This is a genomic window from Cohnella suwonensis (assembly GCF_042655365.1).
GTDB classification, from domain to species: domain Bacteria; phylum Bacillota; class Bacilli; order Paenibacillales; family Paenibacillaceae; genus Cohnella; species Cohnella suwonensis.
On the sequence record NZ_JBHSMH010000090.1, the window covers coordinates 55684 to 113354 of the forward strand.

General features: G+C 53.3%; 46 protein-coding genes, 4 pseudogenes and 1 other annotated feature (1 of these 51 running past the window's edge). Of the genes and pseudogenes, 38 read left to right on the top strand and 12 right to left on the bottom strand.

Going from position 1 to position 57671, the window contains the following annotated elements; all coding sequences use genetic code 11:
• The first annotated feature begins 350 nt into the window (after positions 1-350).
• The 8 genes from ACFPPD_RS20735 to ACFPPD_RS20770 all read left to right on the top strand — a co-directional run bounded on the left by ACFPPD_RS20735 (position 351) and on the right by ACFPPD_RS20770 (position 9995).
• The gene (locus ACFPPD_RS20735) at positions 351-2456 is read left to right on the top strand and encodes a penicillin-binding transpeptidase domain-containing protein (RefSeq protein ID WP_209746099.1); all 2106 of its coding nucleotides are present in this window, start codon (positions 351-353) and stop codon (positions 2454-2456) included.
• 150 nt (positions 2457-2606) lie between these two features.
• Complete coding sequence (locus ACFPPD_RS20740; protein WP_209746101.1) at positions 2607-3332, top strand: hypothetical protein; 726 nt, start codon at positions 2607-2609, stop codon at positions 3330-3332.
• A gap of 13 nt (positions 3333-3345) precedes the next feature.
• Positions 3346-5034, top strand: coding sequence for a vWA domain-containing protein (locus ACFPPD_RS20745; protein ID WP_209746103.1), 1689 nt, complete (start codon positions 3346-3348; stop codon positions 5032-5034).
• A 40-nt stretch (positions 5035-5074) separates the two neighbouring features.
• Complete coding sequence (locus ACFPPD_RS20750) at positions 5075-6214, top strand: toxic anion resistance protein (protein WP_209746105.1); 1140 nt, start codon at positions 5075-5077, stop codon at positions 6212-6214.
• 120 nt (positions 6215-6334) lie between these two features.
• Positions 6335-6604, top strand: a complete 270-nt coding sequence (locus tag ACFPPD_RS20755; RefSeq protein WP_209746107.1) for a hypothetical protein — start codon at positions 6335-6337, stop codon at positions 6602-6604.
• Positions 6605-6745: 141 nt separating this feature from the next.
• Positions 6746-7729 carry an alpha/beta fold hydrolase gene (locus ACFPPD_RS20760; protein ID WP_209746109.1) on the top strand — a complete coding sequence of 328 codons (984 nt, stop codon included), beginning with the start codon at positions 6746-6748 and terminating at the stop codon, positions 7727-7729.
• A 112-nt stretch (positions 7730-7841) separates the two neighbouring features.
• Positions 7842-8015 carry a hypothetical protein gene (locus tag ACFPPD_RS20765; RefSeq protein WP_209746111.1) on the top strand — a complete coding sequence of 58 codons (174 nt, stop codon included), beginning with the start codon at positions 7842-7844 and terminating at the stop codon, positions 8013-8015.
• Positions 8016-8213: 198 nt separating this feature from the next.
• Complete coding sequence (locus ACFPPD_RS20770) at positions 8214-9995, top strand: stalk domain-containing protein (RefSeq protein ID WP_209746113.1); 1782 nt, start codon at positions 8214-8216, stop codon at positions 9993-9995.
• A gap of 1 nt (position 9996) precedes the next feature.
• Here the strand turns inward: ACFPPD_RS20770 and ACFPPD_RS20775 are convergent, their stop codons facing one another.
• A complete protein-coding gene (locus ACFPPD_RS20775; RefSeq protein WP_209746115.1) occupies positions 9997-10869 on the bottom strand; it encodes an AraC family transcriptional regulator in 873 nt (290 codons plus the stop codon).
• A gap of 137 nt (positions 10870-11006) precedes the next feature.
• Here ACFPPD_RS20775 and ACFPPD_RS20780 point away from each other — a divergent pair, with 137 nt between their 5' ends.
• Positions 11007-12374 carry an MATE family efflux transporter gene (locus tag ACFPPD_RS20780; RefSeq protein WP_209746118.1) on the top strand — a complete coding sequence of 456 codons (1368 nt, stop codon included), beginning with the start codon at positions 11007-11009 and terminating at the stop codon, positions 12372-12374.
• A 96-nt stretch (positions 12375-12470) separates the two neighbouring features.
• Here ACFPPD_RS20780 and ACFPPD_RS20785 read toward each other — a convergent pair whose 3' ends face one another.
• Both ACFPPD_RS20785 and ACFPPD_RS20790 read right to left on the bottom strand, forming a co-directional pair.
• On the bottom strand, positions 12471-12869 hold the full coding sequence (locus tag ACFPPD_RS20785) for a LysM peptidoglycan-binding domain-containing protein (RefSeq protein WP_209746120.1): 399 nt from the start codon (positions 12867-12869) through the stop codon (positions 12471-12473).
• Positions 12870-12941: 72 nt separating this feature from the next.
• Positions 12942-13358 (bottom strand): hypothetical protein, encoded by a 417-nt coding sequence (locus tag ACFPPD_RS20790; RefSeq protein ID WP_209746122.1) that lies wholly within the window; start codon positions 13356-13358, stop codon positions 12942-12944.
• A gap of 444 nt (positions 13359-13802) precedes the next feature.
• Between ACFPPD_RS20790 and ACFPPD_RS20795 the strand changes: the two genes are divergently transcribed.
• The 3 genes and pseudogenes from ACFPPD_RS20795 (at position 13803) to ACFPPD_RS20805 (ending at position 16057) form a co-directional block, all read left to right on the top strand.
• Positions 13803-14147: a CD3324 family protein gene (locus ACFPPD_RS20795; RefSeq protein WP_378083153.1), complete on the top strand. Its 345-nt coding sequence runs from the start codon at positions 13803-13805 to the stop codon at positions 14145-14147.
• Between the two features lie 65 nt (positions 14148-14212).
• Positions 14213-14329 (top strand): annotated as a pseudogene (locus ACFPPD_RS20800) (neutral zinc metallopeptidase); the annotation flags it as partial.
• A 180-nt stretch (positions 14330-14509) separates the two neighbouring features.
• Positions 14510-16057 (top strand): hypothetical protein, encoded by a 1548-nt coding sequence (locus ACFPPD_RS20805; RefSeq protein ID WP_209746124.1) that lies wholly within the window; start codon positions 14510-14512, stop codon positions 16055-16057.
• Between the two features lie 68 nt (positions 16058-16125).
• Here the strand turns inward: ACFPPD_RS20805 and ACFPPD_RS20810 are convergent, their stop codons facing one another.
• The 4 genes from ACFPPD_RS20810 to ACFPPD_RS20825 all read right to left on the bottom strand — a co-directional run bounded on the left by ACFPPD_RS20810 (position 16126) and on the right by ACFPPD_RS20825 (position 20063).
• Positions 16126-16725 carry a response regulator gene (locus ACFPPD_RS20810; protein ID WP_209746126.1) on the bottom strand — a complete coding sequence of 200 codons (600 nt, stop codon included), beginning with the start codon at positions 16723-16725 and terminating at the stop codon, positions 16126-16128.
• A 2-nt stretch (positions 16726-16727) separates the two neighbouring features.
• The gene (locus ACFPPD_RS20815) at positions 16728-17852 is read right to left on the bottom strand and encodes a histidine kinase (protein WP_209746128.1); all 1125 of its coding nucleotides are present in this window, start codon (positions 17850-17852) and stop codon (positions 16728-16730) included.
• A 32-nt stretch (positions 17853-17884) separates the two neighbouring features.
• Positions 17885-18946: a Delta(5) desaturase DesA gene (gene desA, locus ACFPPD_RS20820; protein ID WP_209746129.1), complete on the bottom strand. Its 1062-nt coding sequence runs from the start codon at positions 18944-18946 to the stop codon at positions 17885-17887.
• Between the two features lie 238 nt (positions 18947-19184).
• Positions 19185-20063 (bottom strand): LysR family transcriptional regulator, encoded by an 879-nt coding sequence (locus ACFPPD_RS20825; protein WP_209746341.1) that lies wholly within the window; start codon positions 20061-20063, stop codon positions 19185-19187.
• Positions 20064-20187: 124 nt separating this feature from the next.
• Here ACFPPD_RS20825 and zwf point away from each other — a divergent pair, with 124 nt between their 5' ends.
• The 8 genes from zwf (at position 20188) to asd (ending at position 30770) form a co-directional block, all read left to right on the top strand.
• Positions 20188-21726, top strand: a complete 1539-nt coding sequence (gene zwf, locus ACFPPD_RS20830) for a glucose-6-phosphate dehydrogenase (protein ID WP_209746131.1) — start codon at positions 20188-20190, stop codon at positions 21724-21726.
• Positions 21704-23698 carry a transketolase gene (gene tkt / locus ACFPPD_RS20835; protein WP_209746133.1) on the top strand — a complete coding sequence of 665 codons (1995 nt, stop codon included), beginning with the start codon at positions 21704-21706 and terminating at the stop codon, positions 23696-23698. The genes zwf and tkt overlap by 23 nt, the downstream gene beginning before the upstream one ends.
• A 63-nt stretch (positions 23699-23761) precedes the next feature.
• Complete coding sequence (gene fsa, locus ACFPPD_RS20840; protein ID WP_209746135.1) at positions 23762-24427, top strand: fructose-6-phosphate aldolase; 666 nt, start codon at positions 23762-23764, stop codon at positions 24425-24427.
• Between the two features lie 220 nt (positions 24428-24647).
• Positions 24648-26057 carry an NADP-dependent phosphogluconate dehydrogenase gene (gene gndA / locus ACFPPD_RS20845; protein WP_209746137.1) on the top strand — a complete coding sequence of 470 codons (1410 nt, stop codon included), beginning with the start codon at positions 24648-24650 and terminating at the stop codon, positions 26055-26057.
• 473 nt (positions 26058-26530) lie between these two features.
• Positions 26531-27076 carry an RNA polymerase sigma factor gene (locus ACFPPD_RS20850; protein ID WP_378083160.1) on the top strand — a complete coding sequence of 182 codons (546 nt, stop codon included), beginning with the start codon at positions 26531-26533 and terminating at the stop codon, positions 27074-27076.
• Complete coding sequence (locus ACFPPD_RS20855) at positions 27073-28080, top strand: hypothetical protein (protein WP_209746140.1); 1008 nt, start codon at positions 27073-27075, stop codon at positions 28078-28080. The genes ACFPPD_RS20850 and ACFPPD_RS20855 overlap by 4 nt, the downstream gene beginning before the upstream one ends.
• Before the next feature lie 581 nt (positions 28081-28661).
• Positions 28662-29135 carry an MFS transporter gene (locus tag ACFPPD_RS20860; protein WP_209746141.1) on the top strand — a complete coding sequence of 158 codons (474 nt, stop codon included), beginning with the start codon at positions 28662-28664 and terminating at the stop codon, positions 29133-29135.
• 174 nt (positions 29136-29309) lie between these two features.
• Positions 29310-29566 (top strand) — a binding site (T-box leader).
• A gap of 118 nt (positions 29567-29684) precedes the next feature.
• Positions 29685-30770 carry an aspartate-semialdehyde dehydrogenase gene (gene asd / locus ACFPPD_RS20865; protein WP_209746142.1) on the top strand — a complete coding sequence of 362 codons (1086 nt, stop codon included), beginning with the start codon at positions 29685-29687 and terminating at the stop codon, positions 30768-30770.
• A gap of 51 nt (positions 30771-30821) precedes the next feature.
• Here the strand turns inward: asd and ACFPPD_RS20870 are convergent, their stop codons facing one another.
• Complete coding sequence (locus tag ACFPPD_RS20870; RefSeq protein ID WP_209746145.1) at positions 30822-31334, bottom strand: DUF2238 domain-containing protein; 513 nt, start codon at positions 31332-31334, stop codon at positions 30822-30824.
• Between the two features lie 106 nt (positions 31335-31440).
• Here ACFPPD_RS20870 and ACFPPD_RS20875 point away from each other — a divergent pair, with 106 nt between their 5' ends.
• Together ACFPPD_RS20875 and ACFPPD_RS20880 are read left to right on the top strand one after the other, a co-directional pair.
• Positions 31441-31788, top strand: coding sequence for an ArsR/SmtB family transcription factor (locus tag ACFPPD_RS20875; RefSeq protein WP_209746147.1), 348 nt, complete (start codon positions 31441-31443; stop codon positions 31786-31788).
• Between the two features lie 16 nt (positions 31789-31804).
• Positions 31805-32272: an SRPBCC family protein gene (locus ACFPPD_RS20880; RefSeq protein WP_209746149.1), complete on the top strand. Its 468-nt coding sequence runs from the start codon at positions 31805-31807 to the stop codon at positions 32270-32272.
• A gap of 59 nt (positions 32273-32331) precedes the next feature.
• Here the strand turns inward: ACFPPD_RS20880 and ACFPPD_RS20885 are convergent, their stop codons facing one another.
• Both ACFPPD_RS20885 and ACFPPD_RS20890 read right to left on the bottom strand, forming a co-directional pair.
• Positions 32332-34014 carry a ribonuclease J gene (locus ACFPPD_RS20885; RefSeq protein WP_378083166.1) on the bottom strand — a complete coding sequence of 561 codons (1683 nt, stop codon included), beginning with the start codon at positions 34012-34014 and terminating at the stop codon, positions 32332-32334.
• Positions 33953-34201: pseudogene (locus ACFPPD_RS20890) on the bottom strand (TetR family transcriptional regulator C-terminal domain-containing protein); the annotation flags it as partial. The pseudogene ACFPPD_RS20890 and the gene ACFPPD_RS20885, both read right to left, overlap by 62 nt.
• Positions 34202-34532: 331 nt before the next feature.
• On the opposite strand from ACFPPD_RS20890, the gene ACFPPD_RS20895 reads away from it, so the two are divergent.
• Positions 34533-36011, top strand: coding sequence for an Lsa family ABC-F type ribosomal protection protein (locus ACFPPD_RS20895; RefSeq protein WP_209746150.1), 1479 nt, complete (start codon positions 34533-34535; stop codon positions 36009-36011).
• A 27-nt stretch (positions 36012-36038) separates the two neighbouring features.
• On the top strand, positions 36039-36881 hold the full coding sequence (locus ACFPPD_RS20900) for a GNAT family N-acetyltransferase (protein ID WP_209746151.1): 843 nt from the start codon (positions 36039-36041) through the stop codon (positions 36879-36881).
• Between the two features lie 56 nt (positions 36882-36937).
• On the opposite strand, the gene ACFPPD_RS20905 is transcribed toward ACFPPD_RS20900, so the two are convergent.
• Together ACFPPD_RS20905 and ACFPPD_RS20910 are read right to left on the bottom strand one after the other, a co-directional pair.
• Positions 36938-37297, bottom strand: a complete 360-nt coding sequence (locus ACFPPD_RS20905; protein WP_209746153.1) for a hypothetical protein — start codon at positions 37295-37297, stop codon at positions 36938-36940.
• Positions 37298-37534: 237 nt separating this feature from the next.
• Positions 37535-38443 carry an AraC family transcriptional regulator gene (locus ACFPPD_RS20910; protein WP_209746155.1) on the bottom strand — a complete coding sequence of 303 codons (909 nt, stop codon included), beginning with the start codon at positions 38441-38443 and terminating at the stop codon, positions 37535-37537.
• A 74-nt stretch (positions 38444-38517) separates the two neighbouring features.
• Between ACFPPD_RS20910 and uxuA the strand changes: the two genes are divergently transcribed.
• The 14 genes and pseudogenes from uxuA to ACFPPD_RS20980 form a co-directional block, all read left to right on the top strand.
• Positions 38518-39603: a mannonate dehydratase gene (uxuA, locus tag ACFPPD_RS20915; RefSeq protein ID WP_209746158.1), complete on the top strand. Its 1086-nt coding sequence runs from the start codon at positions 38518-38520 to the stop codon at positions 39601-39603.
• Complete coding sequence (locus ACFPPD_RS20920; protein WP_209746161.1) at positions 39603-40451, top strand: SDR family oxidoreductase; 849 nt, start codon at positions 39603-39605, stop codon at positions 40449-40451. Before uxuA ends, ACFPPD_RS20920 begins: the two co-directional genes overlap by 1 nt.
• Positions 40452-40547: 96 nt before the next feature.
• The gene (locus tag ACFPPD_RS20925; RefSeq protein WP_209746162.1) at positions 40548-41345 is read left to right on the top strand and encodes a DUF2935 domain-containing protein; all 798 of its coding nucleotides are present in this window, start codon (positions 40548-40550) and stop codon (positions 41343-41345) included.
• A 312-nt stretch (positions 41346-41657) separates the two neighbouring features.
• Positions 41658-42223: pseudogene (locus ACFPPD_RS20930) on the top strand (pentapeptide repeat-containing protein).
• A gap of 152 nt (positions 42224-42375) precedes the next feature.
• Positions 42376-44097, top strand: coding sequence for a cache domain-containing sensor histidine kinase (locus ACFPPD_RS20935; protein WP_209746165.1), 1722 nt, complete (start codon positions 42376-42378; stop codon positions 44095-44097).
• Positions 44094-45716: a response regulator gene (locus ACFPPD_RS20940; RefSeq protein WP_209746167.1), complete on the top strand. Its 1623-nt coding sequence runs from the start codon at positions 44094-44096 to the stop codon at positions 45714-45716. Before ACFPPD_RS20935 ends, ACFPPD_RS20940 begins: the two co-directional genes overlap by 4 nt.
• 100 nt (positions 45717-45816) lie before the next feature.
• The gene (locus tag ACFPPD_RS20945; RefSeq protein ID WP_209746169.1) at positions 45817-47166 is read left to right on the top strand and encodes an ABC transporter substrate-binding protein; all 1350 of its coding nucleotides are present in this window, start codon (positions 45817-45819) and stop codon (positions 47164-47166) included.
• A 101-nt stretch (positions 47167-47267) separates the two neighbouring features.
• Positions 47268-48158: a carbohydrate ABC transporter permease gene (locus tag ACFPPD_RS20950; RefSeq protein ID WP_209746173.1), complete on the top strand. Its 891-nt coding sequence runs from the start codon at positions 47268-47270 to the stop codon at positions 48156-48158.
• Between the two features lie 10 nt (positions 48159-48168).
• A complete protein-coding gene (locus ACFPPD_RS20955; protein ID WP_378083173.1) occupies positions 48169-49008 on the top strand; it encodes a carbohydrate ABC transporter permease in 840 nt (279 codons plus the stop codon).
• Positions 49009-49024: 16 nt separating this feature from the next.
• The gene (locus ACFPPD_RS20960) at positions 49025-51139 is read left to right on the top strand and encodes a glycoside hydrolase family 36 protein (protein WP_209746177.1); all 2115 of its coding nucleotides are present in this window, start codon (positions 49025-49027) and stop codon (positions 51137-51139) included.
• An 11-nt stretch (positions 51140-51150) separates the two neighbouring features.
• Positions 51151-52089: a hypothetical protein gene (locus ACFPPD_RS20965; protein WP_209746178.1), complete on the top strand. Its 939-nt coding sequence runs from the start codon at positions 51151-51153 to the stop codon at positions 52087-52089.
• A 148-nt stretch (positions 52090-52237) separates the two neighbouring features.
• Positions 52238-52429: pseudogene (locus ACFPPD_RS20970) on the top strand (transposase); the annotation flags it as partial.
• Positions 52430-52685: 256 nt separating this feature from the next.
• Positions 52686-55418, top strand: coding sequence for a hypothetical protein (locus ACFPPD_RS20975; protein WP_209746180.1), 2733 nt, complete (start codon positions 52686-52688; stop codon positions 55416-55418).
• 99 nt (positions 55419-55517) lie between these two features.
• On the top strand, positions 55518-57671 hold the 5' portion of the coding sequence (locus ACFPPD_RS20980; RefSeq protein ID WP_209746182.1) for a hypothetical protein. Its footprint extends 237 nt past the window's final position; 2154 of the gene's 2391 nt are visible here — the first part of the coding sequence; it begins with the start codon at positions 55518-55520; its stop codon lies off the right edge, out of view.

A 57671-nucleotide genomic window follows, 5' to 3' on the forward strand; every position in this document is an offset into this window, starting at 1 on the left:
TGTCCGATTCCGTTCCGATGCGCGAACAACCTGCAAATATGCATTTTGTTCGACTCGTATATTCAAACTTTCGAGGACAACCTGCGATAATGCAGGTTGTTTTCTGCTTTACGAGAGAAATGATCTAAATCGGCTTAACAAAATGCATATTTGCTTGTTGTTGAGCCGTTTTGTCGATTTCGCACCGATCAACCTGCACATTTGCAGGTTGTCGTGGAAGATGAGGGTGGGCAGTTAAAACGGGGCTTTCCAGTGACCGAAAATAGGAACTTGAAGCGTCCAGGCAGGCGATCGGCATTCCGCGGCGAATTGATATGGAATATACTTCCTGTCCAATAGGGGTGGAAACGATGATATTTCGACCTATTGCTTTGCTCTGCATATTCGCCGTTGCCTTAACCGGGTGCAGTCTATGGAACGACGAACCCGCGCCTTCGTCCGAGCCGATACCTTCCCCCGTTCCGGCTCCGGTCGCCGAAGATATCGCCAAAGCTTATTTGGCTTTATGGCAGAATCGCGATTATGCCGGCATGTACGCGTTGCTTACGCCGCAAGCGAGAGAAGCGATGACCGAGCCGCAATTCGCCGAACGCTACGAGAAAATATACGAAGGCATCGAGGCGACCAATTTGGTCGTGACCGAGGTTCCCCCCGTAGCGCCGTCAACGGAAGCGCCGGGCGGCGACGAAGACTTGCAAGGGAAAAGCGTTGTCGAGAACGTCGTCCGTGCGTTCGAATACCGCGTGAGGATGGATACGGTCGCGGGGGCGATCGAATTCTCGAACAAGGGCGTGCTGCGCAAGATGCTTGAAGGAGAAAAGATGATGTGGTTCGTCGAATGGATGCCGTCCTCGATATTCCCCGGCATGGAAGAAGGGGACAAAGTCCGGGTGCAAACCGTCGCCTCCGAACGGGGGGAGATCGTCGACAGAAACGGCGTCGGGTTAGCCGTGAACGGAAGCTCTCCCCAGCTCGGCATCATTCCGGGGAGGCTCGGAGACGACGCGGATAACCTGAAGGCACTGATCGCGAAGAAGCTCGGAATATCCGCGAAAGAAATCGACCGCAAGCTCGGCGCCTCATGGGTAAAGCCCGATCTGTTCGTGCCGATCGGTCTCGTTCCGGAATCCGAAGTCGCGGACTTCGAGGGCATACCCGCTGTCTCCTTCCAACAGAAATCTCTTCGCTCGTATCCTTTCGGCAAGGTAACGGCGCACTTGACAGGTTACGTCGGGGAGATCAACGCCGAGGAGTTGGAACGGACGAAGGATAAAGGCTACAAGAGCGGCGACCTGATCGGCAAGACCGGCTTAGAGCAAGTGCTCGAAGACAAGCTGCGGGGAACGGACGGCGTCGTCGTCGCGATCGCGGACGAGAGTGGCGAGAGGAAGTCCGTTCTCGCGGAGAAAGCCGCCGTACAAGGCATGTCTTTCCAACTTACGATCGATTCCGAGCTGCAGACGTCGATCTACAACGAAGTGAAAGAGGACGCTGCGTCCGTCGCCGCGGTGGAGCCCGCGACCGGCGAAATCCTGGCGCTGCTCAGCAGTCCCGCTTACGATCCGAACGCTTTCTCGCGAGGACTCTCTTCCGAGCAATTCGACGCTTGGAATCAAGACGCGCGCAAGCCTTTCTTGAACCGTTTCGCCAGAGGATACGCGCCCGGTTCGTCGTTCAAGCCGATCACGGCCGCGATCGGGCTCGATACGAAATCGCTGGATCCGGCCGAGAAGAAGCCGATTGCCGGTTTGAAGTGGACGAAAGACGGCTCTTGGGGCAGCTATTACGTCAAGAGAATACACGCAGTAAACCCGGTCGACTTGTCCAAGGCGCTTACCTATTCGGATAATATCTATTTCGCGCAAGCGGCCGTCGGCATCGGAACGAAAAAGTTCGCGGAGGGAGCGGCCAAGTTCGGCATCGGCGAGGAGATCCCGATCGTCTATCCGATCGCCAAGTCGCAGCTGGCCAAAGGGAACATCGAAAGCGATATTCTGCTTGCGGATTCCGGTTACGGCCAAGGACAAGTGACGATGTCGTCGCTTCACGTCGCTCTCGTCTACTCCTCGATCGCGAACGATGGCAACATCGCTTATCCGAAGCTGATCTTGTATGACGAAGCGACCGTTCCGCGAACGTGGAAGGAACGCGCGATGTCGGCGGACACGGCCGCGCTCTTGAAGGAAGACCTCGTCCAAGCGGTCGCCAGTCCCGCCGGAGTCGGACACGGCGCTTCCGTACCGGGCGCATCCATCGCCGGCAAGACGGGGACCGCGGAGCTGAAAGCGAGCAAAGGCGCCGAAGGCCAGGAAAACGGCTGGTTCGTCGGTTTCGACGCGAACGCCCCGAAGTTCGTCCTCGCCATCATGATCGAGAACGTGCAAGATCGGGGAGGCAGCAAATACGTCACCCCGAAGGCGAAACGGATATTCGAGCAGGCGATGAAGCAACGTTAGCTTCCTAGTTCAAAGAGGACAGGAACATGAATAGGCTTTGCAGGAGGGCGCGACCGAATGAGGTCGCGTCCTTTTTTTCGAGGAATGTACATATGAAACAAGCCCCCTGCGCGTACATTTGAATAAATGACGTTAGAGGGGTAAGTCTCGATGGGGACGAAATTCATCAAGCTTCTCGGCCTGATCGCCGGCGTCGCGGCGGCGAACGTCGCCTTGCTCTCGCCCGGCTTGCTCGGCATGCGAATCGGCGGCGGGGCGTTCGAGACGGCGGTCGGCGTCACCGGGTTGCTCGCGAGCGCGATCGTGCTCCTATACGGGGGTTACTCGATCGGTCTGAAGCCGGAGACGGCGATTCCGGTCAAGCAAATCCGATCCCATGAAGATTACGTCGAAGCGTTGTCCCGCTATAAGCGCGCGAAGTCGCTCGAGAAGGAAATGGCCGTCGCCTTGGGGCAATTGGAGCGTATGAGGAAGAAGCAGCTGACGTTGAGCGACGTGCTCGATCAGCGCTTCGACCCGGCAGAGCTGAGCTACGGGAAGTTCGCATCCGTCGCCCGCGAGGTGGAGAAGCTGTTCTACGCCAACGCAAGGAGCATGCTGAACAGGCTGCGCGTCTTCGACGAATCCGAGCTCGACCCCGCCGACCCCGCGCGATTCTCGAAGGAGCTGCTGCAGGAGAAAACGAATCTGCACAACGAGAACGTCGAGTTCGTGCGGCATTCCGTCGCCGCGAACGAGGAGATCTTGCTGAAGCTGGATCGGCTGCTGCTCGAAATCTCGCGTCTGGACAGCTTCGAGCCGGGGGATATCGAGAACATGCCTGGCATGCTCGAGATCGATTCCCTGATCAAGCAAACGAAGTATTACAAATCTTGAGAGGTGATGGGGCATGGCCAACAAGGGCAAGTTTTTCCTGCTGTCGGGTCTACTCTTGATCGTCGTCTTCGGCCTCGTCTACTACGGCATTACGCTGACATCGAATTTGGGCAAGTCCAAAAGCCAGGTCACGTCGGAGAACGCGGGCAAGAGTTTAAGCAAGCTCTACGGCGATATCGAAGTCAAAACCGTCGAGCCGACGAAGGGTCAGATCGATCTGGACCCCGTCGACGTCGCCGCCGCGCTACCGGATATTTCGAAGTTCCCGATCGCCGTAGACAATACGACGGACAACTACGCGGAGATCTTCTCGTCCACGGAGAAATCCGGGACCGGCGTCGATGGATGGCTGACGGAGGTCGCGACCGCGTTCAATAAGGCGAACATCGAAGTCGACGGGAAACCGGCATCGGTGAAAATCCGCAATATCGCTTCCGGCACGGCAGCCGATTACATCCGCACGGGCAAGTACGTACCGGACGCGTATACGCCCTCCAACGAGCTATGGGGAGAAATGGTCAAAGTGAGCGGCGTGAAGACGCAGCTCGTGGCGAAGCGGCTAGTCGGCAACGTGCCCGGCATCGTCATCGCCAAGGCGAAGTACGACGCGCTCGTCGACAAGTATGGCTCGGTGAACGTCAAGACAGTCACGGATGCGATCGCGAACAACGAGTTCTCGATGGGGTATACCGACCCGTTCGCGAGTTCGACGGGATTGAATTTCCTCGTTACGGCGCTCAATACGTTCGACGGCTCCGACATTCTCGGTGCGAAAGCGGTGGCCGGCTTCGAGAAATTCCAGGCAAACGTGCCGTTCCTTGCGTCCACGACGATTCAGATGCGCGACGCCGCGAAGTCGGGCATGCTGGACGGCTTCGTACTGGAGTACCAGACGTTCGCGAACGCGGCGGACTTGAAGAGCGGATATGTATTCACGCCGTTCGGCGTACGGCACGACAGTCCGTTGTACGCGCTCGGCGATGTGACACAAGAGAAGCTTAATGTCATTAATAAATTCGCGGAATTCGTAACGCAAGCCAAGTACCAGCAACTGGCGGAGATGAGCGGCTTCAACCAGCTCGAAGATTACAAGTCCGAGCTGGCCGTCGTCGACGGCAACTTGCTGTCGTCCGCCCAGAAGCTGTGGAAGGAAAAGAAAAACGGAAGCAAGCCGATCGCCGCCGTCTTCGTCGCGGACGTCTCCGGCAGCATGGACGGGGAACCGCTGAACGGCTTGAAAGAATCGCTGCTCAAGGGGCAGAAGTATTTGGGCAAGGACAACAGCATCGGCCTCGTGTCTTACTCGAGCGACGTCACGATCAGCCTGCCGATCGCCAAGTTCGATACGATCCAGCAATCGATGTTCGTCGGTACGGTGGGCGCGCTGGAAGCGGGAGGCGGAACGGCGACGTTCGACGGCATCGTCGTCGCGCTGAAGCTCCTTCAGGACGAACTGGCGATCCATCCGAACGCGAAGCCGCTCATTTTCGTCCTGAGCGACGGGGAGACGAACGAGGGCTATTCGCTATCCGATATTAAAGGACTGATCGAGACGTACAAAGTTCCGATCTATACGATCGGCTACAACGCCAACATCAAAGCGCTGCAAAGCATATCGAGCATTAACGAAGCGGCCAGCATCAACGCGGATACGGACGACGTCGTGTACAAGATCGGTAATTTGTTTAACGTGCAGCTGTAACGGCAACCGGAAGGATCATCCCATTCAGAGGAGGACGCCCATGTCATTTTCGATGGAAGTCGCAAGCTCGGAGCGGATCAAGGAGGCGATCGAGCGGGAGGTCAAGCCGGTTCCCGAAGAAGTCGCCAAGCTGAAGGAACTCGCCGACGCCAACGTCGCCACGATCTTGGCGCTCGATATCGAGTCGCTCGAGAAGAGGAAGGAAATTCTGCAATCGATCGACGCGTTCGGCTTGCAGACGATGAAATCGTCCTCGGACAAAAACGCGTTGCTCCAAGTATCCGTCGGCAATCTGTCCAAGACGGGAGACGAAGGCGGCCAAGTCGCCAAAGGGCTGACGGCGCTCCAGACGCAGCTGAAGGATTTGGACCCGAGTCTCGTCGATTTCGCGAAGAGAGGTTTTCTCGGCAAGCTCTTCAATCCGCTTCGGTCGTATTTCCAGAAGTACCAGAAAGCCGACGCGGTCATCGCGGACATCGTCGTGTCGCTCGACAAAGGAAAGACGACGCTGAAGAACGACAATACGACGCTGGAGATCGAACAGCAAAGCCTTCGGGAGCTGACGAAAAAACTTCAAAAGGAAATCCAGCTCGGCGGGTTGATGGACGAATCGATCGAATCGCAGATCGAAGCGGCGAAGCAACGCGGCGAGGATGCCGACAAAATCAAGTTTATCACGGAGGAAGTGCTGTTCCCGTTACGTCAACGCGCGATGGACCTGCAGCAGATGCTCGTCGTGAACCAGCAGGGCATCATGGCGATCGAGGTTGTCATCCGGAACAACAAGGAGCTTATTCGCGGCGTCGACCGCGCGAAGAACGTCACGATCTCCGCGCTCAAGATTTCCGTAACCGTGGCGAGCGCCCTATATAATCAGAGAATCGTCCTGAAGAAGATCGAGTTGCTGAACCAGACGACGAACGAGCTGATCGCCGGCACGTCCAGAATGCTCAAGGAGCAAGGGGCGGAGATCCACAAGCAATCGCTCGAGACGAGCGTTTCCGTAGAGACGTTAAAGCAAGCGTTCACCGACGTGCTGGCCGCGCTCGATTCGATCAGCGCGTATAAGCAGGAAGCGTTGCCGAAAATGCGGGAGACGATCAATCAGTTCCGAGAGCTGGCGGATACCGGCGAGAAGCAAATCCAGCGGCTGGAGAAAGGACAGAAGCTGGGCTTGTAACGCTCGATGCGGATAAAAGCCAAGGTCCTACATCCCAGACATAGGAAGCCTGTCAGATAGCGTTCCTTCGTTGCCGAGCGGACAATTCGTCTCTATAATGGCAGTAAGGGGGAACGGACAGTGAACGATTTCGCAAGCAAATGGGAAGCGACCCGCAATCAAGGAAAGCAAAAATATACGATGAAATACGGCGTGCTGTACATCGGAATGACCGCGACGATACTGCTATCCGTCTTGGATTGGATTTCTAACGGATCGGTATCCGTCGTCTATCTGTGCAGCCGGATCTTGGTATTGCCGATGATCGGCGCCATCATCGTCGGCATGCGCTGGGAAGGCATGGAGAAGAAATACGCGAAACTCAAAAGCGATGCCGAAGCGAAAGCTTGATCGACGATATTGTCGTTCCGCACTGACGAAGAGCACGCCGCCCATCGGGCAGGTGCTCTTCTTTTCGTTTTTTACGTATTGATTAGAGGGGAATACATTGGTATTGTCTAGTTGAAATTCAAGCGAAAGGAAATCCGATCCATGAAAAGAAAAAAGATTTGGAGGATCGTCCGCATCGCGATGCTTTACGGATTAGCGCTCGCGATCGTTCTGCTGGCCGTCGGTTACTTCTATCAGTCGGCGGGCAATCGGAACGACCGTTCGGTCTTCAAGCCGGTCGGCAAGCTGGTGGACGTGTTCGGCGGCAAGATGCATGTCTATAGCGGGGGGGAAGGCGACGCGACCGTCGTCCTGAGCGCGGGATGGGGTACCGTCAATCCCTACGTCGATTTCTACCCGCTGATCGAGAAGCTCGCCGGTCGAACGCGGTATGCGGTCGTCGACAACTTCGGTTACGGCTACAGCGACGTGACGGACCGCAAGCGGGATATCGATCTGATCGTCGAGGAAATGCGCGAAGGGCTGAATCAAGCCGGACAGAAACCTCCTTATATCATGGTCGGACATTCTCTCGCTTCGCTCGAAAGCATCCGGTTCGCTCAGAAATATCCGGACGAGGTCAAAGGAATCGTGCTCATCGACGGCGGCAGTCCCGAGTATTACGCAGCGCACCGTCCATTAACGTTCATCTCCCATGCGCAAAGGTTTCTGGTTCGATTCGGCATCGCGAGAGCGCTCTATCATTTCGACGGATTCGAGGAATCGCTAGCAAGCGATCGCAACGGCTTAAAGCTTCTCCCCGAAAAGCTGAAGGAAATGGACCGGGTATCGTCCTTATTGATCGCGAATAACAAGAACATCACCGACGAAATGCGCCAAAGCCGGAATAACGCGAAAAAGGTGATCGAAGGAACGAAACCGCTTGCCGTCCCCCTTATCGCCATGACAGCCGGAAGCTTCGGCAAGGCGACGACCGATTGGCTGAACAGCCAGAAGGAATTACCGTTGTGGTCGAAGGAGGGGAAGCAGATCCTCGTAGACGACGCCAATCATTACATTCATCTATACCGGCCTGATTTGGTCGCCGAGGCCATCTTATCGTTGGAGCCGACGAATAATCCATGAGCAACAGAGTATCGTACTTATCGGTTCCCATGCGGCGGCAAGTCGTTTCGTTCGATGTTCGCGTACGGCATTGCGTACAAATCGTCCATCAACGGACAAAAGGCGGAACGACATGGAACAATCCCGCGATCAAGTTTTTATCAAAAGGGTCGGCGCATTCCTCGTCGATCATTTCACGATTGGAATGATTGTAGCTTCCATCGTTCTATCGGCGATTTATTTAGACATCGCGATTTTTACGTTTTCACTTTTTAACCGCGTGATGCTCTTCTCGGCCGCGGCATGAAGGAAGCCCATCTCGTTCGCCCGAACCGGACGACGCTGCTGAAATACGTCAACGAAACGATCGGAAAAGCCTCGCGATCAGCGGGGATTTTTCTTTTTCACACCTATATTCCGAGAAAAATAGCAACCAACCGCCGCAAACATGCGTCTATAGTTAAGTTCCATATTCAGGAAACGGTGGGGAGAGGAGAGAGAACGGATGAAGATTAGAGGGTGGAAGAGAGCGGGGATCGCGCTATTATCGGTTCTCCTGCTGATTCCGGGCATCGCGGCGGTCGATGCCGCAACGTCGCAAGGGGGAATCACGTCCGGGACGACCGCGGTCGTTTTTTATTTGGATAAGAAAGAAGCGTTCCTCGACGGCAAACAAGTGACGTTGGAAGCCGCGCCGGTCGTCGTTCAAGGCAATACGTTCGTTCCCGCGCAATTCGTCGCCGGCGCGTTCGGCTTGAAGTACGCTTCGGACGCGGCAACGAAAGTGATCACGTTGGAGACGTCCAAGACGCGCATGAAGTTCGACTTGAAGAACAAATCCGCTTACGTCAACGACTATTGGTTCAAGCTCGATCAGGTGGCGACGGTCGCAGGCGGCAAGCTGCTCGTCAAGCTGACTTGGCTGTCTTCCTATATGGGCGCCACCTACTCGTATAACAAAGAACTGCGAAGAATCGACGTGCTTCATCTCAATCGTCCGGACGGCGTGTACGATCCGGCTTCCAACAGCTCGAAGCCGGTCGCCAAGTTCGCGTTCGGCAAGAGCAGCTATAAGCTCGGGGAACCGATTAAATACGTGAACTTAAGCTACGATCCCGATGCGGAGGCTCTAGCGTTATCGTGGGAAGGCAAGGAAGAAGCGTTCTTCAAGCCGGGGATATACCCCGTCACTTTAACGGCGACGGACAAGAGCGGCAACAAGAGCGCTCCGTATACCCGCAACGTCGTCATCGAGAACAAAACATACTTAAGCAAGGCGGAATACCCGCTGTACGCGAAACCGGAAGGCGCCTATATTACGACGGATTGGCCGACGCTATACGGCAATTATTTAAACCTCGACAACGTAACGAAGCAAGTAACGGAAGACAGATCCCGTTCGCTCATGGTCAGCGACAGTCCGGAGACGTTCGCCGAGCTCGGCATTCTGTACCAAGACTCGGCCGAAGGGAAGACGCGGCTGTACGCGAACCATCAGAACGGCACGAACGCGAAAGTGTCGTTCGCGATCTTGGCGACGAACGCGACGGAACGTCCTGTTACGTTGAAGACGACGAGAAAAGGCGAAGTGTACCCGACGGTGTACGCGATGCAGATGGGTAGCGAAGCGAGCGTCGACTTTATGATGGACGATCCGATCGACGAGGAGATGACGATACCTCCCGGCGAAACCTACATCTATAAGCAATTTCCGGATTTCTATCCGGGACAAGGCGTTAACCTGCTGTACGACGTCGAGACGGACGGAGAAGTGCAGTATACGTTCGCGGTAGCGAACGCCGTTTCGAACGAGATGCTCGATCTGCCGAAGCTACCTTACAACAAGCATATCCGAGGAACCTTCCCGATCACCGGCTTCGATTGGAAGATCGACTTGTCCGAATCGGGCTTAAGCAAGCCGAAGGTGCTCGTGCTCGGAGACGGCAAGCAGGATCCTTTCCAGAAGGGCGTCGATCCGCTTCGCGACAACGCCACGGTAGACGACCCGGCCAACTACGGAACGGTGTACCGGATTCATGCCGAACATCCGAGGCGAATGGCGGTCTTGATCTTGGCGAAAGGCGGTTCGTTCAAAGGACCGTTCAAGATCGACGGAGAAATACGCAAAGTGCCCGGCTCGGGGGTACTGACGGCGTTCGATGGCATGGTCATCCTCGAGAAAACGACCGGCGACGAGATGAGCCTCGACATCGAATTCACGCCTCCCGCCGGTTCGGCCTTCCCGATCAACCTGATCTTCTATCCGCTCGACGAGCGGGCCGATTAATTCATTCGCGGAGTCTCGCCCGGCTCGGAGAGGCTCCGCGAAGCTGTTTGTACAGCTTGCTGAAGCTTTGCAAGCTGCCGCAGCCGACCTTGTCCGCGATCTCGGATACGGACAAGGACGTATTCCTGAGCATGCGGTCCGCTTCTTGAACACGATGCAGGTTTACGTATTGCACGAAAGTTAACCCCGTTAATTGTTTGAACGTCTTGCAGAAGTGGTAAGGGCTCAAGTGAACGATGCCCGCGGCTTCCTCCAGCGTTATTCGTTCCATGTAACGTCGGCCGATTACGTCCAACAACGTTTTGAACCGGTCGGCTTTCCGGCGGAAGCCTTGCAGCCGAACGTCCGCGGCATCCTCCGAGAACCAGCGAGCGAAGCAGGCGAACATCGCCCGGCAGAGGGCGCGAACGCTTTGCTCGTAGTAGGGTTCTCCGCCGCGGAATTCGGCGATGAGTAAGTCGAGCATGCCGTTTAAGGTCGCGTAATGGTCGTCTCCCGGCGTTAGCTTGGCCGCGATGGACTTCACGCCGGCCGTGTAAGGGGAGACGAGTTCGAACGAGTCGGAGTCGGACGCGTGCAAAGCGGTCATCGACGGATGGAACACGACCGCGTACATGAGGAAATCCCGCTCGGGCGAGTAGACGGAGTGGAGCTCGCCGCTATTGACGAAGATGAGGTCCCCCGGCTTCCCGAGCCAATGTTGGCCTCCGATCTGGATGACGGCTTGCCCCCGTTCCACGCGAATGATCTCGAAATGCTCGTGCCAATGAAGCGCGAGAACGTCGCGATCCCGGAATGCGGTATGAAAGACGTTAATCGGAAAAGCCCGATGGGCGAGTTCGGTTGACTCCTGCATGAATTTATTGCGTATCATGTTTCGTTCTCCTTGATTCGATGTTCATTATATTCGCAATATCGGATAAATCTATCGCAATTCCCGCGGAGAAATCCAACCGATTTGCCTGTATGATGGAATCCTATCATATCCGGCAGAGCGAGGGTATACGCAATATGGAACAAACGAAAGAATTATCCGAAGGTCCGTTAACGATCTGGCGGTTGTCTTGGCCGATCGGTATCGAGCTGACGTTGCAATTGTTGATGGGAACGATCGATACGCTCATGGTGAGCCGGCTCGGAGACCGTGCGGTGTCCGCCGTAGGCATCTCCAACCAAGTCGTCACCGCGGCGATGACGCTGTTCGCCTTGATCAACGCGGGCGTCGCCATCGTGCTGGCCCGCAACTGGGGAGCGGGCAACTACGAGAAAGCGAGAAAAGCGGCTATCCTTTCCATGCAAGCGAACGGGCTGGCGGGCATCGCGCTCAGCCTTTTCTTCGCGTTGTTCACGGGGGTTACGCTTGCGGCGCTTAGCACGCCCCAGGAAATATCCCCTTACGCGAACGAGTATTTAACGACGATCGGCGGTTGCTTCGTCGTCGTCGTGCTTCATGCGGCGACGAATACCGTCATCCGGAGCACGGGAAACACGAAAGGGCCGATGTATATTGCCGTCGGCATGAACGTTGTTCATCTCTTGTTGAATGGGTTGCTCATCTTCGGTCATGCGGGCTTTCCGGAAATGGGGATCGCGGGGGCGGCTTATTCGACGGCGATCAGCAGGTCGCTGGCGTTGCTCGTGTCTGCGTGGTTGCTCTGGAAAACGTTCCATCCCGCCTGGGCGCGGAAGGAATGGTTCGTCTTGGATAAGTCCGTGCTGAAGGAAGTAGCGAAGATCGGGCTGCCGGTGTCGTTCACGGCGGTCTCGTGGGGATTCTCGCAAGTGTTCATCACTCGGATCGTCTCCGGCATGGGACCCGACGCGATCGGGGCATATGCCTACTTGCAGACGATTCAGATGTGGCCTTGGATCGCGGCCAGCGCGATCGCCGGCGGGCTGGGCATACTCGTCAGCCAATTGTACGGCGCGGGCAAGACGGAGGAGCTAACGAAGAGGCTTAGGCGCGGCATAACGGCGGGAATGGCGATCGTAACTACGGTATCCGCCATTCTCTTCGCGGCGGGTCATCCGGTGATGGCGTTATTTACTTCGTCGCGCGAGATCGTGGACTTGGCCATTCCGGTACTGGGCTTCACGATCATCTGGATGCCGCTACGAGTCGTCGGCTTGCTGACTTCGACATCGCTCAACGCGGTCGGAGAAGCGCGGGCCGTAGGCCTCATGTCCATCTTCGGCATGTGGGCGCTGGCTACGGGCGGCGCTTACTTGCTAGGCGACTTAGCCGGCATCGGCCTGATGGGAGTATTCTTGGCAGCGCTCGCGGACGAAATCGTTCGAGCGTCTTACTTCGTGGCCAGGTGGAGAAAGAAAAGCAAGCAATTGCGCGCGGTATCCGATTCTATTCCGATCCAAGCTTAGACCGATACCCGACGAAGGTCGCCGGGTATCGGTCAGTAGAATAGGCAGGGCAAACAAATCCGCACTTACAATTCCGCATATACTCGACAACCCGGCTTATGGATTGGAAGACGCCATCTCCGCGTATGTTTTTTGGCATACCATATTGGAAATACGAGGTACGTATACGATTTCTCCCGGGCTCAATTGATTCGGATTGGCAAGGTGGGGATTGGCCTCTTCCATTATCGTATGGGGAATGTTGTATTTATGGCATACGGCCGCTAACGTATCGCCTGCCTGTGCTTGGTGCTGCGCGAACAACATATCGTCCGATTTGCCGTCTCTGAAGAAAGGGAAGAAGAACGGGGAAAAGAAAAAGAACGGAAATAAGAATCGATTAGGGAAAAAGGGATGGGGAAATGGGCGAAAGAACGGGCGTCCGAATCCTCCTCCGAATCCTCCTCCGAATCCTCCTCCGAATCCGCCGCCGGGAAAAAATCCGCGATTATCCATAAGCTAACCTCCACGAATATAGTCATTTGACTATATAGGGTATTAATTTAGGAACGAATGGGTTCCTATTTATTATTTCAACCGAAACGTCTTCACGATTCTCGGCGCGTCGACGTTGACCATACGCTTGAGCAGCCGAATCGGAATACCGTATTTCTTATAATCATAGTCCGACTTGTCTTTTTTGAGGAATTCGTCGGGGAGTTCTCCGGGCAGCGCGTACGCGTAGATGAAGCCGTCGCGGGCCGCGAGGCGGACGAAAGGAGATTCGTCGTAGCCTTCCTTGATCCATTGTTTTAACGTTTTACGGAATACGAGAATGGATAACGCCTCTTCGTACACTTTGCCTTTGTATTTGAATAGGAAAAAGACGCCGTACTTCGCGTCGATGACGCGTGTCGTCCGTTCGAAGACGATGTAGTTTTTCCACCAAAGCGGGAGCTTCACGCTGAAGCCGTATTTGGGGTCTTGGTATACGATGTAAGCCATGGCTTTCGCGCCCTCTCTGCATACGCTAGTAATGATACGGTTAGCTTATTCGCGTCGCCGCCGTACCGATTGTATAATCGCCGCGGACGGAAAGATTGAATATAGCCATTTAATCGCTTTTACGGCGGGCCGAGGGGAATTACAATGTAGAAGTCGGGCCCGACGAATTTCCGCGAAAGGAGATGATCGAATTGATCTACCATCCCGAGGTGATCTCCGTTTAACGGAGATCGTCGATTAGGAGGGGAGGCCGCAAGGCCTCCTTTTTCATCTAATCCATGTTCTGGAGCTAACTGGGAAAATTACGAAATGATGTTGTATAATGAGAGTGCTTTTGTTTTAGGGCGAAGCCACTATTCGAGAGGAGGAAGAAATACATGTTCAAAGTAATGACGGCTGTAACGAAATCTATCTTTTTTGCGTTCGAGATGAAGGAGGGCCAACTTGATTTACAAAAACGGGAGAGACGTTATTCCCCCTAGTCTGCTTCGGGAGTTGCAGAAGTACGTTGACGGCGAGTTGATTTATATACCGAAGCTGGACGACAAACGCGCGCGTTGGGGGGAAGTCAGCGGCACGAGGAAGCTGCTGGCGGAGCGGAACAAAGAGATCTGCCGTTTGCATTCGGACGGATCGACCATCGCGGAACTCGAAAGACGGTATCATTTAACCGGCGAAAGTATTCGTAAAATCATATTCAAATTTCGCAATCATTCCGTAACGGACGCAGGAGTTCATGTCGATTCAAATTACGACCCCGTAACTTTTTCGCGTGCGACCGTCCGGTGAACGAAGATCCGACCCGGATCGATATGGCGTAACAAAAACGAACGAGCGGTCTCCGTCGGAGCTGCTCGTTCGTTTTTGTTAGCAAAATGCAGTGGAGAGGCGCGCCCGGCGACTTCGCGTTGGCCTACGTGATCGCGCACGAAGTCGGTCATCACGTGCAGACATTGTTGGTAAGCGGTGACGATTAACAAAGGCTTCTTGAACGGTACGATCGACGGGGGAGACACGTTCGGGGCGCAAAAGTTGTAAAGGGTATTAGTCTATGAAAACCGAGAGTAACTTTATCTCCAGCGAGTCGTTTAAATAACCATACGTATCTATTAATGGAATGGGTGCAGAGATGATCGTGAAGGAGATAGAGTATGAGAATCCTAACGTGGAGTTTTCTATTGGCTACGACTCTTTTGGCCGCCTGTACGACGAAGTCTGGTCATATCGACACGAATCAAGCGATTGAGATCGCAAAAAAGCTGGAAACGAACGAGGATGTCGTCTGGCAAGCCTCGCTCGAAAAAAACAAAGAAGTCGTTATCGGCAACGCGGCGGAAAAACATGACGTTTGGATCGTTACCGCGGAATACCCGATGCATAACAAAATGATCGTCCAAATCGAAGCCGATACAGGAGAAGTGATCTCGGTGATCGAGGTCGAAGCGGATGACGTATCCGCAGACGCTCCAACGCAACTTCCGGAGCCTTCGTTCTCCCCAGAAGTCGCACTTTCGCCCGTTTTCGATGAGTCGAAGCCGACGACGGCAAGCGAACCCGAGTCTAGCCCGGCACCGATTGTCCTCAAGGAAAACGAACTCCGTTCCCTTTTCGAAGAGACATGGCCAGTCGTCTTGCCGGACGGACAAACTTATAGAGGTTTCATTCCGATCGACGAAAACAAAATCGTATATTCGACGGAAGAGACGAACGGGTTAACAAGCTCGTTCTACGAGTTGGATTTCCTTACGGGCCTAGCGACGAAAATCGGTACAGTGGACGGTTCCGTTTATTTATTAAAATATAACGATTCGAATCATCAGCTCCAGATTAAAATAGCAAAAGAAAATCAGGAATCCTATGCGGCTTGGGTACCGGGCTCCGCGAAGATCGACTCGAATCCCCGCATCTTGTTGACCCGAAACGACAATTGGTCGTTGTTCAAAACAAACGAGAACGAAGGGATATGGGCCATCCGCAACGAAGGCGGGAAACCGATTCGATTGACCGAATACGACTTGGACCACGATCCGATCTGGATTCCCGGAACGAACCAATTCGTGTATGTCGCTTACTCGGGCCATACGATCGCGGATGGTTCCGGATACGGATTCTCGCTTTCCCGGTACGACTTGGATAAAATGGCCGGCGAACCGCTGCCCTTCGGGGAGGGGCCGCTAATTCTCAAGGGATGGTTGAACATAGGCAAGGCGTTACTCGTCGACCGTGCGTTCAATGAAGGGCAATCCGTCGATTACACCGAGCCCGCCGTCATTCGGCTAACGGGAAATAAGGAAACCAAACTTATCGCAGACAATATGAAAGGCTTTAATTTGGCGTACAACGAGACGAGTTCCGAGTTTGCGCTTTCGATTCCCGGTTATTTCGGCTTCTATGATTCGAATGGAGAAATCGTTTCTTTAACGCCTTGGTTCACCGATTCCTCCGAGTCGGCGACTTCTCCGTTCATGTTTTCTCCCGATGGAAGTAAAGGCGACTACTTGATGGGAGGTACGTACGGTTCACGACTCGTTATCTCCGATTCGCGCGGCAATCGAGCCAAACGGTTGAACGAGGAGCCTTTGCCGATCGATTCTTGGACATGGACGCCAAAGGGTTCGGCTATCATCGCATTTGTCGGTAATCAAAGCGGGTCGTATTTCGTCCTTCAGAAAGCTCAATCCTATCCGCATGATCGATGACTAGGCGGACGTAACCAGATAATCCGCAAGCAAAAAGGCACGTAGCCGTCTCGCCGGCCGCGTGCCTTTTATTTGAACCAACCTTTTTCCCGGAACCGCTTAATCGCTTCGACCCGGTTGCCGACGTCCAGCTTCGTCAGAATGACGGAAATATAGTTGCGGATCGTACCCGGAGTAATATAGAGCTCCTCCGAGATTTCCTTCGTGCTCTTGCCGTCGGCGATGAGGCCGAGCACTTCCTTCTCCCGTTCGGTGAGCGGATTCTCCTCCCCGTAGGCCTCGTCCATTAACTCCGGCGCGTATAACCTTCGGCCGGCGACGATCATGCGGATCGAATCCGCCAAGTCCTCGCTCGGGCTATCCTTCAGCAAATAACCGTGAACGCCGGCTTTGATCGCCCGCTCGAAATAGCCGGCCCTCGCGAACGTCGTCAGGATGACGACCTTGCAATCGAATGCGGCAAGCTCTTCGGCTGCCTCCAGACCGCTCTTCAGAGGCATCTCGATATCCAGAATGCACACGTCCGGCCGATGTAGCCGAGCGAGCTTCACGGCCTCGTCGCCGTTGCCCGCTTTCGCGACGACCGTCATGTCGTCTTCCAGATCGAGAAGGGAGGCGAGGGCGCCCAATATCATTCGTTGATCTTCGGCGATGACGATTCGAATCATGGTTACGCCTTCTCTCTCGGATGGGTGTTCGGTACCCGGAGCAGAAGGGAAGTGCCCGGGCCTGCTCCCCATTCGATGCTTCCGTTGACGAATTCGAGCCGTTCCTTCATGCCTTTAATGCCGCTTCCCCTGTTGGGGAAGGCTTCGCCCGTCAAGCCGATGCCGTCGTCCTCGACGATGACAAGCAGGTCCGACGGCCGGTGCCGAATGGAGATCTTGCAGGCGGAAGCCCCGCTATGCTTGACGACGTTGTTGACAGCTTCCTTCAGACACATGCAGAGGACGCTCTCGTTCATCGTAGACAGGTTCTGCGATTCCGTGCTTCCTTCGACGATCAACTCGATTTGGGCGGCTTTCAGTATTTGACCGATGCGATGAATCTCTTCGGGCAACTTGGCCCCGCGCATCTTCGTCAGCATTTCCCGCACTTCTTTGAGCGCGTTGCGCGCCGTATGGCTGACTTCCTTCATCTCGCTCAGGGAGGCGGCAGGGTTCTTCGTCATGAGCTTCTGCGCCAGGTCGCTCTTCAAGCTGATCAGAGACAGCTTCTGCCCGAGCGTATCGTGCAAGTCTCTCGCGATCCGTTGCCGCTCCTCCAGCTTGACCAAATCGGAGATCCGCTTATTGGCATCGTTAAGCTGTACTTGAAGCGACTCGTTCTTATTGCGATTATAGTTCGTGATCGGGAGAAGGATGACCATGATCAGGCAAAGAACGACGAACGGCAGCTGATTAATGAAGATCGGATTTTTTACGAAGAAGCCGTATTCGATCGTCAAGATCGTCGAGACGAGATGGATGACGTATAACGTAAAGAATCCCCTCCGGCTCGCGATGTTGCCGATGATGAACGTCAGGAAGAGAGAAAAGTACACGAAGCCGAACAGAACGGTCATGGCGACGGAGATCGCGATCTGGACGCCGGCCCAGACGTACACCTTCCAGCCTTTCGTGAAGAACGCAAGCACGTAGGAGATGAAGAACAAGACGATCAGCGCGATGCCGGCTGCAATATAGAGCTTGGAGGACGAGCGAAAAATAAAATAAAAGGGCAGGATGAACAACACTGCCCATACGAATGGATTCAATCCCGTCGTTTTGTGGAGATTAGACCGCCATTTTTGCATGCTGTACCACCTTCTAGGCGATGCCGGTAGCGTTACAGGTAGTTCGATCCGATATCCGCTTGACCGGTGATCGGTTTACTTGCGGCCGACGCCTGTTTGTTGAGCGAGGCTTTCAGATCCCGGAAACCGATGAACGTCTTGGCATTCTCGTCCCATAAGCGGAAGCGCAAGGAACGCAAGCTGGTGCGAATGTCGATCGTCGTCGCTTTCTGAAGCGGAGGGATGGCCAGATGCGCCTTCTCCAAGTTGTAATTCGGAACTTTCGGGCTCAAGTGGTGAACGTGATGGAAACCGATATTGCCGGTGATCCATTGAAGAAGGCGCGGAAGGCGATAATAAGAGCTGCCTTCGACCGCCGCGTTCACGTAGTCCCATTGTTCCTCGTGCTCGAAGTAGGAGTTCTCGAATTGGTGTTGAACATAGAATAACCAAATTCCGAGCATCCCGGCAATCAGAAGAATCGGCCCCTGGACGAGAAGCAGGCTTTGCCAGCCGATCAACCAACCCATTAACGCGTATACGGCGGCGATGGCCACGGTCGTAAAGTGCGTGTTCATTTTTTCTTTTTTCTTCGCGCCTTTGCGGTTCATCCGGTACGTGACGACGAACAAGAACAGCGGTCCGAACCCGAGCATGACGATCGGATTGCGGTACAACCGGTAAGCCAGCTTGCGCGATGGAGGAGAGGCGACGTATTCGTCGACGGTCATGACCCACATGTCGCCGACGCCCCGCTTGTCGAGGTTGCCGCTCGTCGAGTGGTGGATATTGTGCGCGTTCTTCCATTGCTCGTAGGGGAAATGCGTAACGATGCCGAGAATGTTGCCTAGCGCGTCGTTCGCTTTGCGGTTTTTGAAAAACGATTGATGGCAGCAGTCGTGGAAAATAATAAACGTCCGGATGAGGAAACCGGCGGCCGCGACGGCGATCGGGACCGTCAGCCAGTAGGAAACGGACAAGCTGGCGTATGCCGCGATCCAAAGCAAAACAAACGGCAACAGGGTGTTCGCGATCTGGCGGAGGCTTGCGCGGATATTCGTCTGCGAATAGGGCGCTGCGCTTTTTTTCAATTCGGAGATCTTCGTCGTGTTCATGGTTAGCGGCCTCCTGGCTGGATGATGCTCTCGTTGCAAGCGATTTTATGCGCATGCGTCGTTTCATTCTAAGTATAAGAGAGGGCGCATGACGGCTCACAGTCATAACCGTCAGGAAGAGCATATGATAAATGTCATATAGGCCCGAAAAAAGGACGATATCTCCGGGGCATCCTCCCCGCGGGATATCGTCCTTTAATGTTGTTTGCGCGATGCCGCAAGCCGTTGGACCCCCCCGTTAGCGAACGATCTCGATGAACCTTCTCGCCGCGCTCGTCAGCGGCATGTTCCGCATCGTCATGATGCCGACGTGAGAAGGAGGGAGCGGCACGTCGAGCTTGATCTCGAACAGCGAGCCTTGTTCCAACTCCTTCGATACGAACTCCCGGGTCACGTAGGAAATGCCGAGACCGCGCCGCGCGAACTCGATGAGAAGGTCGACGCTGCCGACTTCGATTTCCGGCTTGATCGTGTGGCCGTAGCTCTGGAAGATTTCCGTGATCGCCATTCGGGCCCGGCTGTTCCGCGAGAAGAGAATGACGGGGTAACGGAGAAGCATCTCGAGCGACAGCACCGTATCTTTCAATTCGGCGTAACGGGCGCCCGCGACGAAGCAATCCTGCAGTTGGAAGCTTTCCCTCACTTCGAGCTGGGAATCGACGATCGGCATGCGGACGACGCCGAGATCGATTTTGCCTTCCTTCAGGAAAGTGATCACTTCGGGCGTCGTACCGTGATTCAAGTGCAGCTTAATGCCGGGGAATTTGCGATGGAAATCCTCCAAATAAGGAAGCACGTAATGCTTGAACAGCGAATCGCTCCCGCCGATGCGCAGTTCGCCGCTGTCCAGATTCTTGAGCGCGGCCATCTTCTCTTCGGCGAGCGTAATCAAGATGTGCGACTGTTCGATGTACGAATACAGAACGGCGCCTTCCTGCGTCAACTCGACGCCTTTGGAGTTGCGGTAAAAGAGAGGAATGCCGAAGCTGTCCTCGAGCTGCTTGATGGCGTGGCTGACGCTCGGCTGGGTGAGATATAGCGCCTTGGCCGCTTGCGTCAAGCTTCCCGTCTTCGCCGACCAATAAAATACCTTGTACAATTCGAAATTGTTGGTCATAGACATCGTCTATATCTCCTGTTAAATATATTGATTACTTATATGGCTTCAAATCGTATTATAGTGAAATTAAGAAAAAGAAACCAGAGAGCTTACCTTTAGCTCATCCGGAAGGAGAAGGAAGATGGAGCCAGCAACGTTTGTTTTGTTCGGTGCGACGGGGGATTTGGCCAGAAGAAAAATATACCCCGCTCTCTATAATTTGTTCGTCGACGGCAAGCTGCCGCAGCCTTTTTCCGCGTTCGGTCTCGGAAGAAGAGAATGGACCGACGAGTCTTTCCAAGCAAACGTAGAACAGTCGATCCGCCAGTTTTCCAGACGCGCGGCGAACGATGAAGCTTCGTTGAAATCGTTCCTTCGCGCTTTCCGTTACCACGTTCTCGACATCGGACGCAAGGAAGATTACGCTTCGCTGCTCGAGCGCGTACAAGTACGCGAAGACGAGCTGCACATGGCGCCGAATCGTATGTTCTATTTGTCCGTCGGTCCCGAGTACTTCGAGCCGATCGCGGCGAACATCCAGGAAAGCGGACTCGGATCCTCGAACGGCTGGAAACGTCTCGTCATCGAGAAGCCTTTCGGGCACGACCTGCAATCCGCGCGCGAGCTGAACCGGAAGCTGAGCCAATCGTTCGACGAGGACGAAGTGTTCCGGATCGACCACTATCTAGGCAAAGCGATGGTGCAGAAGCTCGAATCGCTGCAGCAATCGAATCCGGTGTTCCAAGCGTTGTGGACGAACCGCTATATCGCCAACGTGCAAATCTCGGCCATCGAGACGGTCGGCGTCGAAGAAAGAGCCGGCTATTACGATCATGTCGGCGCGATCAAAGACATGTTCCAGAATCATATGCTTCAGATGCTCATGATGGCGGCGATCCACCTGCCTCACGATAGCAGCTCCGACAAGGTTCGCTTCAAGAAGAAGAAAGTCATCGAGGCGTTGTCGCCTCTGCAGAAGCACGAGATCGGAACGAACGTCATCCGCGGCCAATACAAGGAAGGCAATCTCAAAGGCAAACCCGTAGCCGGTTATTTGTCCGAGCCGGGCATTCCGTCGACTTCCATGAACGATACGTTTATCGCCGCCCGATTACACATCGAAAACAACTACTGGCGCGGCGTTCCGTTCTATATTCGCACCGGCAAGAGGACGAACGAGAAGTCCACGAGAATCGTGATCGAGTTCAAGGATCCGCTCAAGCCGTCGTCCCAGGCGGACGACGAGCAGATCGCGCCGAATCTTCTCGTCATCGACATCGGGCCCCGCGAAAGCATCACGCTGCGGATCAACGAGAAAGATCCGGTCAGCGGAAAGTTCAAGGCGGTTTCGATTCCTCTCTACGAGAGCCAGGGCGATGTGCCCGAAGCTTACGAGAATTTGATCTTCGACGCGCTGCACGGAGACGCGACGTTCTTCGCCCATTGGGACGAAGTCGAGTTGAGCTGGCAGTGGGTACAGCCGGTTCTGGACGCGTTCGCGGACAACCAAGTCCCGCTTCACCGCTATGCGGCGGGAAGCTACGGTCCTTCCGCGTCGGACGCTCTTCTCGCGCAAGACGGCTACCACTGGTGGTTCGACGAGAAAATCGAACAAGCCGAGACATCCGGCAATCCATCCGAATCCAAAGGAGAACAATATGCCTACAACGCAAACCATTGACCAACTCGCGATCGACACGATCCGCACCTTGTCCATCGACGCCATCAACGCCGCCAATTCCGGTCACCCGGGCTTGCCGATGGGAGCCGCTCCGATGGCTTACGCTCTCTGGGGTTCCCAATTGAATCACAATCCGGGCAACGCCAAATGGTTCAACCGCGACCGCTTCGTGCTGTCGGCGGGCCACGGTTCCGCTTTGCTGTATAGCTTGCTGCACCTGTCCGGCTACCGCGTATCGATCGACGACCTGAAGCAGTTCCGCAAGCTGAACAGCTTGACGCCGGGTCACCCGGAATTCGGTCACACGGACGGCGTCGACGCGACGACGGGACCGCTCGGCCAAGGTATCGCGATGGCGGTCGGCATGGCGATGGCGGAAGCTCATCTCGCTTCGAAATATAACCAAGAAGGCTTCCCGGTCGTCGACCATTATACGTACTCGCTCGTCGGCGACGGTTGCTTGATGGAAGGGATCTCTTACGAAGCGATGTCGATGGCCGGCCACATGAAGCTGGGCAAATTAATCGTGCTGTACGATTCCAACGACATTTCCTTGGACGGCGACCTGAATCTCTCGTTCGGCGAGAACATCCGCAAGCGGGCGGAGTCGGCGAACTGGCAATATCTCCGCGTGGAGGACGGCAACGACGTCGCTAAGATCCAAGAAGCGATCGCGGCCGCCAAGGGGAACGATTCGCAACCGACGCTTATCGAGGTTCGCACGATCATCGGCTACGGCAGCAAAGGAGCGGGAACGCACAAGGTCCACGGCAATCCGCTCGGCAAAGAGGAAGCGAAAGCGACGAAGGAAGTATACGGCTGGCACTACGAGGAAGACTTCTACGTTCCGACGGACGTGAAAGCCCACTTCGAGAAGCTGAAGCAACAAGGCGCGGCCAAAGAAGAACAATGGAATCAACTCGTCGCGTCTTATGCGGCGCAATATCCTTCGCAAGGCAAAGAATTCGTGCAAGTCATCGATGGCACGGTCACGATCGAAGCAGATGACATTCTGACGTTCGATACGTCCAAGTCGATCTCGACTCGCGTGGCGAGCGGCGAAGCGATCAATCACTACGTGAAAACAGTTCCTTCGATCTTCGGAGGCAGCGCGGATCTGTCCCACTCGACGATGACGGACATCAAAGGCGAAGGCAAATTCGCCGTCGACTCCTATGCGGGACGCAACGTCTACTTCGGCGTTCGCGAGCACGCCATGGGCGCGGCCGGCAACGGCATGGCGCTACACGGCGGCGTGAAGCCATTCGTCAGCACGTTCTTCGTATTCTGCGACTATTTGCGCCCGTCCATTCGTCTGGCCGCGCTGCAGAAGCTGCCCGTCACTTACGTCTTCACGCACGATTCCATCGCGGTCGGAGAAGACGGACCGACGCACGAACCGGTCGAACACTTGGCCGCGCTTCGCACGATCCCGGGTCTGACGGTCATCCGTCCGTCCGACGCGAACGAAACGGCGAGCGCTTGGGCTTACGCGTTGGAACAGAAGGAAGGACCTGTCGCGCTCGTACTTAGCAGACAGAATTTACCGATCTACGAAGCGACAAAAGCGAACAAAGCAGACGTTGCCAAAGGCGCATACGTTCTCACGGAGACGAACGCTAAGCCGGATCTCGTCCTCATCGGTACCGGCTCGGAAGTTTCCCTTGCGGTAGGCGCCAAAGCGGAGCTGGAAAAAGAAGGCTTGTCCGTACGCGTCGTCGCCATGCCGAGTAGAGAGCTGTTCGACCGTCAATCCGACGCTTACAAGCAAAGCGTGCTTCCGGATGCCGCGACGAAACGCATCTCCTTGGAAGCGGGTATTTCGTTAGGTTGGGAACGCTATACGGGTCCGAAAGGCAAAGTACTCGCGATCGACACGTTCGGCGCGTCCGGCCCGGGCAACGCGGTCATGGAATACTTCGGTTTCAGCGTCGACAACGTCGTGAGCTTGGCGAAAGAACTGTTGAAGTAAACGTTGAAGTAAAGTTAAAGTAAAAGCGACAACTAAACTATAAAATTTATCGGAGGTAATACCATGAAATTTTTTATCGATACAGCTAACTTGAACGACATCAAAAAAGCGTACAAAGTCGGCGTCCTTTCCGGCGTCACGACGAATCCTTCCTTGGTCGCCAAGGAAGGCGTCAAATTCGAAGACCGCATCGCCGAAATTCTTCGCGAAGTGCCGGAAGTCGAGTCGGTGTCCGCCGAAGTGACGCCGGACGCGCTGACGGCCGAAGAAATGATCGAGCAAGCGAACGAACTGATCAAGATCAACAACTTCGATAAAAACATCACGATCAAGCTGCCGATGACGCTGGCCGGCTTGGAAGCTTGCCGCTACTTGACCAAGAAAGGCGTTAAAACGAACGTCACGCTGATTTTCACGGTGAACCAAGCGCTTTTGGCGGCTCGTGCCGGCGCCACTTACGTCTCTCCGTTCCTCGGCCGCCTGGACGACATCTCCGAAGACGGCGTTCAACTGGTCGCCAAAGTCGCCGAACTGTTCCGCACGCATAACCTGGACGCGCAGATCATCGCCGCTTCCGTTCGCCACCCGGATCACGTGACCCGCGTTGCGATGGCCGGCGCGCACATCGCGACGATTCCGTTCTCGGTTATCGAGCAAATCTCGAAGCACCCGCTGACGGAGCAAGGGATGGAGAAGTTCGCCGCGGATTGGAAAAAAGCCGTTCAGTAAAAATGCGAGTTCAAAAAGACCGGTTTTCAGCACCGAGAAGGTTGAAAGAAGCTAGGGAATGAGGAGCGGAGCGTAGGCAAACCTACGTGAGCACCGGAAGTCCCGGCTGATTTCAAGATTCGACGTCGATTAAGCTTCCTGATTTACTTCGTGATCAAAATTGGGCTTTTTGACAACCTCTAAAAGAGAGAGAAACCGGAAGGATGGGGAGATACCACCAATGAGCAAACAACAAATCGGCGTCGTCGGCTTAGCCGTCATGGGCAAGAACCTCGCCTTGAATATCGAAAGCAAAGGCTTCTCCGTATCGGTGTACAACCGTTCGCCTGAGAAAACGAACGAACTGCTGGAAGAAGCGAAAGGCAAAAACTTCGTCGGCGCCTACAGCGTCGAGGAATTCGTGCAATCGCTCGAGACGCCCCGCAAAATCCTGATCATGGTCAAAGCGGGTAAACCGACGGACGATACGATCGACCAGCTCATTCCTTACCTGGACCAAGGAGATATTCTGATCGACGGCGGCAACGCCTATTTCCCGGACACGCAACGCAGGAATAAAGATTTGCAGGCGAAAGGCTTCCGCTTCATCGGCGCCGGCGTCTCCGGCGGCGAGGAAGGCGCGCTGAACGGTCCCGCGATCATGCCGGGCGGACAGAAGTCCGCTTACGAGCTGGTCGAGCCGATTCTGACCGCCATCTCGGCCAAAGTAAACGGCGACGCTTGCTCGACTTACATCGGCGAAGACGGTTCCGGTCATTATGTTAAAATGGTGCATAACGGCATCGAGTACGGCGACATGCAACTGATCGGCGAAGCTTACCACTTGCTGAAAGACGTTCTCGGCGTAAGCACGTCCGAACTGCACGAGATCTTCACCGAGTGGAACAACGGCGAGTTGGATAGCTACCTGATCGAAATCACGGCGGACATCTTCTCGAAGACGGATCCGGAGACGGGCAAACCGATGGTCGACGTCATCCTCGATTCGGCGGGACAGAAGGGAACCGGCAAATGGACGAGCCAAAGCGCGCTCGACTTGGGCGTTCCTCTCTCCATCATTACCGAATCGGTATTCGCCCGGTTCATCTCCGCGCTGAAGGAAGAGCGCGTAGCCGCCAGCAAGAAGCTGGACGGTCCCGCGGCAGCGGCATACGAGGGCGATCGGAAAGCCTTCATCGAATCCGTGCGCAAAGCGTTGTTCGCGAGCAAGATCGCGTCGTACGCGCAAGGCTTCGCGCAGATGAGAGCGGCATCCGACGCTTACGGCTGGAACCTTAACTACGGCGGCATCTCGATGATTTTCCGCGGCGGCTGCATCATCCGCGCGGGTTTCCTGCAGAACATCAAGGACGCGTACGATCGTGATCCGGAACTGAAAAACCTGTTCCTCGACGAGTACTTCAGCAACGTCGTACGCAATTACCAAGACGCTTGGAGGAAGGTCATCGCAACCGCCGTCACGAGAGGCATTCCGGTACCGGCGTTCTCCTCCGCGCTGGCCTATTATGACAGCTACCGCACGGAGCGTCTGCCGGCGAACTTGCTGCAAGCGCAGCGCGATTACTTCGGGGCGCACACGTTCGAGCGACTCGATCGCCCAGGCAGCTTCCACTTCCAGTGGATGGAATAATTATCCATACGAAAGATCGACCCGCCTAAACGGCGGGTTAGATCGTCGAGAAACCGTGTGTTTAGAGAGGCATCCTAATTTCGCGAGGTGAAGGGCCTTTGCCCTCCCAACAAACTGCAAAAGTGCAGGTTAATCGGCACGAAATCGGCCAAACGGTTTAACAACCTGCAAATATACAGTTTGATAAAACGAAATGACCGGATTCTCGCGAAAAGCGGCAAACAACCTGCATATTTGCAGGTTGTTTGCGTATATTCGGAAGAAATGAGCTAAATAACCTGCATTTTTGCAGGTTGTCGGCGCAAAGTCGCGAAAACCGCCGAGTTGAACGACGGACCCCAAAAAAGTATCCATGCATTAGAACCATACGGACTATCTCGACAGCCCGACCCGCCTAAACGGCGGGTTTTTTCTTTGGTATCGAACGGAACGAATCGACGGCGGCCCTTGTCTAATAGGGTGGAGGTGGAGAAGTGGATTCCCAGTTGGAGTTTCAATACTTGGCGAATACGAATCGCATGGCCCATGCGGAGTTGATCCGTCTGATGGAGCAATACGGGGACGACGTCAGGAAATACGCCTACGCGATTACGAAAAGCCGGGAACAGGCGAAGGACGTCGCGCAGGAGGCGTTTATCAAGGCGTACCGCGGCATCGAATCGTTCCGGGGGCATTCATCGATGAAGACATGGCTGTTCGCGATTACGCGAAACATCGCCATCAATGAGATGAAGTCGAGCTATATACGCCGGATCGTGCTGTTCCAGCGGGTAAAGCCGCCTAACGCCGGGCAGTCGGCCGAGTCGGCGTACTTCGAAGACCAATCGGCAAGGGAAGTCCGGGAGCTGATGATGGGGTTGCCGATGAAGCTGCGGGAAGTGCTCGTACTGACGCTCGAGCACGAGATGACGATGATCGAGATCGCGAACATGCTTCGCGTATCGGAGGGAACGATTAAATCGCGACTTCACCGCGCACGCAAGGCGATGGACGACAAATGGAGGGAAAAGGAACGATGAACGACATTCGCGCGCCATGGGAAAACAAAGTCAAGCAAGGGCTTTTCTCCGAAGATCCGTTTACCGAGGAGATGCATGCGACCGTATTGAAGGCGGTCGACCGAAGACGCCGATTGCCGTTTCGTTCCTGGAACGGCGTTGCCGCCGCTATCGCCGTCTGCCTGATGGCCGTTTTGCTGGTTATTCGTCCCTGGGAAGGAAACGACGGTTCCGCGGCTTCGGGCGACGAAGGGCTTGCCGGGGTGACGAACGCGCAGTCTTTTCCCGCGGCGTTCCATCCGTTGGACGCTCAGGTCCTTCCGGCCGGCGCAACCATTCGCGAGAACGATCCCGATATTTTGCCGGGCTTGTCCGATAAGTATACGCCGCTCAGAAACGGCGAATACGCGCAGCGCATTCCCGAATCCGATATCGATCTGATCGAACGGAAAGAAATACCGGGATTCGGGATGGCGATCCGGTATACGCTTAAGTCGGAGTCGACGGTAACCGCTCCGAAAGTCGAGAAGGACGGCGGCAAGAAAATCGCGTATTTCGGCTTTAAGCTCGACGGACAGCCCGAGGGAACGATCGTTCATTTCGGCACGGGGCACATGTACGATCTGGACTTCGAGATGTCCCGGTTGTTCGGGCAGGAGGTGCTGAAGATCGCGCAAGCCGAATGCAGAATCGACGGAGAATCCTGCGTATGGTACGTGAGGAAAGGAGAAGGAGGCGTCGCCGAATTGGCCATGTTCAGCGCCGCGAGCTATGAGCGGGATCTGGACGGAGACGGCAGGGAAGAAGCGATCGTCGCCACGCGCAAACAAAACGAGATTTACGTCTTCAAGGAGAACGGCGGGAAACTGAGCTGGACGTCCGTCAGGAACGATTTGAAAGCCGGACCGGACGACGTCGTCGGTTACGATGAGAGCGAAGGGATCTTTACTCTCGCACGCGAAGATTCCTTTGCTTCGTTCCGATATTCCGAAACCGATAAAAGTCTCGTTCGAATCGACGATTAAGTAACGTGATCAGGCCCGCGTTACGGAGTGTGGCTACTAGCCTAGAGTCCTTTCCCCTCGACTTTTTGGCGGAACGAGTTGTGGTGAACTTGGATGGTGAAGCATAGCGGAGTGGGGCGGTAGTGACGGCGAGGTGGCACAGCAGAAGCGGCAGGAGAGCTGTAGGGACAAGAAACGGCTAACGGAACCCAATGACTTTATTGTAGGGAATTTTGATCTTTCGTGAGGCTAACGGATCCTGAAGCCGCTATTTCGCGACTTTTCAAGTCATATCCTGAAATATGAGCCCAATAACGCCGCTCCATTCCGTTAGCGCGCCAATAGAGGTGGATTTCGGCGAATAAGATCTCAAGCTTCCGTTAAGAAGTTCGAAAGGCATCGGCGCGACGACGGGGCCGAATCTGATGGCCAATGCCATCGCGGACGGCCAGTCCTGGAGAGACGGCTACGTCACCGTGACGCTCGTTCAATGCGGGCTCGTCCTCCTGTTGCTCGCGACGCTCCCGCTCTAGAATCGCGTCGCGGCGCAGAAAGAAGCCGAGGAACGGGCGGAACAAGAAGGTCAAGAATTCGTTAAACGGATGGCCGATAGGAGCGCAAGAGAGATCGCGTCGACCGAAGAAGACGCCGTGCATCCGATTCGGCTAAAAGGCGTCAAAATGTCGTTGCTTGCTTTCATGCTCTATTGCGGCGCGGAAGCGATGGTCGGCTTATGGGGAGCCTGCTTCCTCGTCAGCGAAAGAAGCGTCGCGCCGGATACGGCGGTCTTGTGGGCGGGCTTATACTTTGGCGGCATTACGGCGGGAAGGTTCATGACCGGATTCGCGACGCTGAAGATGAGCAACCGGACTCTTATTCTGATCGGCCAACTGACCGCGATCGCCGGCGGCGCATTGCTGCTGTTGCCGCTTCCCGATACGGGATCCCTGAACGGAATGATCCTGATCGGCTTAGGGCTCGCGCCGATCTATCCCGACCTGTTGCACGAGACGCCGGCTCGTTTCGGAGAGCGGAATTCGGCCCGGTTGATGGGCTACCAGATGGCGACGGCGTAGACGGGTTCGACGTTCCTTCCGCCCCTGTTCGGCGCGTTCGCTTCCTTGACGAGCATGGCGTTGTTCCCTGCGTTCGTCCTTGCTTTGGTCGTTCTTCTTTTGTTCAGTTTTTCGCTTTATTTTACAAATAACACTTTACCTCATTGCCGCGATTTGATAAAATATTCGCAATGAACAAATGCGACGACGAGACGAGTAAATAAACGAATTCTTTCACAGAGAGCTCCGATGCTGAGAAGGAGCAAAGAATTCCTTATTGAACAAAGACTCCGAGCAGCGCGCCGGAACCTCATCGGAGGGGGTGGCGCGACAGGAGCTCCTGTTACAGAGCTAGAGTATAAACACGAATCCGTGCCGTACTCGAAGAGGCGAACCGGGCGACCGGTTGGCGAACCTGGGGTGGTACCGCGAGCGATAATCTCGTCCCTAAGACAACAGTCTTGGGGGTGGGATTTTTTTGTTATCGCGGCGACGTTAACTTCGCGCATACAATAGAGTAACAGGTTCACTCGCACAACCAACACTCCCTTACGAAAGGATTGGCATAAAATGACGCAAAAATTGAAAGTAGGCATCGTTGGCGGTACGGGCATGGTCGGACAGAGGTTCGTCGAGTTGTTGAACGGGCATCCTTGGTTTCAGGTGACGGCGATCGCGGCTAGCGCGGGCTCCGCCGGCAAAACATACGAACAATCCGTACAAGGCAGATGGAAATTGGCTACTCCGATTCCGGAAGGCGTGAAGGCGATCGTCGTCCAAGACGCTTCCAAAGTCGAAGAGGTCGCTTCTTCGGTCGATTTCGTTTTCTGCGCGGTCGACATGGGCAAGAAAGAAACGCAGGAGCTGGAAGAAGCGTACGCCAAAGCCGGCGTACCCGTGATCTCCAACAATTCGGCCCACCGCTGGACGCCGGACGTACCGATGGTCATTCCGGAAGTCAATCCGTCGCATCTCGAAGTAATCGCGGCCCAAAGAAAACGTCTCGGCACGTCTACCGGCTTCATCGCCGTCAAGCCGAACTGCTCCATTCAAAGCTATGTGCCGATGCTGAACGCGCTCCTCGACTTCAAGCCGACGACGGTCGTCGCGTCGACGTACCAAGCGATCTCCGGCGCGGGCAAGAACTTCACCGACTGGCCGGATATGCTGGATAACGTTATTCCGTACATCGGCGGCGAGGAAGAGAAAAGCGAACAGGAGCCGCTGCGCATCTGGGGGTCCGTCGAAGACGGCCAAATCGTAAAAGCAAGCGCGCCGCACATTACGACGCAGTGCATTCGCGTACCCGTTACGGACGGACACCTCGCTACCGTGTTCGTGAAGTTCGAGAACAAACCATCGAAAGAAGAAATTCTCGAGCGCTGGAAGCAATATCGCGGACGTCCGCAAGAGCTCGGCCTTCCGAACGCGCCGAAGCAGTTCATTACGTATTTCGAAGAAGACAACAGGCCGCAAACGAAGCTCGACCGCGACATCGAAGGCGGCATGGGCGTATCGGCGGGCAGATTGCGCGAAGATTCCTTGTACGACTTCAAATTCGTCGGACTCTCGCACAACACTCTCCGCGGAGCGGCGGGCGGCGCCGTCCTGATCGCCGAACTGCTGAAAGCGGAAGGCTATATCCAAGCGAAATAAATCGACATGGCTCAAGCCCGCGACGACCGTCGCGGGCTTTGGCATTTGCGGTCAGAGCTCTCTGATTTTCCTGTCGTGAAGCTTGCCCAGGAGCAAAAGGCCGACAACAACGCCGATTAACGCCCACAGCATGTCCCATTGCGCGTCCAATGGGTCGCCTTGCATGCCCAGAAATTCGTTAGCGTTGCCGCCGATAATCTTATAGGCCGCGAATTCTGCGATTTCGAAGACGGAACTAACGGCAAGCGTGAAGGATACGGCTATGGCCGTCAACCATTTGCTTCTGCGAATGACCTGAAGGCGAATCAATAGTTCCTTGATGCCGAATGCAGGAATAATGCCCTGGAACGCATGCCCGAACCGATCGAAGTTGTTTCGCTTCAAGCGGAACGCTTCCTTGATCCGGTACGTGGCGACCAGAACGATGACGATGACCAGCGCCGGAGTGACCTCGGCGAACCATGTCCCGTAATCGGCCGGCTTGATGACGGACCAGCTCAATACGATCAGGAATCCGATGAGCAAGAGGGCCGGAAATAGAGGACTTCTATTGTGGGAGGGCATGTAAGCACGCTTCCTTCTCGAAGGCAGATGGTTAATATTCCTTTACAGGAATATTCACTTTGTGTTATATTGGGGTCAAGAAAAAAAGCGGGAGGCGAGTTCATGGATGAACGCTAGCTTATTCGGCGCCCTCGCCGAACCGAGCCGCTTCCAGATCGTCGAGCTGCTGCAATCGGGACCGATGACCGTCGGAGAAATCGGCGAACGGCTCGACATGCGGCAGCCTCAAGCGTCCAAGCATCTGAAAGTGTTGCTGGAAGCCGGAATCGTCGAAGTGCAAGCGGAAGCGAACCGGCGGATCTACCGTTTACGGCGGGAGCCTTTTACGGAATTGGAACAATGGCTGAAGGTCGTTGCACGCGTCTGGGAAGACAGGTTCGATCGGCTGGAAGAGTATTTGCTTGAACTGCAGGAACAACGGAAGCAACACCCCGACGAGGGATCAACGAAATAACGGAGGTAGTCACTGAATGGCAGAAATCAACGTACAGGATCGCGAGATCGTCTTGAACCGCACGTTTAACGCTCCGCGGGAGCTCGTCTGGGCAGTATGGTCGATACCGGAGCATCTGGCGAAATGGTGGGGACCGACGGGTTTCTCGATTACGACGACGCGTTTCGAATTCAAGGTTGGCGGCGTATGGAGATTCGCGATGCATGGACCGGACGGGACCGATTACGAGAACCAGATCGTTTTTGTCGAAATCGCGCAACCGGAGCGCCTCGCGTATGCCGTCAGCGACGGGGAAGAGGATAGCCCGGGTCAATTCGAAGCGACGGTAACGTTCGCCGAGGTAGAGGGGAACCGTACGACGGTCACGATGCGCAGCTTGTTCAAGTCGGCGGAAGAGCGCGATTACGTCGTCAGGGAATACGGCGCCATCGAAGGCGGCAATCAGACGCTCGATCGGCTAGGCGAGTTGTTGGCGACGCTTTAAGGTAATAGATAACCCAAGGAAGCTTGCTTCCTTGGGTTTTGTCTTACGAATCATCGACTTCATACCTGTATGATGATCGGAAGAATCATCGGACGTCTCTTCGTCGTCGCGTATAGGTATTTGCCGACGGCTTCCTTGATCGACTGTTTGTACGCGTTCCATTGGATATGGGGCTTGGGGTTGTCCAGTTGCAGCCGCTCGACTTCCGATTTCGTAATCCGATGGATTTCATCCATTAACCCTTCCGATTCCTTCACGAATACGAATCCCCGCGATACGATATCCGGCCCGGCGACGATGTTGCCATCGAATTTTCCAAGGGTTAGAACGATGATCAGAATGCCATCCTCGGACAATAATTTTCTGTCGCGCAGGACGATATTTCCCACGTCTCCGATTCCCAGTCCGTCCACGTAAGTATTTCCGCTTGGAACCTTGCGTTCCAGAAGCGCTTCGGATCCGACGATGTCGACGACGTCCCCGTTGTTCACGAGGAAAATATTGCTCGGTTCGACGCCGACCGCTTCCGCAAGCAATCGGTGCATATGAAGCATGCGATATTCGCCGTGGATCGGGATAAAGTATTTCGGTTTCATGAGCGTGAGCATCAATTTCAGTTCTTCCTGGCTGCCGTGGCCCGATACGTGCATGCCCGTCGAAGATCCGGATCCGTAAATCACTTTGGCCTGTTTAGCAAAAAGGTTATCGACGATACGAGCTACGTTGCGTTCGTTGCCTGGGATCGGAGACGAAGCGAAGATGACCGTGTCTCCAGCCGACACTTTCACTTGCCGATGGTTGCCGCTCGCGATGCGGCCGATGGCCGCCATCGGCTCGCCTTGGCTGCCCGTGCAGACGACGACGAGCTCGTGCGGCTTATATTTGCCCGCCTCCTCCGGCTCGACGATCGCGTTGGGAGGGATGCTTAAATAGCCGAGGGACGAGGCGACGTCCACGACGTTCACCATGCTTCTGCCCAAGAACATCAATTTGCGGTTCAACTTGCTCGCGGCATCGATGATCTGCTGCAAGCGATGAACGTTGGAAGCGAAAGTCGTGATGAAGATTTGTCCGTCCGCCTTGGCGAACGCTTCGAGAATATGCTCGCCGACGACGCGTTCCGACGGCGTAAAGCCCGGACGCTCGGCGTTCGTGCTCTCGGATAGCAGGGCGAGGACGCCGTTCGTCCCGAGTTCGGCCATCTTATGGATATCCGCGAATTGGTCGTTGACCGGCGTGAGGTCGAACTTGAAATCTCCGGTATGCACGATTGTCCCATGCGGGGTGTGGAACGCGATGCCGAGACAGTCGGGAATGCTGTGGTTGGTGCTGAAGAAGCTGATCGGGATTTCGCCCAACGTCAGACGGGACGTCGAATCGATTTGATGAAGCACGGTCGTGCCGAGCAGACCGTGTTCTTTCAGCTTGCCTTTGATGAGGCCTAGAGTGAGCCGGGTGGCGTAGATCGGCAAATTCAGTTGCTTGATCATATAGGGAATGCCGCCGATATGGTCTTCGTGCCCGTGCGTCACGAGCATTCCCCTGACCCGTTCGCGGTTGTCGAGCAAGTAGGCGATGTCCGGAATAATGACGTCTATGCCGGGCAAGCTCTCGTCCGGAAACTTGGAGCCGCAATCGATGACGACGATATCTTCGCCGCATTCGATGACGTACATGTTTTTACCGATTTCGTGGACGCCGCCAAGCGCGAAAATCGATAATCCATTGTTCATTTCGGTCAAAAAATAATACCTCCCTTGACGTTGAAGTCACCGAGGTATTATTTAACAATCGATGGGGGCTTATTCCGTTACCGTTTTTAATTGTTGCCCGCAGGCTCTGTTGCGCTTGACTTCGTAAAGCCGGATGCGTGCCGTCGCTTTCGACGGCCGTGTTCTGCATCGGACATCCGCCGACGAACGGGGGATTGTCGACGAAATTGGTTTAATCGATCGTCTCTTCCGATGACGATCCGAAAACTTGCTCGTAATTTTGTTCCCGGTATGATAAGATGCTGTTAATTTAACGACTGGAGTGAAGAGGATGAAGTAACTTATTCTTGCCGACCCTGAAGGAAAAAACTAAGCGACAACCTCGCTTGTTTGTTTCTTCGCGCGCAAGAAAGTTACTCTTTCTTTTCACTCGGACGAATATCTTCCTCATCCGCCCACGCATAGGGTTGGATTCGGGCGTATTTATTTGAGCCACGAGAAAGTAACTTTCTTGCGGCTTTTATATTTACGTTCCGGAGGGATGCTTAATGTCATTAATCAATATCGCAAACCTAACGTTCGCCTACGAGGGCAGTTATGATAACATTTTCGATAACGTCAGCCTTCAGATCGATACCGATTGGAAGTTAGGCCTGACGGGAAGGAACGGAAGAGGGAAGACGACCTTCCTGAATTTGCTGTTAGGCAAGTTCGAGCACGGCGGACGGATTTCCGCGAGCGTCGGTTTCGAATACTTTCCGTTTCCCGTCGACGACCTGTCAACGAACACGCTGGACGTCGTCCGCGAGATCTATCCCGACTACGTTCACTGGGAGTTGATGCGGGAGCTTTCCCTGCTCAAGGTAAGCGAGGACGTTCTGGACCGGCCTTTCGATTCGTTGTCCAACGGCGAAAGGACGAAAGTGCTGCTGGCCGCCTTGTTCCTGAAAGAGAACAGCTTTCTGTTGATCGACGAACCGACTAACCATCTGGACATGGAAGCCAGGACGATCGTCGGCGATTATCTCCGCATGAAGAGCGGGTTCATTCTCGTCTCGCACGACAGGTCGTTCCTCGATCGCTGCGTCGATCACATCTTATCGATCAATAAGGCCGATATAGAAGTGCAGAGAGGCAATTTCTCCTCATGGTGGGAAAACAAACAAAGGCAGGACCAGTTCGAGCTTGCCGAGAACGATAAGCTGAGGAAAGACATCAAGAGGTTAGCGGATGCGGCTCAGCGAACGAGCCATTGGTCGGACGAAGTGGAGAAAACGAAGAACGGCACGAGAAATTCCGGTTCCAAGGTCGATAAAGGCTACGTCGGCCGCAAAGCCGCTAAAATGATGAAGCGCTCCAAAGCGATCGAGCATCGGCAGCAATCCGCGTTGGACGAGAAGGCCAAACTCCTGAAAAACATCGAAAACGCCGACGGCTTAAAGCTTTCGCAGCTTGCGTACCCCAAAAGCCGGCTCGTCGAGCTGGATCGCGCGTCGGTTCGATACGGCGACAAAACCGCGTGCCGCGACGTCAGCTTCGCCATCGAGCAAGGCGACCGAGTCGCGTTGACGGGCAGGAACGGATCCGGCAAATCGAGCCTCATCAAGCTGATCTGCGGCGAGCCGATCGATTATTCGGGTACGTTCCGAGCGGGCAGCCAGCTGAAAATTTCCTACGTCTTGCAAGACACCTCGCATCTGCATGGCAACCTGACGGATTACGCGAGAGATCACGGGATAGACGAAAGTCTATTCAAAGCGATATTGAGGAAGCTCGATTTCGCCAGAGTACAATTCGAGAAGGAAATGTCGGCTTTCAGCGGCGGCCAGAAGAAGAAAGTGTTGATCGCGAGAAGCCTGTGCGAAAAAGCCCATCTACTCGTATGGGACGAACCGCTGAACTTCATCGATGTCATATCCCGTATGCAAATCGAAGAGCTGCTGCTCGAATACTCGCCGACGATTGTTTTCGTGGAGCATGACCGCGAATTTTGCGATAACATCGCCACGAAGACGATACGACTATAATGATTCCGCAGCAGAAGGGAGAACAATATGTTAACCAAACAACAATTAACGGATATCGAACGCTTGCAAAAAGAATGCGAATCGAACGACCATGTGCAACTGAAGCTTAATTGGGAGATGTTGAGAAACCGCGAATCCGACAGGCTCGATTATTTCCAATACGAGAACGATAGACTCGTCGCGTTTTTAGGCCTGTATCCGTTCGGATCCACGGTGGAAGTCTGCGGCATGGCGGAACCGGGCGAGCGAAGGAAAGGACACTTCCGACGTTTGTTCCTTAAAGCGATGGCGATCGTCCGACAAGACGGGTATATGAAAATCTTGTTGAATGCGCCGGCCGGATCCGCTTCGGCTAAAGCTTTCCTTAGAGAGCAGGGCGCCGAATACGCGTTCTCGGAACATCAGATGGAGTGGCAACGAAGGCCGGTCGAAGAAGCGGTCGGCATTCGGCTAAGAGAAGCGACGGCAGCCGATTTCGAATTGCGCGTGCGGTTAAACGTAACGGCGTTCGGCTTGGACGAAGAAGATTCGCTCGCGATGGAGAGACGATTGGACGGCGAACGCGACACCGCGATGTACATGATCGAAGCGCACGGCGTAACGGTTGGGAAAATACGCGTGAGCCGGGAAGCGGAGCAAGCGTGGATCTACGGCTTCTCGATCTTGCCCGAGCACCAAGGCAGAGGCATCGGGAGGAACGTGCTGCGCCAAGTCATTCAAGACCAAAGCGCGGCCGGCTATTCGATTCGCTTGGAAGTCGAAACGAAGAACGACCATGCGCTGGGGTTATACGAATCCGTCGGATTCAAAGTCGTGCATGCGCAGGATTATTATCGGTATTCGAACGAACGGTCCCAGCTCGGCTGGTAAAAGAAGCAATAAAACCCGCGAACTTCGCGGGTTTTTTAGCAAAGCGGAATTGTTCATCAAACGCGCGCAAGCTTGAGAAGCCAGCAGGATTGCCGGTCCAAGGTACGGGTATTCCGAGCGCTATTGCGGACGGAGATGTTAAGAAAAATTCGTACTTCCGAGCCTGTCGTATTGTTGAATAACACTTTATTCGGCGTCAAATCGGCCGATCCGCCTCTAACGGTGAACGTACCGGTAGAAGGCAAAGCTTCTACCTTAAACACAAACGCGTCGTTAGACAACAGGAAATTCAATCTTTTTAACACCAATTTCTTCCGGTTAGGCACGTCGATGACGATCGTTTGCACGTCGACGCTCCTTCCTGCTCCTAACGAGATCGGCGCGTTCCCGCCGACAATACCATTTAATTGAAGCATGGCGACACCTCCAGTTGGATGATACGACAGCATATTCCGCGCGTAGGGGACAAGCTTGGACGATTGGCCGAAGGCTTCGAAAAACGAAAGACGAAGAACCGCTTCCCTAATAGGAGGCGGTTTCTTGGAGTGTTCGGCAGTTTATTCGCATTTGAGCGGCATTATTGCGCAACATCTGTACACATCGGAAGCGATGCTCCTGTTAAGATGTTTCCGATGCGATTCCGCCGGTTCGGTCTAACCGCCGTCCGCGGAAGCGACGTCCGGGACAAGCATCGGCGATTGCTTGCGAAACCGGTAGGGAGTCAATCCGAAATGCTTCTTGAACTGCTTGCAGAAATGCGAGCAATTCGATAGTCCGACCTCTTCGCCGATCCGGGCCACGGAATGGTCGCTCGAAGCGAGGAGATGTACCGCGTGCTGCATTCTTTTGACGGTTAAGTAATCCGAAATGCTGCTGCCCGTGCATTCCTTGAACAGATGCGAGAGGTGATGAGGGGAGAGGTGCAGATCCTTGCTCATCGCGTCTAGACTTAACGGTTCGGCGTAACGCGTTTCCAGCCATTCCATCATTCGTTCCGCCTGATGGGGCTTGCGAATCTCAATCGACCCGGACTTGCGATGACGCGCTTCCCATAGGGACTTGAAGGCGCGAAGGAAGGCGACGAGGAAGAGAGAGTGCTCCTCTAAGATTTGCTCTCGGGGCATAGGAGCGGACTTCTCTTGCAAGGAGACGAGATCGCTCGTTAATCGATCCAACTCGAACTGTTCGTACCGACAGGGCGAAGGGAGCTTTCCTTTGCTCAAGTAATGGAAGAAGCCCAGAAGCGTCGGCCATTTGTCAAAGTAATGTTCGTACGTCGCGGGTTCGAAATGGACGATGGAGCGAACGAAAGGGCGACTTGGATCCATATCCATTCGTACTTGATGTAATTGGTAAGGTTGGAATACGCAGATCATGCCGGTCTTCACTTCGTATTGGTGCCGATTCAAGATCAAAGTCCCTTGGCCTTCATGAACGAGCAGAATTTCGACGCCTTGATGCGCGTGGAATGTTCCTTGGAACTGCTCGCGATCTTGGCTGGTTCGTCTATAGGCGAAATATAGAGGGACTTCGGCGAGGTCGAAATGCTCGATGTAGGACACGATGCAGCTCCTTTTGTCTCTCGGGACGATTGCTTGAACGATAATTCGTAGGAACGGACTTGGAGGACGCGAACATGAAAATGGTATTCCGATGGTACGGAGAAGGCAACGATACCGTCACCTTGAAGCAGATCAAGCAGATTCCGGGCGTCGAAGGCATCGTCTGGGCGCTCCATGACGTGCCTGCCGGCGAGGAATGGCCGATGGACAAAATCGAAGCTTACCGACAGGTCTCGCAACGCTATGGTCTTCACCTCGAAGTCGTCGAAAGCGTGAACATCCACGAGGATATTAAGCTCGGCTTGCCATCCAGAGACGGCTATATTGAAAATTATAAGAGGACGATCGAGAAGTTGGCAACGGTCGGCGTCAAAACGATCTGTTACAACTTCATGCCGGTGTTCGATTGGGTTCGTACCGATCTGTACCGGGAGCTCGAAGACGGCTCTACGGCGTTGTTTCTCGAGAAGAGCAAAATCGATAACATGGACCCGATGGAATTGGTCCGTAAAATCGCGAATAACCCCGATTTCACGATGCCGGGATGGGAACCCGAACGATTGGGGAGATTATCCGAGCTGTTCCATGCCTACAAGGGCGTCACGGAAGCCGATCTGCGGCAAAATCTCGCGTACTTCCTGAAGCAGATCGTTCCGGTTGCCGAACTGCACGATATCAAGATGGCCATCCACCCTGACGATCCGCCGTATTCAATCTTCGGCTTGCCGCGCATCGTCAAGAACCGCGACGATATCCGGGAGATACTGGACATGGTCGATAGCCCTTCGAACGGCGTGACGCTGTGCAGCGGATCGCTCGGTGCGAACCCGGCGAACGATATCGCCGGGATGGTAAGGGAATTCGCGTCCCGCATTCCGTTCGCCCATCTTCGCAACGTGAGAGTATACGGGAACGGCGACTTCATCGAGACGTCGCATCGCGCAGGCGACGGCACCGTCGATCTATGCGATATCGTCCAAGCCTATCACGAGAACGGATTTACGGGATACGCCAGGCCGGATCACGGCCGGCACATCTGGGACGAGACCTGCAGGCCCGGATACGGCTTGTACGATCGCGCTCTTGGCATTATGTATCTGTGGGGCATATGGGATTCCTTGGAACGAACTATGCAATCGGGAACGGGGAGCGTTCGGTAATGGGCATGCGTCATGAAAGCTTCAATGGAAAGGTCGCGGTCATCACGGGAGGGAGCGGCGTACTCTGTTCGGCAATGGCTAAGGAATTGGCCGCCAGAGGCGTCAAGGTCGCGATTCTGAACCGAACCGCGGACAAAGGCGAGGGAATCGCCGAAGAAATCCGGCGAGCGGGAGGGGAAGCGATCGCCGTCGCTTGCGACGTGCTCGACGTAGCGAGCGTCGCAAGAGCCGAAGAGGTCGTCGCGAAAGTCTACGGAGCATGCGATATTCTCATTAACGGCGCCGGAGGCAATCATCCGGACGGCATCACGACGAAGGAAATCTTCCGAGCGGAGGATTTGGCCTTGCCGGGCGTTAAGACGTTCTTCGATCTGACCGTCGACGGGTTCTCGTCCGTCTTGAATCTTAACTTTCTAGGTACGTTGATTCCGACTCAAGCGTTCGCGAAACGTATGATCGGCAAGAAAGGCGCGACGGTCGTCAATATTTCCTCGATGAGCGCGCCGAGTCCGATGACGAAGGTACCCGCATATAGCGCGGCCAAAGCGGCAGTCGACAATTTCACCCAGTGGCTCGCGGTACATATGGCCGAAGCCGGCATCCGCGTTAACGCCATCGCTCCGGGATTCTTCCTGACGGATCAGAACCGCAGGCTGCTGACGAACGAGGACGGAACGTTGACCGAGCGATCCGCCAAGATCATCGCCCATACGCCGATGCGCCGGTTCGGCGTTCCCGAAGATCTTCTCGGTACGTTATTGTGGTTGACGGACCCCGAAGCGTCGGGCTTCGTGACCGGCGTGACCGTGCCGGTCGACGGAGGATTCATGGCCTATTCAGGCGTATAGTTATCGGAACGAACCCGCGAGCGTCGTTCGGTTATTATTTATCAAATACCGGCATACCTTCCGATAGCGGCATTATACTTTGGGAGGGATCCGCGCTTGGCACAATCCGCGTTATATGAACACCGCTTTTGGCTGCAGATATTGGGGGATCATGCGAGATTTATTTTTAATGCGTTGTCTCCGGTCGAAAAACAGGATATCCCGATGGCGGCTTATTATATTCAATCATTCGACCAATTGCTTGAACAAGCGCGAAAGGCTAAGCCGGATGCGGAGATCAGTCCTCTTACCAAACAAGCTTACGAACTGACGGTAAAGTTCAGAGCGTTTAAGCTGGACATGCTGAGCAGGGCGCTTTTCGGTAAAATAATGATTGGTTTTACGCCTACGTTTCTCAATCATATGGTAAACGAGCTGGAAGAGTATCTTCGTATATTGACCGATCTGGTCGCGGGGAAGCCCGTACCGGTATTCGATGCTTTGCATCATGATTTTCTGTGGTTGCCCGATGCGGCGGGTCATGCGGCGGCGATCGCAAGCGATTTGGATACGGTCGAGAAGCCTTGGATCAAGAGATGCGAACAATTCGAAGCGCACTTTCAACAATTATATATGAAAAGCATCGAAATGGCGGGTTATATGAGAACAAACCTCAAGGAATTCCCTGCTTTCCGAAGGCTGCACAAGGAAGTCGACATCGAAATGAAACTATTCGTCGCGTTCTTGAACGAGCTGGAGGAAATGGAATTAACCGCGGAGATATTAGATAAAATCAGTCCACTGTTGCCCGACCATATGATGAGAGAAGAATGTTATTATTTGACGAAACTCGCTCAACTCGAATTGGTGTCGAATCCGAAATGCCAAGCGGACAAGCCGAGAATACAGGCTTGAATAATTCCGCGCGATTTTCGCAAAATAAGCAAGACGGTGTAAGTGAGGTGCTGTTCCATTGGGCCGATAGGTGCAAGGACTGCAAGAGGAGCTTATCTAATCACTTAGCCTGGGAAGCGAGGGGTTGTGCCGCAGAGTCATTCTGAACACAAGAGTTACCCAAGTGATTCCATAGTCGCGAAGTGTGAGGTCTGAGACTCAACAATCAATCACCGTCGGAAGCGGGAGCCTGTAATGGGCTCCTTCTTTTCGGTTTAACGGAATGAAACGACATCTCTTCGGGGGTGGCGTTTTTTTTTCGCGACAAGAAAAATAAAGTTCTTGACTTTGCGGTACGGCGAACTTATCAGCTGCACATTTACCCGTTGTTCGTTTTCTAACGGCTCCTTGGAGGAGATTGTTACCGGGAAGTGCCGTTTCATTGAGTGCGATTTTCGCGGAGCCTCGTTAAACGGATCCGTTCATAAAGAGTCCGCGTTCGACAATTGTAATTTTACCGGAGCGAATCTTTTCGTTTCGAAATTCGATCATTGCAAAATGACGGGTTCGGATTTACCGGCGCCAATATGGACGGGATCACCATGATTCAGGGCGATTGGTCGTATACGAATCTGAGACATGCCCGATTGGCGAAACAGGACTTACGCGGAATCAAATGGCATGAGGCCGACTTGTCGGGAGCCAATCTGGACAAAGCCGATCTAAGAGATTGCGATTTGACGATGGCTTTATTGGCGAAAGCGAAGTTACAGGGCGCCGATGTCAGAGGGGCTAAGATGGAGGGCGTTGATTTTAAGACGTTGACTCTCGCAGGGTTGAGAATGGATAGAGAGCAAGCCGTATTGTTTGCGTTATCTCATGGCGCGAAAGTGGATTAAGGGATTGAACGCAAGACCCGCGAAAGCGGGTTTTTTGTTTGCTCCATACGCCAAACCTGAATATTTTAAACATTCCTCCAAATAATAAGCCTTGTTGTTGTATCATGATTGAATAGAATAGAACCATTACCCCCTAACAACGAGGTCAAGCCATGTTCAAACGCATACGCATGAAAATCTTTTTCGCTTTGTTACTGACTACGGCTCTGCCGCTCGCCATTACGTCCGGCATTATTTTGTATCAAGTCGACCGACAAATCGACAAAGACCAACAATTCGCGGGTAACCGGATCAAACAAGATCTGAAAGGTCAAATCGAGGATTTCTCCGTCTCCCTTAGTGAAACCGCTTACCAGATTTATTCGAACCCGGATTTGATCGAAAGCATCGCTTTGGGCAAAGAGTTTCTTTCGGACAGCCGAACCTACGATACGTATCGGGACATACAAGAATTTTTCCTGAGCGTGTATAACCAATCCCGCGTGAAGAACATTTTGGGAATGTATTTAATTCGACTAAACGAAGAAGAAACGTTAGGCAACTTCTTCCCGAGCGTGTATCCGCGACTGGAACCGACCTATTTGCGTTCCTTGCATGAGGAGATGTCCGCTAACGGACAGCAACCTCTCATGAAGGTCACTTATCGGAGTCCCTATCACGAGCCGGTATTTCAATTTATGTATCCCGTCCGTTACCGAGGCGAACCTGTAGGCTTATTGGTGATCGATATTCAAGAACAGGCATTCAGACGATTGGTCGAGACCTACAACACGTTCTATCATGGACAAATTTATTTGTTGGATACCAACGGGACGATCGTATATGGAACCGACTCGGCAAAGACGGGGGAGAAGTTCGAAACCGGACTCCGAGACGGACGGACCGTCTCGATTCAAACGGACGTCAAGCATGCGCTCTGGACTTTGGATTACGAATATCAAATCGATCCGGAACAAATTTTCTACAGACGTATCGCTTTCATCGTTATTGCCGCCGCCGGATTGCTGGCATTAGGTATCTCCTTGGCGCTCAGCTTCAGCATCACGAAACCGATCATCCATATGCATCGAAATATGGCCCGCATCAATATCGGCGACTACGACGCCCGCGTCGATGTCCGTACGAAGGACGAGATCGGTTATTTGGGCAACCAGTTTAATCGGATGGCGGAAACGGTCCAACAGCTGATCGAGCACGACTTGAAATTACGCTTGATCAATCAAGAAACCCAGATCAAAGCGTTGCAGGCGCAAATCTCGCCGCACTTCCTGTTTAATACGCTGCAAATGATGGCCGGCATCGCCGAAGTGAACAGAGTCCCCGATCTGAAGCTCATTTGCCAAGCCCTAAGCAATATGTATCGCTACAACATGAACATTCAGAATGAATGGGTGAAGATGAGGGACGAAGTGATGCATATCCGCAACTATCTCGTGATCATTAACAAGCGCTTCCCCAATACGATTAAATTCAGATTGGATATGGATCCCGGAGCAACGGATTTCATGATTCCGAAGCTGATCCTTCAACCGATCGTGGAAAACGCGGTCGAGCACGGATTAATCCCAAGTCCCGGCAATCGCAAATTGCTTAAAATATCGGTGCGGATTCGGCCTTCCGAGCCGTGCATGTATTTGAGCGTTCTGGACAACGGCACCGGGCTAGACGAGTCGGAAATGGATGCGATCGACCATTTGCTTCGTCACGGACGCATGGTCGAAGACAAGGAAGAAGGTTCGATCGGACTCTACAATGTCCATTCCCGCATTCGGTTGATATGCGGAGAGGACTACGGCATTCAAATCAAAAGCCGTAAAGGACGAGGCACGTGCGTCGTCTACCGGCTGCCGATCGGGAAGGAGGAACTTCGATGAGAGTCTTAATCGTTGACGACGAATCCGCCGTTCATGAACAATTAATGACGTTAATTCCATGGGAAGAGCTAGGCTGGGAAGTGGTCGGGCATGCTTACAACGGCGAGGATGCCAAGAAGTTAACGGAGACGTACAGACCTAATTTGATTCTGACGGATTTGAAAATGCCTCTATTGGACGGTCTTGGTTTCATGTCTTGGCTGGAGAAATCGGGGAACGCCGCCAAAGTGATCGTGCTCAGCGGATACGGCGAGTTCGAATATTCCCGGTCCGCTTTTTTGCTCGGTGCTTACGATTACCTCTTGAAGCCGATTCAGGAGTCGGAACTGCTCGTGGCTCTCGGGAAAGCCGTCGATCAGATCCGTCGGGATACCCTTTCGCAATCCGATCGTATCAACGAAAAGGCAGTGCTCGGAGAAGGGCTGACCTTAAAGCAAGACGAGTTCCTCACGCAGGCGATCGGCGCTTCCCTCACGGACGAGAACGAAATCGTGGTGCAAGCGGAGCGCCTTATGTTGCGATTGCCCGAGAACGGATATGCGGCGATCGCCGTGCGATTCCTCGATTTCGAAGAGCAAATGCAAGCCCGTTACGAAGGGGATCGCACGGCGTTCTATTTTGCCGCGCGCAACATCATGCGGGAGATATCGAGGTCATCATCGCTCGTCTTTCGGAACTTGCGTCAATCGAATGAATTTGTATTGATCAAATCCTTATCCGATAAAAAAGCCAATTTGATGGAGCCGATGCTTAGCAAGCTACAGCGATTGCTTGACGAAGGTCTCAAAATGCGTTCGGTCATCGGCGTGAGTACCTGCAAGCAACGGATCTCGAAGTTGGCGGCGGCCTACTCCGAGTCGCAGATCGCGCTGGAGTCGCTGAAGATCGCGGGGGATCTGAAAATCGCTTTCCACGACCCTCTTTCGGCGTCCATACCCAAAGGCACATCCACGATGGAGATGCTGTGGAGCGATATCGGTCTCCTATTCGATCTGTTGGCTGAGACGGGATCATTACGGGATAACGATAAATTGATCGCGAAGATCGAACAAGCGTTTCACGAGAAGACGATCGAGGGGACAAGCGTGTCCGAGTGGAAACAAGCGATGTCGGATCTCGTTCGTAAAATCGATCCTTATCCGATGAATGAAGACATGCGAATCCTTCTGAACGAAGTGAAGGCTTCCGTTCAGGCCGTACGCATTCCCTATACGAAGGAGTTACTGTTGAAATGGACAGAGCTTTTCATGGCTCGTAATGCGGATGCCATGAAAAGCAAAAGCGGCAAACCGTTAATCGATGCCATAAAGAAATACATCGATGAAAATTATAAAACCGTTTCGCTCGATCAAGCCGCCGAACGCTTTTACTTGAACAAAAACTATTTCTGTTCCTTGTTTAAGAACATGACGGACGTGAGCTTCATGGAGTACGTGACCGATTTGCGAATGGAGCACGCCAAGCGGCTACTGGCGAATAGCAACTTAAAAACATACGAAGTAGCGGAAATGGTCGGGTATTCGGATCAACGTTATTTCAGTCAAGTATTCCGTAAGCACACCGGGACTCAACCGACCCAATATCGGCAAAATAAGTCGAACAAAGACGATCAAGCTTAATATTCTCCACAAACGAGTGAATTTTCAATCATTACGGAGAAATAGTTCCCAAACTACAATGAAGACGTAATCAAATATAGGATTCGAGAGGGGTTTTACAATGAAATCTCAGAAGTGGTTAACGACCGCGACATCCGTCGTCGTGCTGGCCTCCACGCTGGCCGCTTGCGGAAATAACGACAAGGATTCGAACGCTTCTCCATCGGCTTCGCCGTCATCGAGCGCCGCCGCATCCGAACCGGCGTCCTCGTCTCCGGCTGCATCCAAGGATCCGGTAACGCTGAAATTCTGGTCGGCGCTTGATCCAAGCTCGGATCAAGGGAAAACGATTCAACAAAAAGTAAAAGAGTTCGATGATAGCCGCGACGACATTAACGTCGATCTTCAAGTCATCTCTTACGACGTCCTGCACGACAAGCTGGTCGCCGCCATCAATGCGGGCGATGCTCCCGATCTGAGTTGGGGCTTAGGCGAATGGTTCGGCGAGTTCAACAAACTGGACGCGTTGGCCGACCTTACCGCCTCCTTCGACGGTTGGGACGAGAAAGACAAAATCTATCCGAACGTATTGGATGCCTTAAAAGTCGACGGCAAATTAAAGGCGCTGCCTAACTACCTCGGCATCCGCGCGCTCTTGTACCACGAGAATATCTTGAAGGACGCGGGTCTTAGCGCTCCTCCGAAGACGTGGGACGAGCTTCTGAACGCGGCGCAGACGGTCAAAGACAAGACGGGCAAAGAATTATTCGGCATTGCCGGCGCCGGCGTTCGCTCTCCGCAAGAACTTATCATGTACCTCGCGCAGAACGGCGTCGTATTGGCGGAGAAACAAGCCGACGGAAAATATAAAAACACATGGCAAGACAATCCGGAGCAGTTGGCGAAAGCGGCCGAAGTGTTCCAATTCTATCAAGATTTAATCGCCAAGAAAGCCGTCAAGGCGGATGCCCGGACTTGGGGCTGGGAAGAAGAAGATCAGAACTTCGTTCTCGGACAATACGCGATGGTCGTCAACGGTCCATGGATCGAAGGCCGCGCTTCCGAGAATCCGGAAGGCATGAAAGACGTCAAAGTCGCGGCTCCGATCTATAAAGAAAAACCGGCTACGTTCATGGAAATCGCTCCGTTGTTCGTGTATAAATCGAAGAATCCGGAAGAAACGTTCGAGTTCGCGAAATTCCTCCTGGGAGCGGATTACCAAGCGGCGGTTAACCCTTCGGGCGCTCCGCGCAACGATGTCGTCAGCGAAGGCTGGGGCAAGGAATTCATGGCCCTCGCGCCTCAAGGCGTCGTGTTCCCGACCGTATCTCTCGGCGGAATCACGAAAGCGATGGAAGACTCCTTGGCGCTTGCCATGCTGAAGAAAGAAAAACCGGAAGACGTCGCGAAAAAGCTATCCGATTCGATTAACGACAGCTTGAAGAACACAGGCGAATTGAGCGGCAACTAATACGATCAGACAAACGGCAAGCATGGACGGGAGCTGCGGAACTAGCGGCATGCTGCCTGAACATGCTTGCTTTTTCATTCTGGATAAAGTGGTGATGGAGCATGCTGACTTTAAGAGAGAAAAAAATACGAAGAATCGCCCTTGGATTCATCTTGCCCGCTTTGCTGTTCTTCCTTCTTCTCAATGCTTTTCCTTTGGGACAGGTGCTTTGGGATAGCTTTCAGTTCAAAAATTTGTTGAATAAAGCCGCGAACGGGTTTGCCGGCTTCGCGAATTATAAGGATGTCGTCCAGGAACCCTATTTTCAAACGGCGCTTAAGAATACCGTCGTCTGGACCGTATTGTCCGTCGCCGGCGAATACGTGCTCGGACTGATTTCCGCCATTGCCCTTAACCAGCAAGTGAAAGGGCGCACCGTGTTCCGAGGCATCATCATCATCCCGTGGGTCGTTCCGATCGTCATCGCGGGCATGACATGGACTTGGATGTTAACGCCGGACTATGGCATCTTGAACATCTGGATGGTCAAGCTTGGCATCATCGATGAACCCCGGTATTGGTTGGGCGAACTGGATACCGCCTTGCTAACGGTCACATTCGTCAATATATGGCGCAGCTTTCCTTTTTACACGATCAGCTTGCTCGCCGGTCTTCAATCCGTTTCCAAAGATATTATCGAAGCGGCAGCCATTGACGGCGCGGGAGTACGCCGGCGGTTCTGGCATATCGTACTGCCTCAACTGAAAACCGTGTCGCTGACCATCGTATTTATACACGTTATCTGGACGGCCATCAATTTCGATTTCATATGGGTAATGACGGAAGGCGGCCCGCTTCATTCTTCGGAGACGCTTCCGATCATGATCTACCGGTACGCGATGCAACAGTACAACTTCGGCCAAGCCTCCGCGCTTGCGTCTATGATGCTCGGATTCATGGTCGTCGGGTTCAGTCTTTATTACTTCTACAGCGTAAGAAAGAACAGGGGGTGAAGCTATGCTGATGAGTCTTCGAAAACGCAGATTTCTTACGGCGCTCACTTATCTTGTGCTTATAGGGTTTGCCGCGTATTGCTTGCTTCCGTTCTTATGGATGTTCGTGACGTCGATCAAGCCGACCGATCAGATCCGAACGCTGAATCCAAGCTTCATCGTGAAGAAAATGACGTTAAGCCACTTCGATAACGTGCTTAACAATTCCGCCTTTTTAACCTTTTTCAAAAATAGCTTGTTCATCGCTTTAGTGACGACGGCAGCCTCTTTGTTGATTTCCATTTTCGCGGGGTACGCATTAAGCCGATACGCTCGATTTAAGGGCGTCAAGTTATTCGGCGTGGCGATGCTGCTCTCCCAGATGATACCGGGCGTGTTGTTGCTTATACCGTTGTATCTTGTCATGAAGAATATGTCTCTTATCAATACGTACGCCTCGTTAATATTGGCCTATACGACCTTCACGGTACCGCTATGTACCTTTATGATGAAGGGATTTTTCGATACCGTGCCTTATGAAATGGAAGAGTCCGCGGAGATAGACGGCTGCAACAGAATCGGCATTATCTTTCGCATTTTGTTGCCGGTGTCCTTGCCAAGCTTAATCGCGACGGCGTTATTTGCCTTCCTGAACGCCTGGAATGAATTCATGTTCGGATTCGTGTTCATCAACGACGAGGATCATCGGACATTAACTCCCGGCATAAGTTTATTCAAAGGCTTGTACCAGACGGATTGGGGAAGCATGATGGCCGCATCCGTATTAAGCGTCGTTCCGGTCGTCCTGATCTTCGTCTTCCTTCAGCGCTATCTGGTCGAGGGCATGACGGCCGGCGCGGTGAAAGGGTAAGGAGATGAGGATAGGAATGAACGATTCAAGATGGATCCGAGTGGAAGAAAACGGCATGCGCCTGTTATTCGAAGTCGCGTCGGACGGCGATGTTCGGTTCCTTCACTTCGGGAACGGGGAGCCGATCGGCATCGAAAGCTGGCCGGAAAAGACGAGAGCCAAATATCGGCTGCTCGAGGTTCACGCAAGCGGCGAGAATCACGACGACCATCATGGTTCGAAGCATACCGGCACGTTGCCCGGCAAACGACTCAAGCTCGTCGGGGAAGAAGACGGTCGCAATGCGGATGGGCGGTTGCTCGTTTTTCATTTGAAAGACGACAAGTCAGGGTTGGCGGCTTCGTATCACATGCAATTTTTCGATGGCATCCGGATCGTCCGCGCATGGACTCGGCTGGAGAATACGGGTAACGAACCGCTTGGGCTGGAATACGTCTCGACGTTTACGCTCTACGGGATCGACAAGGAGGGATCGACGGCCAGAGATCGTAAAATGAGGCTGCATATCCCTCACAATACTTGGTATGGCGAAGCGCAGTGGAGAAGTTACCGGCTTCCGGAGCTCGGCTTAGAGAAAGTGAACGAGTTCTCGATGAAACGCCTATCTTACGGGAGTACCGGAACATGGTCTAGCTCCCAATACGCTCCGATGGGGTTTCTGGAGAACGAAGAAACGAGCGGCGGACTGGTGTGGCAGATCGAGCATAACGGTTCCTGGCATTGGGAAATGAGCGATATGGCCGACCGTCTCTACTTGCAGTTGAGCGGACCGACCGAAGCCGAAAATCATTGGTGGAAGGAGCTTGCGCCGGGTGAATCGTTCATAACCGTGCCGGCGGCGATCGGGACGGTCCAAGGCGGGATCGAGCAGGCCATCGGCGAAATGACGCGATATCGGCGGAAGATCCGACGGAAGAACGAAGATAACGAGAAGCTGCCGGTTATCTTTAACGATTATATGAACTGTTTGTTCGGCGACCCCACGACGGAAAAGCTGATTCCGCTTATCGACGCCGCTGCCGATGCCGGATGCGAATATTACTGCATCGATTGCGGGTGGTATTCCGACGGCGAATGGTGGGATGGCGTAGGAGAGTGGCTGCCTTCGGAAGCGCGGTTTCCCGGAGGCATTCGGGAAGTATTGGATTACATCCGATCGAAGGGCATGGTTCCCGGCTTGTGGCTCGAAATCGAAGTCATGGGCATTCAATGCCGATTGGCATCCCAGTTACCTGATAACTGGTTTTTCCTTCGCCACGGCAAACGTGTCATCGATCATGCCCGGTATCAACTCGATTTCCGCAATCCTGAAGTACGGGCTTACGCCGACAAAATCATTGACAGGGTTGTAGGCGAGTACGGAGTCGGATATATCAAAATGGATTATAACATTAACGCAGGTATTGGTACCGACTATGCTGCCCATAGTTCTGGAGACGGACTGCTGGAGCACAACCGTGCCTACCTAAAATGGGTGGATGACGTATTCGAGCGCTATCCGGATCTTGTGATCGAGAATTGCGGAAGCGGAGGAATGCGGCTCGACTATGCGCTACTCAGCAGGCATAGCATCCAGTCAACGAGCGACCAGACGGATTACTTGAAGAACGCAGCCATTGCCGCCGCAAGCGCTTCTCTGGTTACGCCGGAACAGGCCGCGGTGTGGTCTTACCCCTTAAAGGAAGGCGATCGTGAAGAAGTTATCATGAATATGGTTAATGCTATGCTGCTTCGGATTCACCAAAGCGGACACTTGGCAGAAATCGATGCCGATCGATTGGAACTAGTAAAGGAAGCCATAAAGTATTACAAAAAGATTCGAAGCCATATTGCGCAAGGATTGCCGATTTGGCCGCAAGGATTGCCTAACTTCGAAAGCAAATGGTTTAGCTTCGGTATCAGGGATGAGTCATTCATTCTCTTGGCTGTATGGAGAATGGACGAATTCGAGAACACGGTTTCAATACCGCTGACCGAACTAAAAGGAGTTCCCGCACAGATCACGTTGGCTTACCCAAAAAACGAAGCAACGACATGGACGTGGGATTCAACTGAGGGCCTACTGAAAGTATCGTTGCCGCAAGCACGATCAGCCAGATTGTTTGAAATCACTTGGAACTATGACCTTTGAGAGAAAGGGATATGATCGTGAATAATATTCACTTCTCGCAATATGAACACGAAATTTGGGGACCTTGCGTAAACCTGACGAACGGGGTTATCGAGCTAATTGCACCATTAAACTTTGGACCGCGCATTATTCATTATAGTTATTCGGGTGAGAAGAATATCTATTATGAAGATCCGAAGGGCCAATATTACGAAAAAGGGGAAGGATATGAATCCGTCGAGGGACGCTGGAACTTATACGGCGGTCACAGGCTTTGGACCAGTCCCCAAGCGCCTGGCAGATCCAGCTATCCGGATAATGAACCGGTATCTTGGGCTCCTATTCCGGGTGGAATCGTAATCACCGGCCCGATCGAACGATGGAATCAGATCCATAAGGATTTAAAAATCGAGATCGAGTCGAGCGGTAGTTGTGTTACGATTAGCCATCGAATACAAAATCATGGACCTTGGCCAATCCCCCTATCTCTATGGGCACTATCTGTAATGAGTGGGGGAGGAAGCGCGTTTGTTCCACAAACACCAATAGACTTAGGTCCAGTGCCGAATCAAAGTTATGCCTTATGGGGAAAGACGCGAATGGATGATAACCGTATCACTTGGAGAGAACGATATTTAGAAATTAAGCAGCTAGAACAGTCGTGGATGAAGTTGGGATGCCGCAACGAATCAGGCTGGGCAGCTTACCTTAAAGGAAATACTCTTTTTACCAAAAAATATCCGTTCAACCCAAGTGGAATATATCCAAGTTATGGGTCTTCTCTTGAAGTCTTTACCAATGAATCTTTTCTCGAGCTTGAGTCTCTGAGCAGTATCTATCAAATTCAACCCGGAGAATCAAAAATCCACGTCGAAAAATGGCAATTACACCATGTGGAAAATAATGGAAATATCGAAATGACGTTAGATAAAGTTCGGTTGTTGAGTACTAAGATACCTTTGACAATGTAGGATTCACACTTTAGGGGCTGTCCCATAAGTCATTATTAGATGACTAAGGGATAGCCCTTTTTAATGAATTGTAGTTTTGGCGGGGGATGTATCTCCTTCCGGTGGCTGTTGCCGCTGTGAAATCTGAATTGTAAACTCGTTGCAAGGAGCGCAATCAGTTCGGCGAATGATTGAGCCGGAAAGCGTGTTTGGACAAATGAAGAGCAACCGGGGGTTCCGGCGTTTTCTGCTTCGCGGCTTGCCAAAGGTAAGCCTTGAGGTCGGTTGGCTTTCGCTCGCCCACAACTTGGTGAAGAAAAACGCAATGGACCGAAATCGAAAAGTGGCAACACGGGAATAGCATCTCCCGTACTGCCACTTTTTCATTTCCTAAGATTTTCATCAAAAGCGAGCTGTCTCTATGGTGAACTTGACCCTTTTGAGAGACTCCCAGAATGCGTAACATGTTCGATGAAGCGAGGGTTTTCGGAAAGCGCCGGATACTTGGTTACGATAAAAAAGTATCAGTAATCAACAGGATAGAAGAGGAACGGGAGATGAGACGGTTTTACAATGGGGGGTGCAGCTACTTTATAAATAGGGAGGATTAATTACGAATGAATTTTTCAATCGGAAAATGTTCCAATCTAGGCTTGAGGTTCCTCATCATGTTGACGTTGGTCGTTACCTTATTTAGTAGTTATCGCTCCTCGTATGCGTCTACTACATTGATCGAAGGACAGAACAACCAGCAGCCGGCATCCATGCCCAAGCCGGTTAAGGGTGTCCCTTTCGCGGATCCGATCTACAACGCAACGGTCGTAAGGGCGACGGATTTCCTTGCGGACGGCATCAAAAGGGTCGACGATGGGACGACTCCGGTATTTGTCAGGAACGATTACTCCCGTCGCCAAGCGTTTAACCAGGATAATTCGAAATTTATTGTCAAGGCGTTAGACGGCTTTTGGTATCTATATGATGCCGATACGTATACCAAGATTCAAAGACTCCCCTTTCTGGCCGGAGACGCCGAACCCCAGTGGAGTCCCACCGATCCGAATGTTCTCCATTATGTTCCGACTAATGGGGGGCTGGTCCTGAACCAGCTTAACATCTCTACCGGAGTCTCAACGGTGGTAGCCAATTTTGCGGGACGCCTTCCATGGGCGGGCGTAACGCATGTCTGGACGCGGAGTGAAGGTTCTCCATCGGCAGACAGCCGGTATTGGGGATTTATGGCAGAGGATGCCAATTTCAATACCCTTGGTGTCTTCACCTATGACTTGGTGGCGGACACCATCCTGTCAACAAGGAATATGAGCGTCAGACCGGATCATGTAAGCATGAGTCCGTCGGGCGCATACTTCACGGTGTCCGGGGACGATGCCTCCGGTACAGTGGCTTATGCCCGTGATAACTTGAGCACAGTGGTGCGCACCTTGCATCACAAGAGCGAGCATTCCGATCTGGCGCTGGATGCCAATGGCGATGATATCTATGTCGGTATCGATATCCAGTCGAATGCCGGCGATGTATTCATGGTTAATATTCGGACTGGCGTGAGAACGGTTCTGTTTCCGACCTATGTGTCAGGGCAGGCGACTGCTCTGCATATTTCCGGCAAAGGCTATAATCATCCTGGCTGGGTAGTTGTATCCACCTATGCTCCATATAATCTGCCTCTGCAATGGATTAACAATAAGATCATGGTCGTTGAGTTGAAAGCTAATCCAAGGATATACAATATTGCTCATCATCATGTGTTCAATTACGCAGGTTACGATACCGAGCCGCATGCTACGGTAAACCGCGACTTCACCAGAATTCTATTCAATTCAAATTGGGAGACAACCTCTTCAACCGACTTGGATGCCTACATGGTTAGACTCGATCCGGGTGATATTCCCGCAGCAGGCACGCCGACAACGACACCAACGCCAACGCCAACGCCGACACCAACGCCAACGCCAACACCTACGCCAACGCCAACTCCTGGGCCCAACAACACGATCACCTTACAGGTTGGCTTGAATAATTATACCGGCGGCAAAGACCAAAGCCATCTTCGGGAAACGACGCCAAACGAAGGTCATTACGGAGCAGGACTAACGACCAACTATTATTTAAGGGACGGCGGTTTTCCTACGGATGCGCTCATCTATTTCGACCTTGCCGGGAAGATTCCAGCGGGGGCGATCCTGGATTCGGCGACTTTATCCCTCTACAACAGCGGAACGAATTCATATTCGGGAGGGACGGTTGATCTTTATCGAATAACGGATCCCAATAGCAAAGGCATGTGGGCAGAAGGCAACAGTACGGATTATACGTTAAAGAACGGGGCTTCCTGGACGAGAAGGGCAGGCTCCGGAGACACCGTAACAACGGGGTGGACGAACGCGGCGGGAAGCACGGTCATGGATTCCGTACTTTCCACGCCAACCGGATCGATTGCCTTCACGACGGCGGCGGGATGGAATGCCTCCACGGATGTCCTCTCGGACATTCAGTCGTGGAGTACCGGCACCGCGGTTAACCAAGGGTGGTTCTTGCGGACGAGAAGCGGAAGCGGAATCAACATCCAGGACGTGGCCAGCAACCAGAACGCAACCGTCGCGAACAGACCTAAGTTAACGATAACGTACCATACTTCCGCGACGCCAACACCTACACCAACGCCAACGCCGACGCCAACGCCAACTCCAAATACGGTAACCGTTCAGATGGGCGTCAACAGCTACGCGGGCGGGAAAGATCAAAGCCATATCAAGATGACCTCGCCCAACGAAGGAAACTATGGGGCAGGGCAATCCACTTCCTATTACTTAAGGGATGGTTTCGCGTCCAACGCGTTGATTTACTTTGATTTAGCCGGCCTTGTTCCGTCAGGATCGACGATCGATTCTGCGACTCTCTCGCTCTACAATACGGGAACGGATTCATATGAGGGCGGAACTGTCGACATGTACAGAATTACGGATCCGAATAATAAAGGCATGTGGGCGGAAGGCAACAATACGGATTATACGTTAAAGAACGGAGCCGCATGGACGAGGAGATCGGGGTCGGGAGACAATTTCGCCACGGGTTGGACCAACGCGGCTGGCAGCACGATCATGGACTCCGTGAACCCGACGGCGTCCGGAGCGATAACCTTCGCTACCGCGGCCGGATGGAACGTATCCACGGACGTAAAAGCGGATATTCAAGCCTGGTTAGACAATACGGCAATAAATCAAGGCTGGTATGTAAAGGTTAGGAGCGGAAGCTCACTGAATATTCAGCAGGTGGCAAGCAACCAATTCGCTACGGCTGCTAATCGACCTAAATTAACGATAACCTATCACTAATGTAAACGAGGTTTAGAAACCCCCTCGATACGAAACGGGAATCCGATAGGGCAACCCGCTATCGCTTCGAGGGGTTTTCTCAAGAGAAGGGGAGACAGGATGAAATTACGATGGTCGCTATTCTTGTGCGCAATGATGGTATCCTTCCTACTAACGATAGGTTGCGAGAACAAGAAGGTCGAAGAAATACCCGTCGTGCTGCATGATTACCATAACGACAAGGGGATTGGATTCTTCTATCCGGAGAGAGACGCGACATTGTCGGGAATCGCCCGAATCTATGGCTTGGCCTATACAGGAGAAGGCTGGCTGGAAGAGGATAAGGGGGTAGGCAAAGTCGTCATACAATTCGGGGATCAACTGGAGCTCGAGGCAAGGACCTACGTGAAAGACCGTTATTGGATTAGAACGTTCGATACGGCCGCTTTCAAGAACGGGCCTTTGAGTATTAAAGCGACCGCGTACGACAAGGAAGGAAACCTAATCGGCAGCGTCGTTAATCGGGTTATTATCGACAATGATAATTCGTCCGCGGACAATCGGTATTTCGTCTCGCCGGAAGGAAATGCCGGCAATGAAGGAACGAAAGCGTCTCCGTGGGATTTGACGACCGGCATCGACAAGATCGCCCCGGGCGACATTTTATTCTTGCTCGCGGGCGAATACGACACTCCGATCGTCGTGGACAAAAGCGGGACAAAAGACAAACCGATCACGATTATGAACTATCCCGGCGACAAAGTGGAATTGAAACGCGCGGGCATCGACATTGGCTATGAAACGGAGTACGTCACCGTCATGGGAATCGATCAGAGCGGTTTGCGCTCCGAAGATTACGGGGTAGAGCTTGCCGAGCGGGTGAAGTACATCCAATTCTGGGACTGCTCCTTTAACGATAACACGTATCATTACGAAGAGATGGAAAAGAAAACATACCTGGAATATGGCACTGGTTTCCATGCGGGCATCGGCGGCAATACCAAAGCCGGTAATCGCCAATACATTACAATCTCGCATAGCGAAGCGATGTATAATGACGCGGACGGCTTCCAACTTAGCAGCATCGACCACGGCAGATTTCAGTTTCTGGAATCCGCGTGGAATCCAAACCACAAAACGAAGGACGTCTTTCAATATAAGCATGCCAATGGGTTCGTAAATAAAAACAGCGAATACGAGAGGTGGGGTTACCCTTCTGCGGACAACGTGTATTTGTTCTCTTACTCCCATCACAATGGGCAAGACGGATGGGATATCCGTTCCCCGCACGCATACTTCTTCGGAGTCGTCACCCATGACGAAGCGCAAGCAGGCCATCAATACGGCGGGGTCGGCATGAAGCTGTGGGAATATGATTACAAGATATTTGACAGTATTAATTTTCGGAATAACAAGGTGGACGATTCGGGCGGAGGCATTATTCTGGTGGGGGACAAGCTTACGATTCGCAACAGCTTACTCCACGATATGTTGCAATACTCCGTTAGTATATCAAAAGGGAAAGAAGTGAACTCGAGCAACAACATTTTCTCCGACTATATTATCGATTTTACGTCATCCGTTCCCTCGAACAATTCGATTTTTCATGGACTAGGGAAAGCGCCTTCCGACAGCGAACATAGCTTGATGGTAGACCCTAAATTTCTGAATCCGGAAAAAGGGAATTTTTTCCTACGATCCGACAGCCCTGCTCTTACATCCGGGTACGGGGGGGAAGACAGCTTCGTCGTGGATGGAATTGATTATGCCCAATACGATGCACTCGGACGGCCGCGCGCCGCGGGTTTAAAAGAGATCGGCCCTTATACCCGTTACGAGGGAGCGGATGCCGCGCCGTATGTTCCCGAAGCTGGCGAACGTCCAGCGACCGCTTTGATCTTGAATGAAGACAAGTTCGCCGGCATTGGTGAAAAAATGGATGTACCCGTTGGATCTATCCAAATGGACGGCGATCTTAAGGACTGGAACGGTATTAAAACCTACGAAGTGAACAGAGACCAGAACGGCAACACATTGAAATATAAGCATCGGGTAGCCTTCGCGTGGGACGGAAAGGATACGCTCTACATGCACGGAACGCTGAGCGGGCCGGACACGATGCTAGCGGTACAACAAAGCGATTCCGAATCCTGGTGGAGCGACGACATCGTCGAACTATTCGTTGTCCCGAAATTGCCAAAAGATGAAACCGAGAACCTAGTGAAGGCCAACCATTACGGGTTCAACAGAGAGCATCTGTTCGATGCCTGGAAT

Coding starts and splice junctions, on each gene's coding strand:
- ACFPPD_RS20735 (WP_209746099.1), top strand. CDS start 351: ATGATATTTCGACCTATTGCTTTGCTCTGCATATTCGCCGTTGCCTTA.
- ACFPPD_RS20740 (WP_209746101.1), top strand. CDS start 2,607: ATGGGGACGAAATTCATCAAGCTTCTCGGCCTGATCGCCGGCGTCGCG.
- ACFPPD_RS20745 (WP_209746103.1), top strand. CDS start 3,346: ATGGCCAACAAGGGCAAGTTTTTCCTGCTGTCGGGTCTACTCTTGATC.
- ACFPPD_RS20750 (WP_209746105.1), top strand. CDS start 5,075: ATGTCATTTTCGATGGAAGTCGCAAGCTCGGAGCGGATCAAGGAGGCG.
- ACFPPD_RS20760 (WP_209746109.1), top strand. CDS start 6,746: ATGAAAAGAAAAAAGATTTGGAGGATCGTCCGCATCGCGATGCTTTAC.
- ACFPPD_RS20765 (WP_209746111.1), top strand. CDS start 7,842: ATGGAACAATCCCGCGATCAAGTTTTTATCAAAAGGGTCGGCGCATTC.
- ACFPPD_RS20770 (WP_209746113.1), top strand. CDS start 8,214: ATGAAGATTAGAGGGTGGAAGAGAGCGGGGATCGCGCTATTATCGGTT.
- ACFPPD_RS20775 (WP_209746115.1), bottom strand. CDS start 10,869: ATGATACGCAATAAATTCATGCAGGAGTCAACCGAACTCGCCCATCGG.
- ACFPPD_RS20780 (WP_209746118.1), top strand. CDS start 11,007: ATGGAACAAACGAAAGAATTATCCGAAGGTCCGTTAACGATCTGGCGG.
- ACFPPD_RS20785 (WP_209746120.1), bottom strand. CDS start 12,869: ATGGATAATCGCGGATTTTTTCCCGGCGGCGGATTCGGAGGAGGATTC.
- ACFPPD_RS20790 (WP_209746122.1), bottom strand. CDS start 13,358: ATGGCTTACATCGTATACCAAGACCCCAAATACGGCTTCAGCGTGAAG.
- ACFPPD_RS20805 (WP_209746124.1), top strand. CDS start 14,510: ATGAGAATCCTAACGTGGAGTTTTCTATTGGCTACGACTCTTTTGGCC.
- ACFPPD_RS20810 (WP_209746126.1), bottom strand. CDS start 16,725: ATGATTCGAATCGTCATCGCCGAAGATCAACGAATGATATTGGGCGCC.
- ACFPPD_RS20815 (WP_209746128.1), bottom strand. CDS start 17,852: ATGCAAAAATGGCGGTCTAATCTCCACAAAACGACGGGATTGAATCCA.
- desA (WP_209746129.1), bottom strand. CDS start 18,946: ATGAACACGACGAAGATCTCCGAATTGAAAAAAAGCGCAGCGCCCTAT.
- ACFPPD_RS20825 (WP_209746341.1), bottom strand. CDS start 20,063: ATGACCAACAATTTCGAATTGTACAAGGTATTTTATTGGTCGGCGAAG.
- zwf (WP_209746131.1), top strand. CDS start 20,188: ATGGAGCCAGCAACGTTTGTTTTGTTCGGTGCGACGGGGGATTTGGCC.
- tkt (WP_209746133.1), top strand. CDS start 21,704: ATGCCTACAACGCAAACCATTGACCAACTCGCGATCGACACGATCCGC.
- fsa (WP_209746135.1), top strand. CDS start 23,762: ATGAAATTTTTTATCGATACAGCTAACTTGAACGACATCAAAAAAGCG.
- gndA (WP_209746137.1), top strand. CDS start 24,648: ATGAGCAAACAACAAATCGGCGTCGTCGGCTTAGCCGTCATGGGCAAG.
- ACFPPD_RS20855 (WP_209746140.1), top strand. CDS start 27,073: ATGAACGACATTCGCGCGCCATGGGAAAACAAAGTCAAGCAAGGGCTT.
- ACFPPD_RS20860 (WP_209746141.1), top strand. CDS start 28,662: ATGGCCGATAGGAGCGCAAGAGAGATCGCGTCGACCGAAGAAGACGCC.
- asd (WP_209746142.1), top strand. CDS start 29,685: ATGACGCAAAAATTGAAAGTAGGCATCGTTGGCGGTACGGGCATGGTC.
- ACFPPD_RS20870 (WP_209746145.1), bottom strand. CDS start 31,334: ATGCCCTCCCACAATAGAAGTCCTCTATTTCCGGCCCTCTTGCTCATC.
- ACFPPD_RS20875 (WP_209746147.1), top strand. CDS start 31,441: ATGAACGCTAGCTTATTCGGCGCCCTCGCCGAACCGAGCCGCTTCCAG.
- ACFPPD_RS20880 (WP_209746149.1), top strand. CDS start 31,805: ATGGCAGAAATCAACGTACAGGATCGCGAGATCGTCTTGAACCGCACG.
- ACFPPD_RS20895 (WP_209746150.1), top strand. CDS start 34,533: ATGTCATTAATCAATATCGCAAACCTAACGTTCGCCTACGAGGGCAGT.
- ACFPPD_RS20900 (WP_209746151.1), top strand. CDS start 36,039: ATGTTAACCAAACAACAATTAACGGATATCGAACGCTTGCAAAAAGAA.
- ACFPPD_RS20905 (WP_209746153.1), bottom strand. CDS start 37,297: ATGCTTCAATTAAATGGTATTGTCGGCGGGAACGCGCCGATCTCGTTA.
- uxuA (WP_209746158.1), top strand. CDS start 38,518: ATGAAAATGGTATTCCGATGGTACGGAGAAGGCAACGATACCGTCACC.
- ACFPPD_RS20920 (WP_209746161.1), top strand. CDS start 39,603: ATGGGCATGCGTCATGAAAGCTTCAATGGAAAGGTCGCGGTCATCACG.
- ACFPPD_RS20935 (WP_209746165.1), top strand. CDS start 42,376: ATGTTCAAACGCATACGCATGAAAATCTTTTTCGCTTTGTTACTGACT.
- ACFPPD_RS20940 (WP_209746167.1), top strand. CDS start 44,094: ATGAGAGTCTTAATCGTTGACGACGAATCCGCCGTTCATGAACAATTA.
- ACFPPD_RS20945 (WP_209746169.1), top strand. CDS start 45,817: ATGAAATCTCAGAAGTGGTTAACGACCGCGACATCCGTCGTCGTGCTG.
- ACFPPD_RS20950 (WP_209746173.1), top strand. CDS start 47,268: ATGCTGACTTTAAGAGAGAAAAAAATACGAAGAATCGCCCTTGGATTC.
- ACFPPD_RS20955 (WP_378083173.1), top strand. CDS start 48,169: ATGAGTCTTCGAAAACGCAGATTTCTTACGGCGCTCACTTATCTTGTG.
- ACFPPD_RS20960 (WP_209746177.1), top strand. CDS start 49,025: ATGAACGATTCAAGATGGATCCGAGTGGAAGAAAACGGCATGCGCCTG.
- ACFPPD_RS20965 (WP_209746178.1), top strand. CDS start 51,151: ATGATCGTGAATAATATTCACTTCTCGCAATATGAACACGAAATTTGG.
- ACFPPD_RS20975 (WP_209746180.1), top strand. CDS start 52,686: ATGAATTTTTCAATCGGAAAATGTTCCAATCTAGGCTTGAGGTTCCTC.